54 protein-coding genes and 1 pseudogene (2 of these 55 only partly in view) are annotated in these 56,709 nt (G+C 63.8%); 31 read left to right on the top strand and 24 right to left on the bottom strand.

What is annotated here, in order from left to right:
- Positions 1-329, top strand: partial view of an Lrp/AsnC family transcriptional regulator gene (locus LDZ23_RS25320; protein ID WP_008347573.1) — the 3' portion only. The gene continues 145 nt to the left of window position 1, outside the view; 329 of the gene's 474 nt are visible here — the last part of the coding sequence; the start codon falls outside the window, past its left edge; the stop codon is at positions 327-329.
- Between the two features lie 23 nt (positions 330-352).
- Here the strand turns inward: LDZ23_RS25320 and LDZ23_RS25315 are convergent, their stop codons facing one another.
- The 7 genes from LDZ23_RS25315 to LDZ23_RS25285 form a co-directional block, all read right to left on the bottom strand.
- Positions 353-1,183, bottom strand: a complete 831-nt coding sequence (locus LDZ23_RS25315) for an ATP-binding cassette domain-containing protein (RefSeq protein WP_404989963.1) — start codon at positions 1,181-1,183, stop codon at positions 353-355.
- Positions 1,147-1,929, bottom strand: a complete 783-nt coding sequence (gene ssuC / locus LDZ23_RS25310) for an aliphatic sulfonate ABC transporter permease SsuC (RefSeq protein ID WP_008347569.1) — start codon at positions 1,927-1,929, stop codon at positions 1,147-1,149. The genes LDZ23_RS25315 and ssuC overlap by 37 nt, the downstream gene beginning before the upstream one ends.
- Positions 1,926-3,074, bottom strand: coding sequence for an FMNH2-dependent alkanesulfonate monooxygenase (gene ssuD, locus LDZ23_RS25305; protein ID WP_008347568.1), 1,149 nt, complete (start codon positions 3,072-3,074; stop codon positions 1,926-1,928). Before ssuD ends, ssuC begins: the two co-directional genes overlap by 4 nt.
- A gap of 138 nt (positions 3,075-3,212) precedes the next feature.
- Positions 3,213-4,199 carry a sulfonate ABC transporter substrate-binding protein gene (locus LDZ23_RS25300; protein WP_008347566.1) on the bottom strand — a complete coding sequence of 329 codons (987 nt, stop codon included), beginning with the start codon at positions 4,197-4,199 and terminating at the stop codon, positions 3,213-3,215.
- A 151-nt stretch (positions 4,200-4,350) separates the two neighbouring features.
- Complete coding sequence (locus tag LDZ23_RS25295; protein WP_008347565.1) at positions 4,351-4,545, bottom strand: hypothetical protein; 195 nt, start codon at positions 4,543-4,545, stop codon at positions 4,351-4,353.
- Between the two features lie 209 nt (positions 4,546-4,754).
- A complete protein-coding gene (locus LDZ23_RS25290; RefSeq protein WP_033536426.1) occupies positions 4,755-5,450 on the bottom strand; it encodes a CBS domain-containing protein in 696 nt (231 codons plus the stop codon).
- 136 nt (positions 5,451-5,586) lie between these two features.
- Positions 5,587-6,426, bottom strand: a complete 840-nt coding sequence (locus LDZ23_RS25285; RefSeq protein WP_033536427.1) for an alpha/beta hydrolase — start codon at positions 6,424-6,426, stop codon at positions 5,587-5,589.
- Positions 6,427-6,966: 540 nt separating this feature from the next.
- Here LDZ23_RS25285 and LDZ23_RS25280 point away from each other — a divergent pair.
- Positions 6,967-10,104 carry an acetoacetate--CoA ligase gene (locus LDZ23_RS25280; protein ID WP_008347558.1) on the top strand — a complete coding sequence of 1,046 codons (3,138 nt, stop codon included), beginning with the start codon at positions 6,967-6,969 and terminating at the stop codon, positions 10,102-10,104.
- 54 nt (positions 10,105-10,158) lie between these two features.
- Here LDZ23_RS25280 and murJ read toward each other — a convergent pair whose 3' ends face one another.
- Positions 10,159-11,529: a murein biosynthesis integral membrane protein MurJ gene (gene murJ, locus LDZ23_RS25275; protein WP_008347555.1), complete on the bottom strand. Its 1,371-nt coding sequence runs from the start codon at positions 11,527-11,529 to the stop codon at positions 10,159-10,161.
- A gap of 337 nt (positions 11,530-11,866) precedes the next feature.
- Between murJ and LDZ23_RS25270 the strand changes: the two genes are divergently transcribed.
- The 4 genes from LDZ23_RS25270 to LDZ23_RS25255 all read left to right on the top strand — a co-directional run bounded on the left by LDZ23_RS25270 (position 11,867) and on the right by LDZ23_RS25255 (position 15,290).
- Positions 11,867-12,871: a glycosyl hydrolase family 28-related protein gene (locus tag LDZ23_RS25270; RefSeq protein ID WP_244808254.1), complete on the top strand. Its 1,005-nt coding sequence runs from the start codon at positions 11,867-11,869 to the stop codon at positions 12,869-12,871.
- Between the two features lie 144 nt (positions 12,872-13,015).
- Positions 13,016-14,050, top strand: coding sequence for an SGNH/GDSL hydrolase family protein (locus LDZ23_RS25265; protein WP_008347551.1), 1,035 nt, complete (start codon positions 13,016-13,018; stop codon positions 14,048-14,050).
- Positions 14,051-14,335, top strand: a complete 285-nt coding sequence (locus LDZ23_RS25260; RefSeq protein WP_241484894.1) for a prevent-host-death protein — start codon at positions 14,051-14,053, stop codon at positions 14,333-14,335.
- 172 nt (positions 14,336-14,507) lie between these two features.
- Entirely contained in the window at positions 14,508-15,290 is a 783-nt protein-coding gene (locus LDZ23_RS25255; RefSeq protein WP_008347548.1) for a bestrophin-like domain, read from the top strand.
- Position 15,291: 1 nt separating this feature from the next.
- Here LDZ23_RS25255 and bktB read toward each other — a convergent pair whose 3' ends face one another.
- The 3 genes from bktB to LDZ23_RS25240 form a co-directional block, all read right to left on the bottom strand.
- On the bottom strand, positions 15,292-16,476 hold the full coding sequence (gene bktB, locus LDZ23_RS25250; protein ID WP_008347546.1) for a beta-ketothiolase BktB: 1,185 nt from the start codon (positions 16,474-16,476) through the stop codon (positions 15,292-15,294).
- Positions 16,477-16,508: 32 nt separating this feature from the next.
- Positions 16,509-18,311, bottom strand: a complete 1,803-nt coding sequence (locus LDZ23_RS25245; RefSeq protein ID WP_008347544.1) for an acyl-CoA dehydrogenase — start codon at positions 18,309-18,311, stop codon at positions 16,509-16,511.
- Positions 18,312-18,474: 163 nt separating this feature from the next.
- The gene (locus tag LDZ23_RS25240) at positions 18,475-19,479 is read right to left on the bottom strand and encodes an AraC family transcriptional regulator (protein WP_081851888.1); all 1,005 of its coding nucleotides are present in this window, start codon (positions 19,477-19,479) and stop codon (positions 18,475-18,477) included.
- Positions 19,480-19,707: 228 nt separating this feature from the next.
- On the opposite strand from LDZ23_RS25240, the gene LDZ23_RS25235 reads away from it, so the two are divergent.
- Entirely contained in the window at positions 19,708-20,205 is a 498-nt protein-coding gene (locus LDZ23_RS25235) for a hypothetical protein (protein WP_051079011.1), read from the top strand.
- 7 nt (positions 20,206-20,212) lie between these two features.
- Here the strand turns inward: LDZ23_RS25235 and LDZ23_RS25230 are convergent, their stop codons facing one another.
- Positions 20,213-21,100, bottom strand: a complete 888-nt coding sequence (locus LDZ23_RS25230; RefSeq protein WP_008347535.1) for a LysR substrate-binding domain-containing protein — start codon at positions 21,098-21,100, stop codon at positions 20,213-20,215.
- A gap of 131 nt (positions 21,101-21,231) precedes the next feature.
- Here LDZ23_RS25230 and LDZ23_RS25225 point away from each other — a divergent pair, with 131 nt between their 5' ends.
- Entirely contained in the window at positions 21,232-21,987 is a 756-nt protein-coding gene (locus LDZ23_RS25225; protein WP_033536410.1) for an SDR family NAD(P)-dependent oxidoreductase, read from the top strand.
- A 7-nt stretch (positions 21,988-21,994) separates the two neighbouring features.
- Here LDZ23_RS25225 and LDZ23_RS25220 read toward each other — a convergent pair whose 3' ends face one another.
- The 6 genes from LDZ23_RS25220 to LDZ23_RS25195 are packed head-to-tail and all read right to left on the bottom strand — an operon-like array spanning position 21,995 to position 27,428.
- Entirely contained in the window at positions 21,995-22,837 is an 843-nt protein-coding gene (locus LDZ23_RS25220; RefSeq protein ID WP_034473361.1) for a class I SAM-dependent methyltransferase, read from the bottom strand.
- 49 nt (positions 22,838-22,886) lie between these two features.
- Positions 22,887-23,702 carry a poly(3-hydroxyalkanoate) depolymerase gene (phaZ, locus tag LDZ23_RS25215; RefSeq protein ID WP_008347529.1) on the bottom strand — a complete coding sequence of 272 codons (816 nt, stop codon included), beginning with the start codon at positions 23,700-23,702 and terminating at the stop codon, positions 22,887-22,889.
- Between the two features lie 27 nt (positions 23,703-23,729).
- Positions 23,730-25,409 (bottom strand): alpha/beta fold hydrolase, encoded by a 1,680-nt coding sequence (locus tag LDZ23_RS25210; RefSeq protein WP_008347528.1) that lies wholly within the window; start codon positions 25,407-25,409, stop codon positions 23,730-23,732.
- A gap of 25 nt (positions 25,410-25,434) precedes the next feature.
- A complete protein-coding gene (locus LDZ23_RS25205) occupies positions 25,435-25,899 on the bottom strand; it encodes a MaoC family dehydratase (protein ID WP_033536411.1) in 465 nt (154 codons plus the stop codon).
- Between the two features lie 10 nt (positions 25,900-25,909).
- Positions 25,910-26,281 (bottom strand): BON domain-containing protein, encoded by a 372-nt coding sequence (locus LDZ23_RS25200; RefSeq protein ID WP_008347525.1) that lies wholly within the window; start codon positions 26,279-26,281, stop codon positions 25,910-25,912.
- Between the two features lie 19 nt (positions 26,282-26,300).
- Entirely contained in the window at positions 26,301-27,428 is a 1,128-nt protein-coding gene (locus LDZ23_RS25195) for a porin (RefSeq protein WP_008347523.1), read from the bottom strand.
- A gap of 257 nt (positions 27,429-27,685) precedes the next feature.
- Here LDZ23_RS25195 and LDZ23_RS25190 point away from each other — a divergent pair, with 257 nt between their 5' ends.
- From LDZ23_RS25190 to LDZ23_RS25175, 4 genes are all read left to right on the top strand, one after another.
- Positions 27,686-28,741 (top strand): beta-keto acid cleavage family enzyme, encoded by a 1,056-nt coding sequence (locus tag LDZ23_RS25190; RefSeq protein ID WP_008347521.1) that lies wholly within the window; start codon positions 27,686-27,688, stop codon positions 28,739-28,741.
- Positions 28,742-28,812: 71 nt separating this feature from the next.
- Positions 28,813-30,159, top strand: a complete 1,347-nt coding sequence (locus tag LDZ23_RS25185) for an MFS transporter (RefSeq protein ID WP_008347520.1) — start codon at positions 28,813-28,815, stop codon at positions 30,157-30,159.
- 28 nt (positions 30,160-30,187) lie between these two features.
- On the top strand, positions 30,188-30,367 hold the full coding sequence (locus LDZ23_RS25180) for a hypothetical protein (protein ID WP_033536412.1): 180 nt from the start codon (positions 30,188-30,190) through the stop codon (positions 30,365-30,367).
- 7 nt (positions 30,368-30,374) lie between these two features.
- Positions 30,375-30,650, top strand: a complete 276-nt coding sequence (locus LDZ23_RS25175) for a Rieske (2Fe-2S) protein (RefSeq protein WP_008347518.1) — start codon at positions 30,375-30,377, stop codon at positions 30,648-30,650.
- An 11-nt stretch (positions 30,651-30,661) separates the two neighbouring features.
- On the opposite strand, the gene LDZ23_RS25170 is transcribed toward LDZ23_RS25175, so the two are convergent.
- Positions 30,662-31,393 (bottom strand): oxygen-binding di-iron domain-containing protein, encoded by a 732-nt coding sequence (locus tag LDZ23_RS25170; protein WP_244808253.1) that lies wholly within the window; start codon positions 31,391-31,393, stop codon positions 30,662-30,664.
- A 140-nt stretch (positions 31,394-31,533) separates the two neighbouring features.
- Positions 31,534-31,740, bottom strand: a complete 207-nt coding sequence (locus LDZ23_RS25165) for a hypothetical protein (RefSeq protein WP_033536413.1) — start codon at positions 31,738-31,740, stop codon at positions 31,534-31,536.
- Between the two features lie 85 nt (positions 31,741-31,825).
- On the opposite strand from LDZ23_RS25165, the gene LDZ23_RS25160 reads away from it, so the two are divergent.
- From LDZ23_RS25160 to LDZ23_RS25150, 3 genes are all read left to right on the top strand, one after another.
- Positions 31,826-33,775, top strand: coding sequence for an FAD-binding monooxygenase (locus tag LDZ23_RS25160; protein WP_244808252.1), 1,950 nt, complete (start codon positions 31,826-31,828; stop codon positions 33,773-33,775).
- Positions 33,776-33,785: 10 nt separating this feature from the next.
- Positions 33,786-34,226: a MarR family winged helix-turn-helix transcriptional regulator gene (locus LDZ23_RS25155; RefSeq protein WP_033536433.1), complete on the top strand. Its 441-nt coding sequence runs from the start codon at positions 33,786-33,788 to the stop codon at positions 34,224-34,226.
- Positions 34,227-34,383: 157 nt separating this feature from the next.
- Positions 34,384-35,391 carry an SGNH/GDSL hydrolase family protein gene (locus LDZ23_RS25150; protein WP_008347510.1) on the top strand — a complete coding sequence of 336 codons (1,008 nt, stop codon included), beginning with the start codon at positions 34,384-34,386 and terminating at the stop codon, positions 35,389-35,391.
- A 15-nt stretch (positions 35,392-35,406) separates the two neighbouring features.
- On the opposite strand, the gene LDZ23_RS25145 is transcribed toward LDZ23_RS25150, so the two are convergent.
- On the bottom strand, positions 35,407-35,970 hold the full coding sequence (locus tag LDZ23_RS25145; RefSeq protein ID WP_008347508.1) for a sugar O-acetyltransferase: 564 nt from the start codon (positions 35,968-35,970) through the stop codon (positions 35,407-35,409).
- A 203-nt stretch (positions 35,971-36,173) separates the two neighbouring features.
- On the opposite strand from LDZ23_RS25145, the gene LDZ23_RS25140 reads away from it, so the two are divergent.
- The gene (locus LDZ23_RS25140) at positions 36,174-37,310 is read left to right on the top strand and encodes a branched-chain amino acid ABC transporter substrate-binding protein (RefSeq protein ID WP_008347507.1); all 1,137 of its coding nucleotides are present in this window, start codon (positions 36,174-36,176) and stop codon (positions 37,308-37,310) included.
- A 32-nt stretch (positions 37,311-37,342) separates the two neighbouring features.
- Here the strand turns inward: LDZ23_RS25140 and LDZ23_RS25135 are convergent, their stop codons facing one another.
- Complete coding sequence (locus LDZ23_RS25135) at positions 37,343-38,428, bottom strand: tartrate dehydrogenase (RefSeq protein ID WP_008347505.1); 1,086 nt, start codon at positions 38,426-38,428, stop codon at positions 37,343-37,345.
- Between the two features lie 108 nt (positions 38,429-38,536).
- On the opposite strand from LDZ23_RS25135, the gene LDZ23_RS25130 reads away from it, so the two are divergent.
- A complete protein-coding gene (locus tag LDZ23_RS25130) occupies positions 38,537-39,451 on the top strand; it encodes a LysR family transcriptional regulator (RefSeq protein WP_008347503.1) in 915 nt (304 codons plus the stop codon).
- Between the two features lie 7 nt (positions 39,452-39,458).
- Here the strand turns inward: LDZ23_RS25130 and LDZ23_RS25125 are convergent, their stop codons facing one another.
- The gene (locus LDZ23_RS25125; protein ID WP_008347501.1) at positions 39,459-40,382 is read right to left on the bottom strand and encodes a LysR family transcriptional regulator; all 924 of its coding nucleotides are present in this window, start codon (positions 40,380-40,382) and stop codon (positions 39,459-39,461) included.
- A gap of 177 nt (positions 40,383-40,559) precedes the next feature.
- On the opposite strand from LDZ23_RS25125, the gene LDZ23_RS25120 reads away from it, so the two are divergent.
- The 13 genes and pseudogenes from LDZ23_RS25120 to LDZ23_RS25060 all read left to right on the top strand — a co-directional run bounded on the left by LDZ23_RS25120 (position 40,560) and on the right by LDZ23_RS25060 (position 55,205).
- Positions 40,560-41,861: an MFS transporter gene (locus tag LDZ23_RS25120; protein WP_008347500.1), complete on the top strand. Its 1,302-nt coding sequence runs from the start codon at positions 40,560-40,562 to the stop codon at positions 41,859-41,861.
- A 48-nt stretch (positions 41,862-41,909) separates the two neighbouring features.
- Positions 41,910-42,809 (top strand): L(+)-tartrate dehydratase subunit alpha, encoded by a 900-nt coding sequence (gene ttdA, locus LDZ23_RS25115; protein ID WP_008347498.1) that lies wholly within the window; start codon positions 41,910-41,912, stop codon positions 42,807-42,809.
- Positions 42,806-43,414: a L(+)-tartrate dehydratase subunit beta gene (gene ttdB / locus LDZ23_RS25110; protein WP_008347496.1), complete on the top strand. Its 609-nt coding sequence runs from the start codon at positions 42,806-42,808 to the stop codon at positions 43,412-43,414. Before ttdA ends, ttdB begins: the two co-directional genes overlap by 4 nt.
- A 124-nt stretch (positions 43,415-43,538) precedes the next feature.
- A complete protein-coding gene (locus tag LDZ23_RS25105) occupies positions 43,539-45,167 on the top strand; it encodes an FGGY-family carbohydrate kinase (RefSeq protein ID WP_034473355.1) in 1,629 nt (542 codons plus the stop codon).
- 106 nt (positions 45,168-45,273) lie between these two features.
- A complete protein-coding gene (locus LDZ23_RS25100) occupies positions 45,274-47,658 on the top strand; it encodes a bifunctional salicylyl-CoA 5-hydroxylase/oxidoreductase (RefSeq protein WP_008347493.1) in 2,385 nt (794 codons plus the stop codon).
- A gap of 2 nt (positions 47,659-47,660) precedes the next feature.
- Positions 47,661-48,422: an SDR family NAD(P)-dependent oxidoreductase gene (locus LDZ23_RS25095; RefSeq protein WP_008347491.1), complete on the top strand. Its 762-nt coding sequence runs from the start codon at positions 47,661-47,663 to the stop codon at positions 48,420-48,422.
- Positions 48,419-48,979, top strand: coding sequence for a MarR family winged helix-turn-helix transcriptional regulator (locus LDZ23_RS25090; RefSeq protein ID WP_008347489.1), 561 nt, complete (start codon positions 48,419-48,421; stop codon positions 48,977-48,979). The genes LDZ23_RS25095 and LDZ23_RS25090 overlap by 4 nt, the downstream gene beginning before the upstream one ends.
- A 10-nt stretch (positions 48,980-48,989) precedes the next feature.
- Positions 48,990-49,841 (top strand): enoyl-CoA hydratase family protein, encoded by an 852-nt coding sequence (locus LDZ23_RS25085; RefSeq protein ID WP_008347487.1) that lies wholly within the window; start codon positions 48,990-48,992, stop codon positions 49,839-49,841.
- A complete protein-coding gene (locus LDZ23_RS25080) occupies positions 49,842-51,023 on the top strand; it encodes an acyl-CoA dehydrogenase family protein (protein ID WP_008347485.1) in 1,182 nt (393 codons plus the stop codon).
- Entirely contained in the window at positions 51,020-51,469 is a 450-nt protein-coding gene (locus LDZ23_RS25075; RefSeq protein WP_008347484.1) for an acyl-CoA thioesterase, read from the top strand. Before LDZ23_RS25080 ends, LDZ23_RS25075 begins: the two co-directional genes overlap by 4 nt.
- The gene (locus LDZ23_RS25070; RefSeq protein ID WP_008347482.1) at positions 51,466-51,861 is read left to right on the top strand and encodes a RidA family protein; all 396 of its coding nucleotides are present in this window, start codon (positions 51,466-51,468) and stop codon (positions 51,859-51,861) included. Before LDZ23_RS25075 ends, LDZ23_RS25070 begins: the two co-directional genes overlap by 4 nt.
- 12 nt (positions 51,862-51,873) lie before the next feature.
- On the top strand, positions 51,874-53,511 hold the full coding sequence (locus LDZ23_RS25065; protein WP_008347481.1) for an AMP-binding protein: 1,638 nt from the start codon (positions 51,874-51,876) through the stop codon (positions 53,509-53,511).
- An 85-nt stretch (positions 53,512-53,596) separates the two neighbouring features.
- Positions 53,597-55,205: pseudogene (locus LDZ23_RS25060) on the top strand (ABC transporter substrate-binding protein).
- A 4-nt stretch (positions 55,206-55,209) separates the two neighbouring features.
- On the opposite strand, the gene LDZ23_RS25055 reads toward LDZ23_RS25060, so the two are convergent.
- A complete protein-coding gene (locus LDZ23_RS25055; RefSeq protein ID WP_008347475.1) occupies positions 55,210-55,470 on the bottom strand; it encodes a hypothetical protein in 261 nt (86 codons plus the stop codon).
- A gap of 423 nt (positions 55,471-55,893) precedes the next feature.
- Between LDZ23_RS25055 and proP the strand changes: the two genes are divergently transcribed.
- Positions 55,894-56,709: the 5' portion of a glycine betaine/L-proline transporter ProP gene (proP, locus tag LDZ23_RS25050; protein WP_008347474.1), read on the top strand. The gene runs 657 nt beyond the window's last position; 816 of the gene's 1,473 nt are visible here — the first part of the coding sequence; it begins with the start codon at positions 55,894-55,896; its stop codon lies beyond the right edge, outside the window.

The raw sequence follows: 56,709 nt of genomic DNA, 5'->3' as shown, positions 1-56,709 counted from the left end.
TGAGTGTCATCAAGGGCTACGAGACGCGGCTCGATGCGCAGGCGCTGGGCTTCGGCGTCGTCGCCTTCATTCAGGTGACGATGGAGCGCGGGCACGTGCGCGACCTCGCGAAGTTCAAGGGCGTCGTCGGCAAGCTCGCGGAGATTCAGGAATGCTTCGCCGTGACCGGCGATATCGATTACATGCTGAAGGTGATCGCGCGGGACCTGAAGGGCTTGTCGGAGTTTCTGCTCGACACGCTGATGCGTATTCCCGGCGTGAGCGGCGTGAAGTCGAGCGTATGTCTCGACGAGTTGAAGTGCGTGAGCGCGGTGCCGCTGGAGGGATAGTGAGGGCGGCGCTCACGCCAGGATCAGGTCGAGCCTCGCTGAAGCACCCGCGAAAGCACCTGTTCCTCGAGTTCGGCAAACCCCGGCGCCGTGCGCGTGCGCGGCCTCGGCAGCGGGACGTCGGTATCGAGCGTGATGCGCCCCGCATCGATCAGCACGATGCGATCGCCGAGCGACACCGCTTCCTGCACATCGTGCGTGACCAGCAGCGCGGTGAGCCGATGTTCACGCCACAAACGCTCGATCAAGCCCTGCATTTCGATGCGCGTCAACGCATCGAGCGCGCCGAGCGGTTCATCGAGCAAAAGCAGATCCGGCCGATGCACGAGCGCGCGCGCCAGCGCCACACGCTGACGCTGCCCGCCCGACAGACGCGACGGCCAGTCCTTCTCGCGTTCCGCGAGGCCGACCTCGGCAAGCGTCGCGCGGGCTTCGTCGCGCTTGTCGCGCGGCAGGCCGATCATCACGTTGTCGAGCACGCCCTTCCACGGCAAGAGACGCGCGTCCTGAAACATGATCCGCACTTGCAGTTCGTCCGATCGCGCGGCGGCGTTGCGCTGCAGAATGCCGCCGGTCGGTTGATCGAGACCGGCGATGAGCCGCAGCAACGTCGACTTGCCGCAGCCGCTGCGCCCGACGATCGATACGAAACTGCCGCGCTCGATCGACAAGTCCAGCCGATCCAGCACCGTGCGCTCGCCGAAGCGCTTCTCCACGCCGCGCAGCGACACGGCGATATCGCGCCCGCCGAGCGGCGCGCGCGCATGTGTTTCGACGCGCCTGAACGCGGGCGTCAGCGTGTCGATATCGATCAGATTCATGATTGCGCCTTCGTTTGATACGCCGGATGCCAGCGCAAGGTCGCGCGTTCGATCGCGCGCGCGGCCATGTCGGCGAGTTTGCCGAGCAGCGCGTACAGCAGGATGCCGACGACCACGACATCGGTTTGCAGGAACTCTCGCGCGTTCATCGTCATGTAGCCGATGCCCGACTGCGCGGAAATGGTCTCGGCGACGATCAGCATCACCCACATCAGCCCGAAGGCGAAGCGCACGCCGACGAGTATCGACGGCAACGCGCCCGGCAAAATCACATCGCGATACAGCGCGAAGCCGGACAAGCCGTAGCTTCTCGCCATCTCGATCAGGTCGCGATCGACCGAGCGGATGCCGTGATACGTGTTGACGTAGACCGGAAAGAACACGCCCAGCGCGACGAGCACGAGCTTCGCTTCCTCGCCGATGCCGAACCACAGGATCAAGAGCGGAATCATCGCGAGCGCAGGGATGTTGCGGATCATCTGCACGGTCGAGTCGAGCGCGATTTCGGCGGGCTTGAAAAGACCCGTCGCGAGACCGAGCACGAAGCCGATTCCGCCGCCCATCGCGAAGCCCGCGAGCGCGCGGCCCGCGCTGACCTTGACGTTGGCCCACAGATCGCCGGATTCGATCAGTGCCCACGCCGCCTTCACCACCGCGAGCGGTTCGGGCAGCACGCGCGACGACAGTCCGCCCGTGCGCGCGGCGCTTTCCCAAGCGATGAGGATCATCAACGGCACGAGCCACGGCAGCGCGCGGCGGGCAATGAATGCCAGTTTCATGATGCCGATGCGCGCGGCAATTCCGACGTGCCGATGACTTCCCCGAACGGCCCCGAGAGCGGCCCGCTCGCCTGCTCGCGCTGCTTGCGCGGCAGAAGCGGAAACACCAGTTCGGCGAAACGATACGACTCTTCAAGATGCGGATAACCCGACAGGATGAACGTATCGATGCCGAGTTCCGCGTACTGTTTCATCAGCCCGGCGACCTGCTCCGGATTGCCGACGAGCGCGGTGCCCGCTCCGCCGCGCACGAGCCCGACGCCCGCCCACAGATGCGGATACACCTCCAGCTTGTCGCGGCTGCCGCCGTGCAACGCGGCCATGCGTCGCTGGCCTTCGGAATCCATCTTCGCGAACGAGGCCTGCGCGCGGCGGATGGTTTCATCGTCGAGCTTGCTGATGAGTTTGTCGGCGTCGGCCCATGCTTCCTCTTCGGTCTCGCGCACGATCACATGCAGGCGAATGCCGAACTTGATGTCGCGCCCTTCCGCTTTCGCGCGGCTGCGGATATCGGCGAGCTTCTTCTCGACGTCCGCGGGCGGCTCGCCCCACGTGAGATACGTGTCGATGTGCTTCGCCGCGATATCGTGCGCCGCCGCCGACGAACCGCCGAACCACAGCGGCGGATGCTGCTTCTGCACCGGCGGATACAGCACCTTGCCGCCCTGCGATTGCAGATGCTTGCCGTCGAAATCGAAGCTGCCGTTGTCGTGCGACTGTTCGAGCAGGCCGCGCCAGATCGTGAGGAATTCGTCGGTGATTTCGTAGCGCGTGTCGTGATCGTGAAAGACGCCGTCGCCCGCGAGTTCGGTCGGATCGCCGCCCGTCACGACGTTGATGAGCAGACGCCCGTTCGAGAGCCGGTCGAACGTCGATGCCATGCGCGCCGACAATCCCGGCGAGCTCAGGCCAGGGCGAATCGCGACGAGAAACTTGAGGCGCTTCGTCGCGGGAATGAGGCTCGACGCGACCACCCACGCGTCCTCGCAGGAACGGCCCGTGGGCAGCAGCACGCCTTCGTAGCCGAGCGTATCGGCGGCTACCGCGATCTGACGGAAGTAATCGTAATTCGCGGCGCGCGCGCCTTGCGACGTGCCGAGATAGCGGCTGTCGCCGTGCGTGGGGATGAACCAGAAAACATTCATGTTCGTCGTGTCTGAGAGAGGGCTTGCCGCGCGCAGGAATGCAGCGGCGCTCGAACGAGTCTAACGACGCGTCGCGCGCGGCTGAACCATCGATTCGCGCTAAGGATGTGCGTGATCGTGCTAACGCCGGTCGCCGCGTCAGGCAACGTTCCAGCGCGCTTCGGTCACGTCGAGCTTCTTCGGGATGAGCTTGAGGCTCGTGAAGGTATCGGCGATCTGCTGCTGGTACGCGAGCGTGGCTGGATCGATCGGCTGCACGCCGTACGACGTGCGTTTCAACGCCGTTTCGAGGATGCCGGTATCGAGCCCGACGAGCGGCGACAATTGCGCCGCCACGGCGGAGACGTTGTCGCGCGCCCAGCGATCGACCTGATCCAGCTCTTCGAGCACCGCATGCACGAGTTGCGGCTGCGCCGCCGCGATCTTGCGCGTCGCGAGGTAGTACTGCACGTTGCGCACGATGCCTTCTGCGTCGGTCAGTTGACGCGCGTTCGCCTGCTTTTCGGCGGCGGCGAGATACGGATCCCAGATCGCCCATGCGTCGATGCTGCCCTGCACGAACGCGGCGCGCGCATCGGCGGGCGCGAGATAGACCGGTTGAATATCCGACCACGTGAGATTCGCTTTTTTGAGCGCCTCGACGAGCAGATAGTGAACATTCGATCCTTTATTCAGCGCCACTTTCTTGCCGCGCAATTCCGCGACCGAACGGATAGTCGAATCCTTCGGCACGACGATCGCCTCGGCGTGCGGCGCGGGCGGCTCGTGGCCGATATACACGAAGTCGACGCCCGCCGCCTGCGCGAAGATCGGCGGCGTCTCGCCTACCGTGCCGATATCGACCGCGCCCGCATTGAGTCCCTCGAGCAGTTGCGGCCCGGCCGGGAATTCGAGCCATTGCACCGTGACGCCTTGCGCCGCAAGGCGTTTGTCGAGCGATCCGCGCGCCTTGAGCACGACGAAGTTGCCGTACTTCTGATAGCCAATACGCAAGGTCTTCGGCGCATCGGCGGCTTGCGCGATGCGCGTGGCGAGCCCGCCCGACAGCCCCGCACCGAGCGCGGCGAGCGTGAAGAGCGTGCGACGGCGCGCGGGAATGGAAGGCGTGTTCTTGCGGTCGGACATGCGTGTTTCCTCGTTGAGCGAAGGCATCTTTACCGATGCCAATGCTAACAACGCATGCCTCGCGGGCTAAACGAGAAATCGTGATATCGATAGTGCGGTCAGGCCGATGCGTACCGACGTGACTCAGTATGTCTGCACACGTCCCGACGACTCAGTGAGTGCGCCGCACGGCGCGCAGCAGCCAATCGCCATCTTCCGTGATGCGCGGCAGTTGCGCGCCGCTCACGAGTTGTTCCATCGCGATCAGTTGACGTTCGAGAAGCGTGTCGAGCTCGTGCCGGTCGATGATCTGATCGGCGGCATCCTTGACGAGCATGAGGGTTGCGAATTCGTGTGCGCTGAGCATACCTGTCTCCCCATCGTTTGATTAGCTGATGTAGGCATGCGCTTCGGACGCATGACCCGGGGGTACCTCTGGCCGCGATAGCAGCGGGATTCGATAGTAGGACCGGATGCCCGTTCGCGGCAATTCGGGTCGTCCCGGATAGTGGGAGAAATCGGCCGATCGAGACGACTTACGCCGCGACGCGCCTGTCGTTGATCGGCTTTGGACTTTCACAGCCCCGGCATGATCGGATAAGGAATCGTGTGATCCTCGACGCGCTTCACGCCCGGAATGCTTTGCGACGCGATACGCATGGCATCGAGCTGATCCCTCGACCACACCGTGCCCCACAAATGCACGACGCCATCGCGCACGACGATATTGCGCCCCGGAAACGCCCAGCCGCGTCCAGCGAGATCGCCCATCAGCATGGCGCGGATTTCGGCATCGCTGGCGAGCGCCTCGGGCGCGGCTTCGACGGCGAGCGCCGACGCCAGCGCCTGCACCAGATTCGAGCGGCTGACGATGCCGACGAGGCGGCCATCGCGCAGCACCGGCACGCGCTTGATGTGATGGCTTTCGAGCACCGCGGCGATATCGGCCAGCGACGTGTCCTCTTTGACGCAGATGGGTTCGCGCGTCATGATCTCGCCGACCGTCGGGGCATGCGACTTGATGTAGTCGGCCGCGCCGCCATCGGAGCCGAGCATGTCGAGCCACCACGAGCGGCGGTTGCGTTTCTCGGTGCCGATTTCCTCGCGATGAAGCAGATCGCCTTCGCTGATCATGCCGACGACGCGCTCATCCTGATCGACGACGGGCGCAGCGCTGATGCGGTGCTGCACCAGGAGCCGCGCCAGGTCATGCACTCTCGTTTCGGGCGTGACGGAAACGACAGGGGAAGTCATTACATCGCGTGCTTGCATCATGTGCTCCGGAGGTCGATGAATAAGGTCGCGCATACGCGTCCTGAATCACTCTAAGGAGCGCTGCGCGATCCTCGATTGACTTGCATCAAGCAATCCACCGGAGCACGCGTGCGGCGAACCGACGCGGCCTCGTTCAATGCGCGCCGATGAACGCGACGACGTCGGCGAGAACGGGCGAATCCTTGCGGCGCGACGCCGAGAACGTGTCGATGATCGTGTCGTGGCCGTATCCCGCGTATTTCTTCAGCACGACAGCGTCATGATGCGCGCGCAGCGCTTCCGCGAAGCGATCGCTGTTGCGCGGATCGACATCGGTGTCGGCCGTGCCTGCGGCGAGCAGCATCGGCGGTTCGTCTCCCGATATGAACGCGATCGGCAACGCACCCGCGCGCAACGCCGCCGGAAAGATCTCGTCCATGTGGGGATCGCTCGTCGGGATCGCGGCGTAGGGGCCGGCGAGTCCGATCATCCCGCGCAGCGAAGTATTCGCGATGCCTTGCGTGGCGAGATAGCGCGGATCGGTTGCGAGCATCGAGGCCAAGTGCGCGCCGGAGGAATGCCCCATCAGAAAGATGCGATTGGGATCGCCGCCGTATTCGTGCGCGTGATCGCGTGCCCAGCGCACGGCGGCGGCGGCGTCATCGAGAAAGCCGGGGAAAACGGCTTGCGGATAAATGCGGTAATCCGGCGCGACGGTCACGATGCCGTGCGCGGCGAGCGCCTCGGCAATATTGCGCGAGTCCTTGCGATGGCCGCTTTGCCAGCCTCCGCCGTAGAAATACACGACGACCGGGCGATTCCCCGGCGTGCCCGAATCGGGTGCATAGACGTCGAGCCGCTCGCGCGGATCCGTGCCGTACGCGATACCGTCGGCTCGTTCGCTATCGTGTTCGAGCGCGCGCGCCGCTATGACGCCGCCCACGCATGCCGCCAGCGCGAGGGCAATGAACTTTCTTCTTGCCGGAAAATGCATGTTGCGTTCGGAGTATTTTTTCAGGCGACATGACATGATGCACGACGCTTATTGTCCGTGCTGGAAATATCGTTGCGTGCATCATCTTAGAGCAGCAGGAACCGCACACACTTACGGCGGCCTGACGAATAGCATCACGAATCTTTCATAATCTTTCCAATTAGGAATGCCACGCATACCGGTTATTCGATGTTTATAAGCGTGTCGAATTCACGCATCGCAAATCGCATTGTTTCGGTCGCGCGAGGTCGCGAATTAACTCTTCAGCCCCTGATTAAATAATATGGCATGACCAGCCGACGATTCGCGTCATTCCTACCGACTCCCAACGCGCTTCATTAATCAGCGAACGACTTGTGTTTCTCTCCGCACATTACCGGGCGATCTGTCTGGATACGCTTAATCGTCGATGGCACATGTCCGCCGGAATCGGACCTATTCGAGAGCGCGAAAAAGCGCCGCAGACAATCCAGAGATTTAAAAAAAGAAGGCAAACCGAGTGCCCAAAGGTATTGCCATAACTGCTGAGGGAGCCACTTCATGGATCGTTCGGAATCGCCCGGCGAGGCGAGGTCGCGTCTGCCGATTTTTGTCCAGGAAACCGTCCAAACCACACCATCGCAGATATCCGCATTCACCGCGGCGCTGCGAGCGCAATCCGGCCAGCCATTAAAAGACTTTAGCGAGTTACACGACTTCTCGATCCGCGATTACCGCGGCTTCTGGAAGTCCTTTCTGCAATGGACGCCGGGATTGACGTGGTCGGGCAAAGCCGAGCCGGTATGCGTCGGCGATAGTTGCGAACACGCGCGGTTCTTTCCCGACGTCACGCTCAATTACGCTGAGAATCTGCTCGGCTTCTCGATTGCGCCCGCGGATTCGCCCGCGCTCACCGCCTGTCACGCCGATGGCCGCCGCGTGCGCTTTACGCGCGGCGAATTGCGTGCGCGCGTGGCTCGTCTCGCCGACGCGCTCACGCAACTCGGCCTGCGCGAAGGCGACCGCGTCGCGGGCGTGATGCGCAACGACGCCGATGCGATCGTCACCGCGCTCGCCGTGACCGCGATCGGCGCGACGCTGTCCACCGCCGCGCCGGAAATGGGCATCGAAACGCTGCTCGACCGCTTCACGCAACTCGAACCGCGCTTCCTGTTCGCGCATACCGCCGCCAAGCCGTTCGACACCGGCACGCCGCTCGACAAGAAGATATCGATGCTCGCCGACGCGCTCCCAACGCTTGCGGGCATCGTCAGTCTCGATGGCGATCCGTCGGCCGTGCACGCCGCGCCGCCCGTCAACTCGCTGGACGCGCTGCTCGCGGCCGGCGATCCGGCGCGGGTCGAATGGAAGCGCTTTAACTTCAATCACCCGCTCTTCGTGATGTTCTCGTCCGGCACGACCGGCAAGCCCAAATGCATCGTGCACGGCGCGGGCGGCAGCCTCATCGAGCATCTGAAGGAGCATCGGCTGCATTGCGATCTCCGGCCGGGCGACCGCATGTTCTTCCACACGAGTTGCGCGTGGATGATGTGGAACTGGCAGTTGTCGGCGCTCGCGTCGGGCGTCGAAATCGTTACCTATGACGGGCCGATCGCATCGGTCGATACGTTGTGGCGGCTCGTCGCCGAAGAACGCGTCAACGTGTTCGGCACGAGTCCCGCGTATCTGAAGATGTGCGAGGACGCCGGGCTCGTGCCGTCGCGCGAATTCGATCTGGGCGGCCTTCACGCGATGATGTCCACCGGCGCGATCCTCTTCGACGCGCAGTTCGAATGGGTCCGCGACAACGTGAAGCCGCTGCGATTGCAGTCGATTTCCGGCGGCACCGACATCCTCGGCTGCTTCGTGCTCGGCAACCCGGACCTGCCGGTTTATGCGGGCGAGGCGCAATGCAAGAGCCTCGCGTTCGATGTGCAGGCGTGGCGCGACGGCGCGCGCACGCAAGGCGTCGGCGATCTGGTGTGCGTGAACCCGTTCCCGTCGCGCCCGCTCGGATTTCTCAACGATCCGGACGGCGAGCGCTTTCACAAGGCGTATTTCAGCGCCAATGCGGGCGTGTGGACGCACGGCGATCAGATCGAGTTTCCGCCGGAAGGCACGGCGCGTCTGCACGGACGCAGCGACGGCGTGCTCGTCGTGCGCGGCATCAATGTCGGGCCGGGCGAGATCTATCGCGTGCTCAACGACATTCCCGAGATTCGGGAGGGCATCGTCGTTCAGCAGCGCGTGCGCGCCGCCGATGCCGATGCCGATGCGCCCGGCAATCCGGTCGGCGAACGGCTCGTGCTGCTCGTGACGCTGAAAGCCGGCGCGCGGCTCACCGGCACGCTGATCGCGCGCATCCGGCGCGATCTCGTGAGCCGCACGTCCGCCGCCCATGTCCCCGACGTGATCGCGGCCGTCGACGATCTGCCGGTCACGCATAGCGGCAAGCTGACGGAAGCCGCAGTGCGCAATGCCGTCAACGGGCTCGATGTGACCAACGCCGCCGCGCTGCGCAATCCGGCATCGCTCGATGCGATCCGTCATCATCCCGCGTTGCAGCCGCGATCCGGCGACGTGCCGCAGAGCTACGCGACGCGCGAGGAACTGGAGCGGCTGTTGCAGACGAAATGGGAGCAACTCTTCGCGTTCGCCCCGATCGCTCGCGACGACAATTTCTTCGAACTCGGCGGACATTCGCTGCTTGCGGCGCGTCTGCTGGCGGAACTGCAACCGATCATCGGACGGCCAATCCCGCTCTCGACGATGTTGCGCGCGCCGACCATCGCGAAGCTCGCCGATGTCATCGACAACGGCGCGCTGCCGCAGACATCGGAAGTGCTCGTGCCGATGCGCGAAGGCGAAGGCGTCCCGCTCTTCCTCGTGCATAGCGTGACGGGATCGGTGCTCGAATGCACGCGCCTGATCGGCAATATGCGCAAGGAGCGCCCGGTGTACGGCCTTCAGGCGCTCGGGCTCGATGGCGAGACGGCGCCGCAACGCCGCGTCGAGGACATGGCGAAGACTTACGTCGAGCAGATTCGCAAGGTTCAGCCGAACGGCCCGTATGCGCTCGCCGGATTCTCGTTCGGCGGACTGGTCGCGCTCGAAATCGCGCAGCAGTTGTTCGGCGCAGGCGAGCAGACAGAGTTCGTGTGTCTGCTCGACACCTACGTGCAGGAACGCTGGCTGCCGTGGTTCGCGCTGCTCGAATTCCGCCGCGATTACGCGAGCCGTCTATGGAAGACGCTCGCGCGGATGTCGCCGCGCGAACGCGTCGGTTTTGCGGGCGCGAAGTTGTCGGCCGCCGGGAACAAGCTGGCGATGCGCCTCGGCCGCGTGCCGCAGACGCCGGCGCAAGTCGCATCCGCCGATCCGATGCCGCCGGTTTTGCGGCGCATGCGCGACACGTTCCGCGCCGCGATGAACAACTATCGGCCGAAGCCGTACGAAGGCGGCCCGATCGTCTACGTACGGGCCGCGTCGCGCGAGGAAGACCGGGGCGATCCGCTGCCGCTCTGGCGCAAGATTGCGCGCCGTGGGCTGACGGTCGCGGAAGTGCCGGGCAACCATGCGGGCGTCATCGAGGAACCGGGCGTGTATGCGGCGGCTGCCGCGCTCGACCGCGACTACAGCGCCGAGGACGACACCGAAATGCAGCGTCGCGGTCATGGCGTGATGGTGCGGGGCGCGTAGGACTTGCCAGCGGGTCAGCCGCTCGCGCGAACGGAGCGGCTGACTGCCGATGAATCACTGGCTATCGGAACGCGGTGCGGTAGCGGTCGGCGCGAAGCTGGTGAGGAAGAAGTAGCAGATGAAGACGCTCGCCGCGCCCACGCCGGTCCCGAGCAGCACGCCCTGCGATCCGAAAAAGCGGATCAGAATCGCCGTGGCCGCTAGCTTGGTCGCGAATCCCAGCACGGAAATGACCGTGATCGCCTTGTAGCGCGCCTCGCTCGCGAACGACTGAATGAGCACGCACATCCCGAACGAAAACGGAATCTGCGAAAGCCCGCAGCGGAACAGGCTCGTGACCGCGATCGTGTCCTCGCTCGTGAACGCGCCCTTCTGGAACAGCAGCTTGATCGCGTACGGCGCAAGCGCATAGGCGATCATCGCGCCGACCGTTCCCACGCCCAGCATCACGAACGACCATTTGCGCGCCGTGCTGCGCGCCCGCGCGTGATCGCCGCGATGCAGGATTTCCGAAAGAATCGGCAAGGTCGCCCGACTGATCGCGATCGCGCCCATGCTCACGAGCAGCGACAGCAGCCGGTTCGCGTAGCCGAGCGTCGCGATGGCGCCATCGCCCATATGCGCCATGAAGTATTGATCGACGGGAAGCCACAGGTTCGCCACCACCGAGCCGATCAGCAACATGCCGAGCGAGCGCGTCATGCCCGGCCAATGCGGCGCGCGCACGGAGAGACGCGGGCGCGCGGGCACGCCATCGGCGCGCCGGGCGAGGATGCGCAGCCACACGGCCTGAATCACGATGCCGATCGTCGTGCCGACGATGAGCGGCATGATCGACGTGTTGTTGCGCGCGCTCAGCACGAACACCAGCAGCGCGATGGCCGGCACGCATTCCAGCAGCGTGTTGATGTGCCTTTCGGATGCCTGGAGCCGCGCCGCCGAAATGCAGATCGTGAAGGCCAGCACGCCGACCGGCGTCATCCCGACGACCATCTGCCGGCACATTTCGCGCGTCGATTCGGAGAGCGTTCCGGCGAAGAGACCGACCATGTGCGGCCACAAAAAATACAGCAGCAGCGATACCACGATGCCGATGGCAAGCCCCGCGCCCTCGAGCTCGCTGAGAAGCTGGTTCTGCCGGTGCTTGTCGTTCCTGAGCGCGACGAGCGCGGGCACGAGCAGCACGCTCAACTGATTCGTGATCGTCGCGGGCAGCCAGGTGATGATCGTGAGCGCGAGCTGATAGGCATCGACGGTGCCGCTGACGCCGTATCGATACGCGATCGCCATTTCCTTCGATGCGCCGATCAGCTTCCCGGCAAGAACGAACAGCAGCAGGACGAAGGCGCTCCTCGCGATGCGCTTGTGATCCTGATGAACCCCGAGCAGACGTTCTCTTAGCGATTGCACTGTTGCGGTCAGCACTCTCCCTCCGGCAAATTGACCTCGATCCGCGCAAGACGGATGCTTGCTTGCGCACCGGGGGAGAGTGCATCAAACGGCATGCGCGAACTGTTCGCCACAGCACGGCGCGCGCCGATGCCATGCGCGAACCCCGCGATTCTGCACGGTCATGCTGGCACGCCCGGGCAGTTTGCGCGCTTGCCGGGTGCGCTACCGTGCAGAAGTCCACGTTCATAACGTGCGAGAGTGGCGGCTGCGCGCGGCGTCATCGGAGCCTCGTCATCGTGAATCTCAATGCGCGTACGGAAGGCAAATGAAGAAATCCATTTGGGTTGTTGTAATAATGATTGTTGTTTCCGTGCTCGCGATAAACACGCCACGCGTGACGCAGCATGTGCAGGCGGTCTACGCAGTCTGGGACGATGGCCGGGTTCTGAACCGGCTGAACTGGCAAACCTTCGTGCGCTGGTGGCATCGGCTGAGGAACGAGAACTACGGCGGCGCGCATCGCGCCACGCTCACGAGTTCGCCGGTCCCGGCGACGCCGAGTTGTCCGCTGACGTCGTTCACGCCGCCGAAGCTCGTCGATCCGCGCAGCCCGAAGGATTTCGGCGCGGCCGGCGACGGCAAGACCGACGACACCAAGGCGTTCCAGGCCGCCATCGATGCCGGCGATGTGCTGGTGCCCGCCGGCACGTATCTGCTCAATCACACGGTCGTCGTCACGGCCAGCAACCGGCATCTACAGTGCGAGCCGGGCGTGACGCTCAGGAAGACGATCCGCAACAACGGCAACATGTTCAATTACGAAGGGCCGTCGACGGGCAACAGTCTCGTCGGCTGCAACTTCGTGGGCGCGAATCCGACGCGTATCCGCGAATGGGATCGCCCCGGCGAATACGACATTCCCGTCCAGACCAATGGCGCGGTCGACAACTTCGTCCTCGCGGGCAACAGCTTCCGCGATTTCTTCGGCCAGTCTATGTTCCAGACCGAAGGCCAGGGCGGCGGCACCGGCGCCGTGCTGATGTTCAACTCGTTCGCCAACTGCCCGCTGTACGGCATCGCGCTCGTCGGCTCGGTGAACGGGCGCGTGGCCTATAACCTCGCCGACAACTGCCGCATGGGCCCCGAGAACAACGACGCCACGCAGGACACCGGCGGCAACGTGCTCGAATGCAACCGCATGGTCAACGGGGGCAACATCACGGGCGGGGCGAATGGCGAAGGCGGCGTCGACTATAGCGGGAACGTCGTGCGTCACAACATCCTGGATGGCGGCTATATGCAGATCAGCCCGCCCACGCACGGCAAACCGGCGAGGTACATCGACAACACCTGCAACGACTGCGGGACGGAATAAGCGGGTTACTGACGCTGGAGTGGGAAGCGCATCTTTCTTGCTTGACGTTGCCATCGATACCCGGAGCCGCGAGTTCTTCCTCGCCGGACGACATTCCGTCGACGCGCGCGAAGCCGCCCCGGACAAGGATGAGACGGAGGAGCGATGCGCCAGATCGGAATCACGCCCGGCATTCGCCGCGCAATTTCTGCCGTGCTGATTGCACTGCTTACCTCATGCGGCGGCGGCAGCGGCAGCGATAGCGACTCGGGCGGAACGAGTCCGTCCGCGCCGGCGGGCGGCGTGAAGCTGCAGGTCGTCGCGTTCGGCGACAGCTTGTCGGATGTCGGCACGTACGCGCCCATCGCGAGCGCGGTCAAAGGCGGGCGCTTCACGACCAATCCGGGCCAGGTCTGGACGCAGAATGTCGCGCAGTATTACGGCGACACGCTGACGGCGGCATTCACGATCGACCTCGGACACGAGTTGAAGCCGCAAAGCGGTTTGGGCTACGCGCAAGGCGGTTCCACGGTCGCCACGCCGGCCGATCAGAACCAGTTCCTGACCGATGTGATCGGCGATATCGAAATGCCGGTCAATCAGCAGATTTCGAGCTATCTGTCGTCGCACGGAAGTTTCAATTCGAATCAGCTCGTGCTCGTTTGGGCCGGCGCGAACGATGTTCTGCGCGCGGGCACGCCGCCCGCCGCCAACACGACCGTGCAGACCGCCGCGACGACGCTCGCGCAACTCGTCGGCAAGATCGTGCAGAGCGGAGCCACGCATGTGGTGGTGGTGAACGTGCCGAATATCGGACTCTCGCCCGATGGCCTCCGCCAGTCCGATGGCGGCGGCAACCTCACGCAACTGTCGCAGCTTTTCAATGCGACGCTGACCTCGGCGTTGCAGACGAACGGGCTGCAAGGCAAGGTCATCGTCGTCGATTCCTATACGTGGACGACGCAGACCATCGCGAACTATCAGGCCAACGGATTCACCGTGTCGAACACGGCGCAGGCGTGCGATCCGTCGAAGACGCCGCACGATACGTCGCTGCTGTGCTCGCCGGCGACCTACGTGACGTCGAACGCGGACCAGACGTACATGTTCGCCGACGAACTGCATCCGACGACGCGCATGCACGCGCTCTTCGCGCAGTATGTCGAGCAGCAGATCGCGGCGAGCGGGCTCGGGCGGTGAGTGGGGCGATTTTGGGCGGAATCGCGTTGCTGCGGGACTGAATATGGTCGAGATTCGGTTGTTCATTCCTTGACTGAATTGACCGTGAACATAGCCGACCCCATGAAACCGACGATCAATCTTGAGAGCGAAGCGGCGCAAAGCGGCGCGACCGCGCAAATAACGAACGCGCTCTTGGATATCCTTGCCATCGGGCATACGCAAATCGATCGCGCTGACCACGTCGACGGCGACGAATTCTTCGCGAACCTCGGCGAACTCGACCGCCAACAGAAAATTCGCTAGCGCGTGGCCCGCACTCACCGCCGCGTCGATTTCCGCGCGCCGCGAATGTGCTGACGTTCGGAAGCGGCTATCACCCGCTATCAGCCCAGCGGCGAAATGCGCACGGGCACCTTCGAAGCCCCCCATCGACTGTGATTTAATGTGCTCCGTTCGGGTCCACGGAGCGCATCCGATGACGAGCACCTGGTTGCATAACCTTCCGCTTTGGCAGATGACGCTCGTGGTATTCGGCGCGACGGGCGTCGCGGGGGCGGCGATCCACTTCGTAACGGGCCGGCTCGCGGCCAGCGCGCATCGGCGCGCCTTCACGACGCTTTCGCCGGGCCTGCTTTCGCCGATCGGCGTCATCTTCGGCTTGCTCATCGCGTTCACCGCCGCGCAGGTCTGGAACGACACCGCGCGCGCCAACGGCGCCGTCGATGCCGAAGCCGGCGCGCTGCGATCCGTCGTCGTGCTGTCCGCCGCTTTTCCGCCAGACGCGCAGATCCAGTTGCGCAAGCTGATCCGCGAATACATCGAATACACCGTCAATACGGAATGGCCGATGATGGCGCAAGGCGCGGTCACGCTGAAAATCAGTCCGCCGACGCTGAACAAGGCGCTTCAGTTCGCGCTCGCCCTGCCCGCGATAACCCCCGGACAGCAGACCGCGCAGCGGCAGGTAGCGGTATCGCTGGAACGGGCGCTCGAAGCGCGCCGCGAGCGCATTCTGGTGAGCCGGTCCGAAGTCAGCGGCATCAAATGGCTGTGCCTCGGCTTTCTCGCCGTGTGTCTCGTCTTCGCGATCGCGCTCGTTCATGGCGAAAACCGGCTGACATCGGCCGTCGCGATCGGGCTCTTCTGCGCGAGTCTCGCGACGACCATGCTGCTGATTCTCTCGCACGACCGCCCATTCTCCGGCGAGATCGCGGTGAAGCCCGAGCCGCTCCTGCAGGTCGTCCCCGCGTTCGGCTGATTCACTGAAGATTTTCGAAGATCGCCGCGATGCCCTGACCGCCGCCGATGCACATCGTGACGAGCGCGTAACGCCCGCCGATGCGCTTCAGTTCATAAAGCGCCTTCACCGTGATGAGCGCGCCCGTCGCGCCGACCGGATGCCCGAGCGAAATGCCCGAACCGTTCGGATTCACCTTGCGCGGATCGAGTCCGAGCTCGTTCGTCACCGCGCACGCCTGCGCGGCGAACGCTTCGTTGGCCTCGACGACATCGAGCTGATCGACGGACAGACCCGCCCGTTCCAGCGCCTTGCGCGTCGCGGGCACGGGACCGATGCCCATATACGCCGGATCGACGCCCGCGTGCGCGTAGGACACGAGCCGCGCGAGCGGTTTCGCGCCGCGCCGCTCGGCTTCGCCACGCTCCATCAGCAGCACGGCCGCCGCCGCGTCGTTGATGCCCGATGCGTTGCCGGCCGTCACCGTGCCGTTCTCCTTGACGAACACGGCCTTCAGGCTTTCGAAGTCGCTCGGGCGCGCGTCGTGGCGGACGTGCTCGTCGGTGTCGAAGACGGCATCGCCTTTTTTCGCGCGCACGGTGATCGGCAGAATCTGCTCGCCGAAACGGCCTTCCGCGATCGCACGCGCCGCACGGCGATGCGATTCGAGCGCGAGCGCATCCTGCGCCTCGCGGGAAATGCCGTATTTGCGCGCGACGTTTTCCGCCGTCACGCCCATGTGGATTGTCTGAAAGGGATCGTGCAGCGCGCCGAGCATCATGTCGACGAGCTTGCCGTCGCCCATGCGCTGCCCGAAGCGCGCGCCCGGCAACGCGTACAGCGCGCGGCTCATGGATTCCGCGCCGCCGCCGATCGCGATGTCCGCGTCGCCGAGCATGATCGTCTGCGCAGCCGATACGATGGCCTGCAAGCCCGATCCGCACAGCCGGTTCACCGTCAGCGCCGGAACGTGCTGCGCGACGCCGCCGTCGATCGCCGCGACGCGCGCGAGATACATGTCCTTCGGTTCCGTATGCACGACATTGCCGAAGACGACGTGACCGACGTCGTCGCCCGCGACGTTCGCGCGCTGAAGCGTTTCGCGCACGATCATCGCGCCGAGTTGCGTCGGAGAGAAATCCTTCAGGCTGCCGCCGAAGTCGCCGATCGCAGTTCGCACGCCGCTTGCCACCACTACTTCACGCATTGCATCGCTCCTGTTGATTTCGCGCGCAGGCGTCAGAATTGCGCCTCGCTCAATGTGAACAGCGGATCGTCGCCGTGCGCCGAGACGATCGCGGTTTCCAGCGCGCGCGCCTGCGTCAGCACGTATTCGGAGAAGCAGTGCGCGGTCGCGATCTTCGCGCCGTGGAACGCCGGATCGTCGGCCCGTCTGGCTTGCGCGACGAGCAGCGCGCGCGCCATCTGCCAGCCCGACAACACGATGCCCGCGAGCTTCAGATACAGCACGCTGCCCGCGAACACCGCGTTCGGATCGCGCTTCGCGGATTCGAGCACGTAGGCGACGACGTTCGCGAGCGCGTCGCGGCCATCGGCGAGACGGCGATGCATCGAATCGAAAACGCGCGCGGCATCGCCGGCATCGACGGATTTCAGAGCGTCGAGCGTCTCGTCGATCTGCGCGAGCAGCACCTGCGCCGTCGCGCCGCGATCGCGCAGCGTCTTGCGGCCGACGAGATCGTTCGCCTGAATCGCCGTCGTGCCTTCGTAGATCGCGAGGATGCGCGCGTCGCGATAGAGCTGCGCCGCGCCGGTCTCCTCGATGAAACCCATGCCGCCGTGAACCTGAACGCCGAGGCTCGTCACGTCGTTTGCCATTTCGGTGCTCCAGCCTTTCACGACCGGCACGAGGAATTCGTTGAGCGCGAGATGGCGGGCGCGCGTGTCGGCGTCGTCGTGATGATGGGCGATATCCGCGTGCGCGGCCGCGACGTAGGCGAGCGCACGCGCGCCTTCGGTCATCGCGCGCATCGTGCCGAGCATGCGCCGCACGTCGGGATGACGGATGATCGCGACGGAACCCGCGCTCGAACCATCGACGGGACGGCTCTGCACGCGTTCCTTCGCATAGTCGGCGGCCTTCTGATAAGCGGCGTCGGACAGCGCGATGCCCTGCAAACCGACGCCGAAGCGCGCCGCGTTCATCATCACGAACATGTATTCGAGGCCGCGATTCTCTTCGCCGACGAGATAGCCGGTCGCGCCGCCGTTATCGCCGTACTGGAGCACGGCGGTCGGGCTCGCCTTGATGCCGAGCTTGTGCTCGATCGACACGCAATGCACGTCGTTGCGCGCGCCGAGGCTGCCGTCGTCGTTGACGAGGAACTTCGGCACGACGAACAGCGAGATGCCTTTCACGCCTTCGGGCGCGTCCGGCGTGCGCGCCAGCACGAGATGGACGATGTTCTCGGCCATGTCGTGCTCGCCCCAGGTGATGAAAATCTTGGTGCCGAACACCTTGTAGGTGCCGTCGCCCTGCCGTTCGGCGCGCGAACGCACGAGCGCGAGATCGGAGCCGGCTTGCGGCTCGGTCAGATTCATCGTGCCGGTCCAGACGCCTTCGATCAGCTTCGGCAGATAGCGCGCCTTCAGTTCGTCCGAGCCCGCGAGCAGCAACGCTTCGATGGCGCCATCGGTGAGCAGCGGGCACAGCGCGAAGGAAAGGTTCGACGCGTTCAGCATTTCGATGCACGGCGACGCGATCAGTTTCGCGAGCCCCTGTCCGCCGAATTCGGCCGGATGGCTGATGCCTTGCCAGCCGCCTTCCGTGTATCGACGGAAGGCATCGGCGAAACCGGGCGTCGCCGTCACTTCGCCGTCGCGCCACTCGCTCGGCTGCTGGTCGCCGCGCGCATTCAGCGGCGCGATGACTTCGGCGGCGAGTTTCGCGCCTTCGTCGAGAATGGCAAGCGCTGTGTCCGCGTTCGAATCGGCAAGTCCGGGAAGCTGGCTGATGCTTGCAATATCTGCCAGCTCTTCCATGACAAACATCATTTCCTTGACGGGCGGCGTGTAATTCATCGATGACTCCTGGGCCCACAGCCTTTCGACGAAACGCGCGCTGTGGCAAACAAACGTTGATGTGTTGCGATGCATGGTATCAACGCCGCCGAAATCCTTAGCTACCGGAATCTGCCCTTTCACTGACAAAATCTGCCAAACGCGCCGGCCGCTTTTGGGCGCGTCACTCGCCTTTTCTTTGCCGGTACGCCGCGGGCGTGCTGCCGGTCCAGTGACGGAACGCGCGATGAAACGCGGTCGGATTATCGAAGCCGACGTCGTATGCAATGGCCGCGATGGCATCGTTCGAACGGGTGAGACGCTGGATCGCGATGTCGCGGCGCACTTCGTCCTTGATCGCCTGAAAGGTCGTGCCCTCGGCTTCGAGACGTCGGCAGAGCGTGCGCATCGAATAGTGCAACTGCTGCGCGACGGCATCGACGGTCGGCGTCGACGGCAGGCCCGTCGCGATGCACTGCCGCACGCGATGACACACCATCTCTTCCGTGAACGACACGAAAATCCAGTCCTCCGGCGCGCGCTGAAGAAACGCGTCGAGATCGGATTTGCGCTGACGGATCGGGCGGTCGAGATAGCGCGCATCGAACGCGATGAGCGTGCGGTCGCGGCCGAAACGCACCGGCCCCGGAAACAGGTACAGCAGATCGCCGGACTGCGCGGGCCGCATGAATTCGAACGCCGCTTCGATGAGTGGAATCTTCGCGCGGATCAGCCACGACGCGACGCCGTGCACGAGCTTCAGCACGAGTTCCCGCGCGAGCGCGCTCGCGGGCGGTCCAGCGGGATTCGCGACGAATTCGACGGTCGCATACGGTCCCTCGCGGCGCGACACGAGCTGGAATTCATCGAGCACCAGATGGAAGAACTGCCCGAAGCGATGCAGCGCGACCTCCAGACGCGGCGCGTCGAGCAGGCTCAAACACAGAAATTTGAGCGTGCCGTTGCGCAGCGGACGCGCGAAGATTCCCGGCATCTCGTCGTCAAGTTCCATCGCAAGCAGGCGATAAAGCGTCGAAAACTGCTCCTGTGTGACGCGCGCGGCTGGCATGCCGAGTAATTCGTGCGGAATGCCGGAATGTTCCGCGAGCCGGATGACCGCGGCGCGGTCGGCGCCCGAAAGGAAGCCGTTGACGACCGAGATGGGAACGGTTGGGGAAGGAGGCCTCATGAGGCCGATTTTGTCATAGCCGCCGGGCGGCGTAGCGCGGAACGCGTACGTTCGTGCTTCATCGCGAACGTCCAGAGCGGTGCGGACGAATCGCTGGACCTTTCAGATTGAAACTTCTATAACGGGATGTGCAAGCGCCGTCCGAAAGGCATCCGTCCGCGACGAAGCTCGCTCGAATTAGTTAGGAACTCGAACCATATGTTCTGAAGAAAATTTTGGAGGTTGATCATGACCCGTTTCCCCTGTTCAACGAAACTCCTTGCGTTGCCGGTTCTGAGCCTGATGGCAGGCGCATCCGCCGCTTGGGCGCAGACGCTTCCGAAGCAAGGCAATATCGAAGCCACGTACACCGCATCCGGCGCGGATGTGCGCAATATCAGCGTGAGCGGCGATGACGCCGTGTATCTCTTCGAATCCACGCTCCTGATGACGAACAACAAATCGCCGCTGATGCAAAACGTCACCGCGCGCTGCGTCGAAGCTGGCTTCAGCGCGGGCACGGCGACCGGATATTGCGTCTATTCGGACAAGGACGGCGACAAGTTCATCGAGTCCTACACGTATCAGGGCGGCACGCCCAAGGGCAAGGGAACGATCGGCTCGGGCACGGGAAAATACAAGGGCATCGAAGGTCAGTTCGACTGGCAGCAAGTCGTCGCCCTGCCCTCGGACAAAGGGACATATAACTACGTCGGCAAGAAGACCGGCAGCTATCGCATTCCGTGAGCGAGATTCAAAGCTGAAAGATGGACGCCACATGATCGATGAACGCGCGGACGACAGGCGGCAGCCCGCGACGGGTCGTGAAGACGAGGTGGACGATCCCGGTTTCGGTTTTCCACGACGGAAATACATGCACGAGCTCGCCGCTCGCGACCTGCTCGCGACAAACGTGATCCGGCAGCAAGGCGACGCCGAGCCCAGCCATCGTCGCATCGCGCAGTGAGATATAGTCCACGCACGTCATGCGCGGCTCGCTGCGGATCGTATGCGACGCGCCATCCGGTCCGGTGAATTGCCATTCGATCTCGCCCATCTGATCGGTGGTCGCGAGCGTCGGCAATGTCGATAACACCGCAATGTCGCCGCTCGTGCAAAGCGACGCGACGACGGGCGCGGCCACCAGAATGCGGCTCGAATGCCCCAGCGTCCGCACGATCAACGACGCGTCCGTGTCCAGCCTGACGCGCACGCGAATGGCAATGTCGATGCGTTCCTCGATCAGATCGACGGGACGATCCACGGCGATCACCTGCAAGCGCGCCTTCGGAAAGCGCGTCAGAAACGTGTTGTATGCCTTCGACAAAGTCGGCATGAGACCGAGCGGACAACTGCAGCGGATCACGCCGCGCGGTTCGCTGAGCGCTTCGGAGACGACCGAATCGGCTTGCTGCACGTCGAGCACGATCGTCCGGCAACGCTCGTAGAACGCCTGTCCGACGTCGGTCACGCGAAAGCGGCGCGTCGAACGTTCGATCAGGCGCACGCCGAGCCGCGCTTCGAGCCCGGCGATGCGTCGGCTGATCGTCGATTTAGGCGTGCGCAGGACGCGGCTCGCCGCCGCGAAGCCTCCATGCCCGACGACTTCCGCAAATAGAACGTAATCGTTGATGTCCGCCATGCCGATTGCCTCGATTGACCCATTTTTGGAACTATCAAACCCAGTTTCGCAGTCTACCGCGCCGATTGTCTCATCGGCATGATGTCTTCAACGCGACGCAACGTGCGACGCGAAACCAACGGAGAACTCAAATGACTGGCAAATTCGAAAACAAGGTCGTGGTCGTGACGGGCGGCACCAGCGGAATCGGCTATGCAACGGCGGCGCGTTTCGCGGCGGAAGGCGCGTCGGTGTTCATCACCGGCCGTCGTCAGAAGGAGCTCGACGCGGCTGTCGAGTCGATGAAGGGCCGCGTCGTCGGCATCCGCGCGGACATGTCGAACCTCGCGGATATCGACCGCGTCTACGATGCCGTTCAGCAGAAGCATTCGCACATCGACGTGCTGTTCGCCAACGCCGGCGGCGGCTCGATGCTGCCGCTCGGCGCGATCACCGAAGAGCACTACGAAGACACGTTCGGGCGCAACGTGAAGGGCACGATCTTCACCGTTCAGAAGGCGCTTCCGCTGCTGCGCGACGGCGCATCGGTGATCCTGACCGGGTCGACGGCGGGCAGCGTGGGCACCGCCGCGTTCAGCGTCTATAGCGCGTCGAAGGCGGCCGTGCGCAACCTCGCGCGTAGCTGGACGCTGGACCTGAAGGATCGCGGAATTCGCGTGAACGTCGTCAGCCCGGGGCCGGTGAAAACGCCTGGTCTCGTCGAGCTGGCCGGCCCCGATCAGGCGCAGCAGCAAGGCCTGCTCGACTACATGGCGTCGAACGTGCCGCTCGGACGCGTCGGCGATCCGGACGAAGTCGCGAAGGTCGTGCTGTTCCTCGGATCCGATGAATCGAGCTTCGTCGCGGGCGCGGAATTCTTCGTCGACGGCGGCATCGCTCAGGTCTGAGACCTCACTAAGGCTTGACGAACCTGAGCGTCATGCGATCCGACTCGCCGATGGCGGCGTAACGCGACCGGTCGACATCGCCGCCCCGGTAAGTGGGCGGCAAGGACCACACGCCGTTCGGATAGTCCTTCGTATCCTTTGCATTCGCGTTGATCTCGCTGCGCGCAACCAGCACGAAACCCGCTGCTTGCGCGTGCTCGATCACGAATGCTTCGGTCACGTAGCCGGAATCGATCATTTGCTGCACGGTCGTTCCCGGCCGCGCGCGATGCTCCTCCACGCCGAGCACGCCGCCATGCTTGAGCGCGTCATTGAACGCGCGCAGGTTTGCATCGATCTGGCCGTCCTTGATCCAGTTATGGATGTTCCTGAACGTGAACACGCGGTCGAACCGCTCATGCGCGTTAAAGCCGATGAAGCGCCCCGCGTGCAACGTGCCGACGACGACGTTTCCATACACCGCGGGCGCAGCCGCGAGCTTGCGCCGATAAGCGGCGTCGGTATCGCTGTCCTCGGCGGCGAGATCGGCGGATATGCTCAGATATTGCGCCTCGTAAAGCTGACCCGAATCGTGCAGATAGGGCGCGAGTATGTCCGTGTACCACCCGCCGCCCGGCGCGATTTCGAGCACCGCCTGGGTCGGAGTCAGCTCGAAGAACTGCAGCGTTTCTCTCGGATGACGATAGACGTCGCGCGCCCTCGCCTTGTCGCTGCGTTGCGATCCGTTAATGGCGGCATCGAGCGACGATTGCGCATCGCGTGAAGAAGACGCGCATCCTGTCAGCGCGAGCATGAAGCTGGCGGCGGCGATGACGATCGCGCGCCGCATGTCGAGGCGAATGAGGTTCATGAAGCACGATGCGAGTCCGAGGTATCCGACACGATACGCGTTTCTTTCGCTATTCGCTCGCCAGGAAACTGCGCACCAGCGGCCCGACTTCGCATGTTCGCGTGATGAGAAACAGATGCCCGTCCTCGATGACATGCAGCGTCGCGCGCCGGATGCGGCGCGCAAGGATTTGCGCGTTGACGAGCGGAACGATGGGATCGTCGTCGCCGTGCATGACGAGCGTCGGCTGGCGCAGGGAGCCGAGCCAGAGCAGGCTGCTCCATCCGCACGTCGCGAGCAGTTGATACATGTATCCGCGTCCGCCCGGCGCGCGAATGTGACGGCCATGTTCCGCCAGCAGCGCGGGATCGCGCCGATAAGCGCCGCCGTAAATCTCCGCGCCCACTTCCCGCAGATAGTCCGGATCGCGGTAACGCCGCGCGCCGACGAGCTTCGACAGCACCGATAGCCGCCCCGGCACCATGATGACGCCCGGCGATGTCGCGGCCAACACCAGCCTGCGGCAGCGATACGGATACATATACGCGAACTGTTGCGCCAGCGCGCCGCCCCACGACACGCCGAGAATGTCGACCGGCCCTTCGTAGCCGAGCTTCCCGAGCAGCTTGTCGGTCATCACCGCGAGCGTCGCGAAGCGATACGGCACGAGCGGCGCGGGCGATCCGCCGACGCCGGGAACATCGAAGACGACGACTTCGACATCGCCGAGCGCATCGGCGAATGGCTGAATCAGTTCGAGATTCGCGCCGATGCCGTTGAACACGACGAGCGGCGGCGAAGTCTCGTTGCCACGCCAGATGCCCACGCGAAGCGTTTGGCCATCCAGCGAAACAGTCTGTATTTCCGGTGCGCGCACGTTTTTCATCTTTGTTTTCCGTTTGGACGCTTCGCTTCAGGCCTCGCTGACATACGTTCCGGGCGCGTCGGCCAGTCGCTTGTGACGCCGGTTGCCGAGGGCTCGCGGCGCGGGACGCAGTTCGCCCGAGCGTTGCGCAAGCCAGTCGCGCCAGTCGTTCCACCACGAATCCGCTTCCGGGCGCGCGCCGGCGAACCATGCATCGGCGTCTTCGGGCAATGCGTCGTTACGGAAGAACTTCGCCTTCGGATTGCCCGGCGGATTGATGAGGCTCTGGATATGCCCGCTCGAACTCAGCACATAGCGCGTCTTGCCGCCGAACGCGCGCGCCGTGTTATAGACGCCCTTCCACGGCGTGATGTGATCGGTCACGCCGGCCATCACATACGTGTCGCACTCGACCTTCGACAGATCGACCGGCGTGCCGAGCACCGTCAGCTTGCCCGGCTCGCTGAGCAGGCTGCGCGTGAAGATGTCGAGCAACTGGCCGTGCAGCTTCGCGGGCAGGCGCGTCGTGTCGTTGTTCCAGTAGAGGATGTCGAAGGCCGGCGGCGCCTCGCCCATCAGATAGTTGTTGACCCAGAAGCTCCAGACGAGATCGTTCGGCCGCATCCATGCGAACACGCGGCCCATTTCCTCGCCGGGCAGCACGCCCTTCGCGCGACTGCTGCGCTTGGCGACTTCGATGGCTTCGGGCGTCGTAAAGAGACCGAGTTGCGAATCGGCGCTGCTGTCGAGCACGGCGACCATCAGCGTGGCCGCGTGGACCGTCTTGTCGCCGCGCGCCGCCAGATGGCCGAGCAGCGCGGAGATCGTCATCGCGCCGGAGCACGCGCCGTGCAGGTTCACATCCGCGTGACCGGTGATGTCGCGCACCGCGTCGATCGCTTCGATGAGCGCGGCGACATACGTGTCCATGTCCCAGTCGCGCTGCGCCTCGGTCGGATTGCGCCAGCTCACGGCGAACACCTGGAACTCGCTCTGCACCAGATATTCGACGATGCTCTTCCCCGCCGACAGATCGAAGATATAGAACTTGTTGATCTGCGGCGGCACGATGAGCTGCGGACGCGCGCGGACGTTCGGCGTCGCCGGCGCATACTGGATGAGTTCGAGCACTTCGTTGCGGAAGACGACCGCGCCCGGCGTCGTCGCGAGATTCCCGCCGACGCGAAACGCGCGCTTGTCGACCTGCGAAGGCATGCCCTTGTTGTTGAGCGTATCGGTGAGCATGTTGCGCATGCCGGCGACGACGCTCGCACCGCGCGTGTCGACGAGCTTGCGCAGCGCCGCCGGATTGCCCGCGAGCGTGTTGGTCGGCGCGAGCGCATCGGTCAGGAGCGACATCACGAACTGCGCGCGCTCCTTGCTGGCATCGTCGAGCGCGGACCGATCGATGAATCCGGCGAGCGCATCGCGCCATGCCAGATACCCCGTCAGCGTCGTGCGATACAGCGGCTGTTCGCGCCATGCCGGATCGGCGAATCGCTTGTCGCCTTGCTGCGGCGAAGGCGCGTGAGCGCCGTTGACCGCCGAGCTCAGATCGCGGACGAGCGCCGCGGTCTGTCCCATCAGCAACGCGGGATGCAGCATCGCCTGAGCGCCGATCTGTCCCGCAGCCGCAAACATGTCGACCGCGCGCAATCCGACGAACGGGTTGGGTCCGAGCATGCCGTCGGCGGCGCTGGCCGTGAGGCCTTCGTTCTCGTTGATCATTTGAAATTCCTTCCACGCGCCGCCGTTACGCGACGAGCATTGCGAGCGTTTGTGCGATCAGCGCCGGCTTCGTCTCGCCTTCGATCTGTAATTCACTGTCCGTCTTCACGAGGATGCGTCCGCCGTCCTTGCGCTCCACCGCACTGAGCACGACGCGGCATCGCACGCGCTTGCCCGATCGCACCGGCGTCATGAAGCGCACCTTGTCGAGTCCGTAATTCAGCGCGGCGGATGCATCGGGCGGAATGAGGCCGACTTCGATCGCGAGCGTCGCCAGGAGCGACAGCGTCAGATAGCCGTGCGCGATCGTTCCGCCGAACGGGCTCTCGCGTTTCGCGCGTTCCTCGTTGACGTGAATCCACTGCATGTCGCCCGTGCATTGCGCGAATGCCTCGATGCGCGCCTGATCGACGATGACCCAGTCCGACACGCCCAATTCCTGGCCGACGAATTCATCGATCGTCGCCATGCTGTATTCCATCGTTCTCATGCAATCTCCGTTATTGCGCGAAATTGCGCCGGACGGTCAGCTTGTTCGTGACAGACGTCACGCCCGGGACGCCTTTCGCCAGCGTTGCAGCCTTCTCGATCTGCGCCGCGTCGGCCGCGGTGCCCGTCAGCGTCACCGCGCCGTCTTTCGCGCTCACGCCGATATCGCCCGCATCGATGCTTTTGTCCTTCGCGAACGCCGCGTACACGAGCTTGCGCAGCGCGCGATTCTCCTTGCGCGTCGCGACAGGCGCGCTCGCGGCCGAGGCCATCGAAGGCGCGCTCGCCGCCGCGATCGACTGGCTCGATTCGAGGCCGGCGCTCATCGACGCCATCACGATCGCTGCGCCGCCCACCGCATTGCGTGACATGATTTTCTTCATGGTTGCTCCGTTTATCGTCTTAGAAGTTGTGCCGCAGGCCGATCATCGCCGCGGTGGTCGACTCGCCCGGAGCCACGGGTTGCCCGTAGACGATCGTCTGGTTCATCGTGCCGTGATTGTCGACATAGCCGACTTGCGCATAAGCGAGCGTGCGCTTCGACAGGCTGTACTCCGCGCCGAGCGCGAATTCGCTCGAATGATTCGTCGAGTTGTTGTTGTCCTTCAGGTAATAGAAGCCCGAAGTCATCTTGAACACCGGCGAGAAGCGATAGCCGAGGCCCGCCGAATAGAGGTCGTAGTCCGCGCGGCCCGCGTTCGCCGGATTCTTGCCGTGGCTGTACGAGCCGGACACCGAAATGTCGCTGAACGTGTACATCGCGCCGAAGTAGACGAGCCGGTTGTTGTTGAGGCCGGTCGCCGCGACGCCGGGCAGCGGGTTCGCATCGTGTCCGTTGTAGTAGACCGCCGCGAGGTTCAGGCCGAAGTTCGAATACTTGACCACGGCGGACTCGCGCGTGCCGCCCTGGAATTCGCCCGGTACGCCGCCCGGCGCGTATTCGAGCGCGAGCGACGCGCCATAGAATTTCGGCGATTCGTAGACGAGCGCGTTGCTGTCGTACAGCGCGCCGATCGGACCGTTCGTGCTGGTGCCCGGCCAGCCGGCGGCCTGGTTCATGCCGAGCCACGCGGTGAGAATGCTGCCGAAGTACTGCGCGCCGCGCACGTCGGTATCGAACATTGCGTAGACCATCGGCACGATCTGGCGGCCCGCGTTGAACGTGCCGAACGGGCCGGAAATGCCGAGCGTCGCGAACTGGTTGAACTGCGCGGGCACGCCGGGTGTGTCGGACAGACCGAAGCGGCCGCTGCCCGAATCGAAGGTGCCCTGCAGCCTGAAGTTGACGCGATATCCGCCGCCGAGATCCTCGTAGCCTTTAAGGCCCCAGTAGCTGGCGTAGATGCCGCCGTCCTTGTAGCGATACACCTTGCCCAGATTGGGCGCGTTCGGCGCGAACGACGCGGCCGACGTGCTCTGATAAAGCAAGCCTGCATCGACGACGCCGTAAAGCGTCACCGAACCTTGTGCCGCCGCAGCGCCTGAGCACGCGAGCAACGCGGCGAAGCATGGAATTCTTCCGAGTTTCATAAGGTCTCCGTATCTTGTTGCTTCCGGACGTCGTGATCGAAAAGGCAGCCGCGTAATCGGCCGCTTCACGGCGCGTGAAGTCATGTTGCAAGAATACGGAAAGCGCGCGGTCAAAACCCCTCTCGCGGCGGGAGGGGCAACGGCTGCAGATCGCGCCCTCAATATCGCGCCCTCCCCTCCCGACGCGAGAGGGTTGCACGAGACATCTCTCCACTACGATGGGTTCAGGTCAACGAATCCAATTCACAGGAGCGAACATGCAATTCCTCGACGATTCCCTGCACCCCGAAAACCAGGACAAGGTCGTAATCACCGTTGCGCCTTACGGTCCCGAGTGGATGCCGGAAGATTTCCCTGAAGATATCCCCGTGACGATGGAAGAGCAGGTGCAGAAAGCCGTCGACTGCTACAACGCGGGCGCGACCGTTCTCCATCTGCATGTGCGGGAACTCGATGGCAAGGGCAGCAAGCGCCTCTCGAAGTTCAACGAGCTGATCGCCGGCGTGCGCGCGGCGGTGCCGGACATGATCATCCAGGTCGGCGGTTCGATCTCGTTCGCGCCGGAAGACGACGGTCAGGCGGCCAAGTGGCTCTCCGACGATACGCGTCACATGCTCGCCGAACTCGATCCGAAGCCCGATCAGGTGACCGTCGCGATCAACACGACGCAGATGAACATCATGGAGCTGCTGTATCCGGAGTATCTGGCGGGCACTTCGCTCTCCAACCCGGCGTTCATGGCCGCCTACGCGGAAATGACGGTTCCCGCCGGCCCCGCATGGGTCGAGGAGCATCTGCGCCGTCTGCAGGCGTCCGGCATCCAGCCGCATTTCCAGTTGACCGGCATCCACGCGCTGGAGACGCTCGAACGCCTCGTGCGCAAGGGCGTGTACAAGGGGCCGCTGAATCTGACGTGGATCGGCATCGGCGGCGGCTTCGACGGTCCGAATCCGTTCAACTTCTTCAACTTCGTGCATCGCGCGCCGGACGGCTGCACGCTCACGGCGGAGTCGCTGCTGAAGAACGTGCTGCCGTTCAACATGATGGCGATGTCGATGGGCCTGCATCCGCGCTGCGGCATCGAGGATACGATCATCGATCAGCACGGCAACCGTTTCACGTCGGTGCAGCAGATCGAGCAGTGCGTGCGCGTGGCGCGCGAACTGGGACGCGAGATCGCGAGCGGCAAGGAAGCGCGCGAGATCTATCGCATCGGCGTGCAATACGAAACCATCGACGAAACGCTCGCCGCCAACGGTATGGCGCCGAACCGCAAGGCCGGCCAGGTCAATCTGCCGCTGCGCGCGGCCTGACATCAACACTCCACGGCGATGGCGGGATGCTCACGCGTCCTGCCGGAAGCCGGACATCGGAGGAGACAATCTTGGATATTCATTGCATCGAGCCGGCGAAGTGTGACGACAACACCGCCACGGCCAAATCACGCAAATACGCGTGGATCGTTTTCGCGCTGACCTTCGGTCTGCTTTTATCGGACTACATGTCCCGGCAAGTGCTGAACGCGGTGTTTCCGCTGCTCAAGCAGGCATGGGGCCTTTCCGACACGCAGTTGGGCTCGTTGAGCGGCGTCGTCGCGCTGATGGTCGGCCTACTCACCTTTCCGCTTTCCGTGCTCGCCGACCGCTGGGGCCGCGTGCGCAGCCTCGTTCTGATGGCGACGCTCTGGAGTCTCGCGACGCTCGGCTGTGCGATCGCGACCAACTACGGCGAAATGCTCGTGGCGCGCGCCTGCGTCGGTCTCGGCGAGGCGGCTTACGGCAGCGTCGGCATCGCGCTGATTCTCAGCATTTTCCCCGCGCACTTGCGCTCCACGCTCACCGGCGCGTTCATGGCCGGCGGTGCGTTCGGCTCGGTGCTCGGCATGGCGCTCGGCGGCTTCGTCGCCATGCACTTCGGATGGCGTGCCTCGTTCGCGGCGATGGCGATCTTCGGCATCGTGCTCGTGATCGTCTATCGTCTGACGGTTTCCGACAAGCGCATCGCCGCGCGATATGGCGACGCGCAACCCGCCACGCGACAGGCGGACGGCATCCGCACGAGTCTGCGCGCGCTGCTGGCCGGACTCTTCTCGACGGTTTCCGTCGTCTGCGCGTACGTCGGCAGCGGCTTGCAGCTTTTCATCATGGGCGCGGTGATCGCGTGGATGCCGAGCTTCCTCAACCGCTACTACGCGATGCCCGCCGACAAGGCCGCGGCAGGCGCCGCCGTCTTCGTGCTGCTCGGCGGAATCGGCATGGTCGCGTGCGGTGTCGTCACGGACAAGATTTGCCGCAACGCGCCGTCGCGCAAGTGGATCACGGCGCTGGCCTATTGCCTGATCTCGATCGTGCTGCTGTCCATCGGCTTCCGCGTTGCGCCAGGCGCATTGCAGCTCGTGCTGCTCGGCGCGGGCATTCTGGTCGTCGCGGGTACGTCGGGGCCGGCGGGCGCGATGGTGGCCAACCTCACGCCATCGACGATCCACGCCTCCGCATTCGCGACGCTCACGCTCGCCAACAACCTGCTCGGCCTCGCGCCCGGCCCGCTCGTGACGGGCGCGATCGCCGACCGCATCGGTCTGTTGGGCGCGTTACAGGTGATTCCGCTCGTCGGCGTGGCGGCAATGGTCGCATTCGCGCTCGGCAGAGCGAGATATGCACGCGATCTCGACAAGATCGACGCGCTGCGCGGACGTGCATCAGAGCAGCAAGCAACCGAAATCAGCCGATAAATTCACGCCACTTCAAGGAGAAACCGCAATGACCGATCGCCTGCACACGGCTTCGTCGACCGAAACCGCCGACACCGTCGAACAATCGAAGCCGGAGGTCCCGTCGACCTCGACGTCCACGCGGACATGGGCGTGGGGAGCGTCATACGGCCCCTACGACTGGATGGACGCGCACACGCCGTGCGATGACCTGAGTCCGTGGCATTGAATCCGCGATGACACACAAACTATCGATCGCGCCGGAGAACGTGCCGCAGACCGGCGCGCGCACGCTCACGTTCGTCGATGGACGCAGCGTCGTGCTCTTCAATATCGAAGGCGTCGTTCACGCGATCGACAATTCATGTCCGCACAACGGCGCTTCGCTCGCGAACGGCCGGCTCGACGGACATATCCTTCAATGCCCCGCGCACGGCCTGCGTTTCGATGTCGTGACGGGCTGTGTCGTCGGGGCGAAAGGAATGTGTCTGACGAAACTCGTTATCGAATGACGTCGGACGTTTCATTGCTTCACGCTCTGCGCCAATGCGCGCAGCAACGCAGCGCCGTCACCGCTCCACGCGCTGCCGTGCATGCAGGCGAGCGTGGTCGGAGCGAGTTGCGCGAGGCGCTCGAACATCGCGTCGGCGTTACGCGTGTGAGAGAAGTAATCCATGCTGCGCCGGAACGCTTCGCTCGGGCCCAGAATATCCCCGGTGGTCAACGCGGGCAGCGTCGCGCCGCCTTGCGTGAACAGATCGCCGCATAAGAGCGTGCGCGTGCTGTCTTCCATCATGAAGCCGCACTCCCAGGCGTGCGGCAGATGCGGCGTGTCGATCCATCGCACGCGATGACGTCCGAGCGGGATCGATTCTCCGTCGGCGAGCGCGACGGGCGCGCGATCGGCGAGATCGGTGATCGACACCATCGCAGCAACCGTGCCGCACAGCGGCGTGGCATCGGGCGACGCCGCAAGCCACTCGTTGAGCGAACCGCACTCGTCCGCTTCGACGTGCGAGAACGCGATGTGCCGCAAGCGCGCCGGATCGATCACGCTCGCGAGCGCTTCCCGCACGAGCGGGAACATCTTGCGCGGACCGGTATGAAAGAGCAGCGGATCGTCATCGACGATCAGATACTGGTTGAAGGAAAAACCGCTCGCATCGCCGGGCAGCGTCACGGGCGTGTTGATGCGATACACGCCAGCGGCGATTTCCTCGACGTTCGTGCCGGACTGCGAGTTCGTGATGACCATGGATGCCTCCTTGGTTGATCGTTTCCCGCCGCACGCGATTCCTGCGAACCGGTCGCGTTTTCGGATGACGGCGTCATCTCATACTTCGCCCGCGGACGCAGCAGGAAAGTCTGCGTGCGCTGCTCCATCACATGCGCGGCTCAGCCGCCCGTGCGGCTGACGATCCAGATCGCCGTCGCCGATCCGAGCGAATCAGATGTACGAGCCGATCGCCCGCCGCCACGCAATTGAATATATCCGCATTCGTCGATGCCGCCACGCGCGCATAACGCACGCTGCGGCCCGAGCCAGCCGACGCAACCCGTCATGCTTTGCTGCACGAGACGCGCCGATCTAGGGGTAAACATCCAGTTCGTCGGAATCGCTTTGATATAGTTGGTGTACGGAGTATATTTCAGGCCATCGAGACATCCAGTCAAAGAGGGAGACACCATGCAATTTCATCTCGACGGTTTCCGCGTCGGCGATCCGACGATCGAACCTGCCGCCAGCGACGCGCCTCGCGTCGACATGCCCGAAACGGTCGATGTCCTGATCGTCGGCAGCGGGCCTGCGGGACTCGTGCTGGCCGCGCAACTCTCGCAGTTTCCGACGATCGATACGCGCATCGTCGAGCGCCGTTCCGGACCGCTCTTGATGGGCCAGGCGGACGGCGTCGCGTGCCGCACTGTCGAGATGTTCAATGCGTTCGGCCTGAGCGATCGCCTGCAGCGCGAGGCGTACTGGGTCAACGAAACGGCTTTCTGGCGGCCCGATGCCGAAGATCGCGGCGCGATCAGGCGTACCGGCCGCGTTCAGGATACCGAAACAGGTTTGTCGGAGTTTCCGCACGTCATTGTCAATCAGGCGCGCGTGCAGGACTATCTGCTCGGTGTGATGCGGCGTTCCGCCTTGCGTCTCGAACCGGACTACGATCTCGAAGTCGTCGATGTCGAGCGCGACGGCGACGACGACGGCGACGACGACGGCGACGGCGACGGCGACGGCGACGGCGATCATCCGGTGAAAGTCACGCTGCGGCGCACCGATGCGGCGCGGCTCGACGAGACCGTCACCGTGCGCGCGCGTTATGTCGTGGGTTGCGATGGCGCGCGCAGCCGCGTGCGGACGGCCATCGGGCAAACGCTGCGTGGCGATGCGGCCAATCACGCGTGGGGCGTGATGGATGCGCTCGCTGTCACGGACTTCCCCGACATTCGTCTGAAGGTCGCGATTCAATCCGCGAGCGAAGGCAATCTGCTCATCATTCCGCGCGAAGGCGGGTATCTGGTGCGCTTTTACGTCGATCTGGGCGAGGTCACGGCGGACAATCGCGACACCATCAAGCAGATCAAGGTCGATCGCATCATTCAGACCGCGCAACGTATCCTTCATCCCTATTCGCTCGACGTGAAGGAAGTCGCGTGGTTCTCCGTGTACGAGGTCGGGCAGCGTCTGACGGACCGTTTCGACGATGCCATCGCCGCCGATGGCACGAGTCGCGAGCCGCGCGTGTTCATCGCGGGCGATGCCTGCCACACGCATAGCGCGAAGGCCGGCCAGGGCATGAACGTCTCGATGCAGGACGGCTTCAATCTCGGCTGGAAACTCGGCGCGGTGCTGCGCGGACTCGGCGACGCCGACCTGCTGCGCACCTATTCCGACGAACGTCAGCCGATCGCGCAGGAGCTCATCGATTTCGACAAGGAATGGTCGGCCATGATGGCCGCACCGCCCAAAGACCCGAACCGGCCCGAAGCGGGCGGCGTCGATCCCGCCGAGCTTCAGGCGTACTTCGTGCGCGCGGGCCGCTACACAGCGGGCGTCGCGACGCGCTACCGTCCGGCCATGCTGACGGGCGAGCCGACGCATCAGGCGCTCGCGAGCGGCTTCGCGATCGGCACGCGCTTTCACTCGTCGCCCGTGATTCGTCTGGCCGATGCCAAGCCGATGCATCTCGGACACGTCGCGCGCGCCGATGGCCGCTGGCGTCTGTATGCGTTTGCTGATGGGAACGGCCGCGCGCTGCATGCGCTGTGCGAACATCTTTGCGCTTCGCCCGATTCCGTTCTGCGGCGCGTGACGCCGGAAGGCGCCGATCCGGACAGCGTTCTCGATCTGCGCGCGGTGTTGCAGCGGGATCATCGCGACGTCGCGTTGAATGAACTGCCGGGCATTCTCCTGCCGCGCAAGGGGCGCTATGGTCTGGTCGACTACGAGAAAGCATTTACCAACGATGCGGCGACTGATATTTTCCACGAGCGCGGCATCGATCGCGAACGGGGCGCGATCGTCGTGGTCCGTCCGGATCAATACGTCGCGCATGTCCTGCCCCTGGACGCGTACGCGGAACTGAACGCCTTTTTCGATCCGATCTTTCCGCGTGCTTCAACCCGCTCATGAACTGATCAAATTGCCGAATAAAGAAGATGACCGCGCGCTGTCGCGATACACGGGCAGCCTCGTGCGTCGCGCGCAGCAGCGCCATGTCGCGGTGTGGCTCGCCGAGGTTTCCGCCGAGATTACGAGCGTGCAGTACGCGGCGCTCGAAGTCCTGCACGAAACGCCCGGCGTCAATCAGCGCCAGCTCGGCGATGAACTCGATGTGGACCGTTCGACGATCGCCGATCTCGTCGCGCGCATGGTTCGCAACGGTCTCATCGAACGCTCGGACGATCCCGTCGACAAGCGCAGTTACGTGCTCTTCCTGACGCCGGCCGGAAAGAAGCAACTGGCGGCGCTGCGTCCGCGCGTCGAGGAAGTCGAGCGCATTCTCACCGCGCGGCTGACGAAAAAGGAATGTCTGGAGTTACGGCGGCTGCTTGCGGCGTTGCTGCCCGATCGCGAAGTTTGAGTAAGCAGTTAGTCGCAACGCGACATGCGGATGCGCGCGCCGGACAGGTTCCAGGCCGACAAGGTCTTGGCGATTTCCGTCCGGCCGGCATGTCCCCGGTTTCATGACAGTACCCTCGCAGGCAATGACAACGACGTCCAGTCGACTTGGGGGAGACATGAACCGGATTCAGGCACGCTTGGCGGCATTGGCCGCCACTTCGTTGCTGGCGGCTTGCGGCGGCGGCGGCGACAGTTCTTCGGGCGTTCAAAGCACGTCCACCGCGACCGCGCCTACGCCGGCTTCAGAGCCTGCTCCCGCTGCCACGCCCGCGGGTTCGTCGCCGAATATCGTTGCCATCGGCGATAGCCTGACGCAGGGAGTCGGATCGGATATCGGCGGCTACCCGGCAATTTTGTCCGGCATGCTAAATAATCGGACCTTTGCGAATCTCGGCATCGGCGGGCAGACATCGACGCAGATCGCGGCGCGCGTCGGAGCATTGCCATCGACGGTCACGGTCGATGGCGACGCCGTGCCGGCGGGCAACACGGCGGTCCATCTTTCGAGCGTGTCGATCGACATGCTGTCGACACCCGCCGATGACGTCGCTCGGAGCAAGCCGGGCACGCTCTGCTCGGTGCATGGCGCGCTCCAGCGCACAGCGGACGGCGGGCCGCCATCGACGACCGAAACCTATACGTTCGTGCGGGACAGCGCCGGATCGGCAGTGCCTTGCGCCGCCGGATCGGCATTTCTCGGCGATTCGGAAGGCTATGACACATGGACCGCGATCATCTGGGTCGGCCGCAACAATGGCTATGACGCACAGACCGTCCTCGCGGACGTGAAGTCCATCGTACAGTGGCTCAAGCCCGCGGGCGCGCACTTCGCGGTGCTTTCGATCATCAAGGGCGATTTCACGGGCGAGTATGCGGGCGGAGAAGTCGCGAAATATCTCGACGATCTCAACGCGTCCCTGAAGGCGGCGTATCCCGACAATTTCATCGACGTCGAGTCTGCGCTCGTCAATGCCTACAATCCGAGCCTTCCTCAGGACGTCATCGATCACAGCCACGACATTCCGCCGTCTTCACTGCGCTCCGACGCGATCCATCTCAACGACGCCGGCTATACCATCGTCGCCGGACAGGTGAAGGCGCTGCTCGCATCGAAGAACTGGTAACGGCGATCGGGACTTCTAGTCGCGGACAGCAGGACGAACACGCGCCGGATTCCCGACCGCCGTGGCGCCGGCGGGCACATCGCGCGTCACGATGCTGCCTGCGCCGATCAGAGCGTCATCGCCGATCGTCACGCCCGGCAGGATGATCGCGCCCGCGCCGATCCACACATTGCGGCCGATCCGCACGGGACGCCCCAGTTCGAGGCCCGTCGCGCGCACGGCAGGATCGCGCGGATGATCGGCGGTCAGAATCTGCACGCCCGTCGCGATCTGCGTCATGTCGCCGATCTCCACGGCGACGACATCGAGAATCGTGCAGTTGTAGTTCAAGAACACGCCCGCGCCGAGCGTGATGTTGTAGCCGTAGTCGCAATGAAACGGCGGCCGGACCATCGAGTCCGGACCGATGGCGGCGAACCGTTCGCCGAGCAACCCGTACCGCTGTGCGAGCGGCATGTCCATCGCGCCATTGAAGCGCGCCATCCATGCGCGCGCCGCTGCCTGATCGGCCTGAATTTCTGCGTCGTTGGCCGTGTACAGCTCGCCAGCCAGCATCTTTTCTTTCTCTGTCCGATTCATCTGCAAATCCTCGACTCATGATGGGCGCGCCGCAGAACAATCGTTCGCTCGCGGAGACATCAGTATTTTCCCCCGAATACGAACCGCCGGAATTCGACAGAAAATAAGTCCCGAAACGATACGACAAGCCGAATGACGGCCTTCGCCCGCGTTAAGCGAACGCCCGAACCGCGTATGACCTTCACTTGATGGAGTGCCCTGTCATGAAAACGTTCGTTTCCCTCTTCGCGGCCTCCGCGCTCTGCCTGGCTCCGCTCATTGCAAGCGCGCAGCAGACCGTCAAGATCGGCCTGTCCGCGCCGCTCACCGGCATCAGCGCCGCGAACGGCAAGGATCTGGAAAACGGCGTGCGGCTCGCGATCGAAGAAGCCAACGCCCAGCACATCAGCATCGACGGACAGCCGGTCCAGTTCGAGCTCGCATCCGTCGACGATCAGGGCGATCCGCGCATCGGCGTTCAGGTGGCGCAGAAGCTCGTCGACGATGGCGTCGTTGCGGTCGTCGGCTATTACAACTCCGGCGTCGCGCTGCCTTCCGCGCCCATCTTCGGGAAGGCCGGCATTCCGCTGCTCGATCCCGCGGCGACGAATCCCGCGATTACGCGTCAGGGCTTGAACAACGTGTTCCGCATCATCGCCACCGACACGCAGAATTCCGGCAACGCCGGCACGTATGCCGTGAAGGTCACCAAGGCGAAGCGGATCGCGGTCATGGACGACCGGACCGCCTTCGGGCAAGGCGCTGTCGAAGAGTTCAGGAAGGCGGTGCAGGCGGCGGGCGGCCAGGTCGTGTCGGAGGAATACACCAACGACAAGGCCGTCGAATTCAATGCGCAACTGACGAACATCAAGGCCGCCAACGCCGATCTTCTGTACTTCGGCGGACTCGATGGTCAGGCCGGGCTGATCGTCAAGCGCATGAAGCAGCTCGGCATCCGCGCGCAGTTCGTCGGCAGCGGCGGGATTGCCGACAGTGTGTTCATCAGTTCGGCGGGAAACGCGGCTGAAGGCGCGATGGCCTGGGAATACGGCCGGCCCGTCGATTCATTGCCCGAAGGCCGCGCATTCGCCGCGAAATTCAAGAAGCGCTTCGGCGCGGAGACGCTCACCTACGCGCCGTTCGCGTATGACTGCGCGTGGCTCGCCATCACCGCGATGAAGAAGGCAAATTCCGTGAAGCCCGCCGCGATCATCGAGACGCTGCGCACGATCCAGTACAACGGCATCACCGGAAATATCTCGTTCGACAAGTTCGGCGATCTGAACAACCCGACATCGACGCTGTATCAGGTCAAGTCGATGAAATGGCAGCCCGTGACGACCATCGGCGCGGAGAAATAGACGCGCTCGCGGGACGTCATCGGGCAACCGATTCAGGCCGCGTTAGCCGCCTGCTTGTCGACCAGCGCGCAGACGGCGGCCGTGACTTGCGCCGTCGTCGCGGTTCCGCCGAGATCGCCGGTGTGCAGCGACTTGTCGGATGTCACGGCTTCGATCGCCTGCATGACGCGTTTGGCCGCGTCGAACTCGCCGAGATGTTCGAGCAGCATCACGACCGACCAGAACGTGCCGACCGGATTCGCCAGGCCCTTGCCCATAATGTCGAACGCGGAGCCGTGAATCGGTTCGAACATCGACGGATAGCGGCGCTCCGGATCGATGTTGCCCGTCGGCGCGATGCCGAGACTGCCCGCGAGCGCGGCGGCGAGATCGCTGAGAATGTCGGCGTGAAGATTGGTGGCGACGATCGTATCGAGCGTCTGCGGACGATTGACCATGCGCGCGGTGGCGGCGTCGACGAGTTCCTTGTCCCATTTGACATCGGGGAATTCGGCGGCGACTTCGTTCGCGATCTCGTCCCACATGACCATTGCGTGACGTTGCGCGTTGCTCTTCGTGATGACGGTCAGCAGCTTGCGCGGACGCGACTGCGCGAGGCGGAACGCGAACCGCAGAATGCGCTCGACGCCCGCGCGCGTCATGATCGACACATCGGTCGCGGCTTCGATCGGATGACCTTGATGCACGCGCCCGCCCACGCCGGAATATTCGCCTTCCGAGTTTTCACGCACGATCACCCAGTTCAGGTCTTCGGGCTTGCAGCGCTTCAGCGGCGCGTCGATGCCCGGCAGGATGCGCGTCGGACGCACGTTCGCGTACTGGTCGAATCCCTGGCAAATCTTGAGACGCAGGCCCCACAGCGTGATGTGATCGGGCACGTCCGGATCGCCCGCCGAGCCGAAGAGAATGGCGTCCTTGTCCCGGATCGCATCGAGTCCGTTCGCGGGCATCATCACGCCATGCTGACGGTAATAGTCCGCGCCCCAGTCGAAATTCTCGAATTCGAAAGCGAATGCCTGCGTGGACTCGGCGAGCGCTTCGAGCACTTGCTGGCCCGCCGGAACCACTTCCTTGCCGATGCCGTCGCCGGGAATCGTTGCAATGCGATAGGTCTTCATGTCTCCGTCCTTCGATGTTGTCGGGTATGGGCGAACTTTAACCGCATTCCGGCTCCAAAACCGGTGCTAGACTCAAAGCATCTTTAACCTGAAGTTACGAATGAACCGATGCCCGATGCCGTCCAGCCCGCCGATCTGAGCTTCTTCTCCACGCTGTCGGCGGCAGGCAGTCTGAGCGCGGCCGCGCGCGAGCTCGGCCTCACGGCGGCGGCCGTCAGCAAGCGTCTTTCGCAGATGGAAGCGCGCGCCGGCGTGGCGCTCGTCAATCGCACGACGCGGCGGATGATGCTCACGCCGGAAGGCGAGCTGTATCTGGAACACGCGCGCCGGATTCTCGACGAGATCGACGAACTCTCCGAACTGCTCGGCGCCGCCAAGCAAAGCCCGAAAGGTCTGCTGCGCGTGAACGCGACGCTCGGTTTCGGGCGCAGTCACGTCGCGCCGCTGATTTCGCGTTTCAGCAGGATGTATCCGCAAGTGTCGGTGCAGTTGCAGTTGTCGGTCACGCCGCCGCCGCTCACCGACGACAAGTTCGACGTCTGCATCCGGTTCGGCGAACCGCCCGATACGCGCGTGATCGCGCGGCGTCTCGCGGGAAACCGGCGGCTGTTGTGCGCCGCGCCGTCGTATATCGAGGCGCATGGCATGCCGCTCGTCCCGCACGATCTGACGCGGCATAACTGCATCGGCATTCGTCAGGGCGACGAAGCCTACGGCGTGTGGCGGCTCACGTCCGGACGCGGCGCGTCGCGCAAGACGGAAGCGGTGCGGATCGACGGCACGCTCACGACGAACGACGGCGAAATAGCCGTGAAATGGGCGCTCGAAGGCCACGGCATCCTGATGCGCGCCGAATGGGATTTGAAGCCGTATCTGGCCGATGGTTCGCTCGTGCGCGTGCTGCCCGACCACGAAACGCCCAACGCCGATATCTTCGCGGTCTACTCGCAGCGGCATCAGATGTCGAACCGCATTCGCACGTTCGTCGACTTCATCGCGCAGGAGCTGAAGGGCGACGCGTGAAGCGCCGCTACCACGGCGAGCCGGCGGGCGACGGACCATCGGCGTGCTGGCCGAGATAGTGACGCAGATGATCGACGAAAACCGCGACCTTCGGCGACAGATTCAGCCGTTCGGGATAGACCGCGTAGATATCGGCGGGCGGCGTGTCGTATTCGCTCAACACCTGAACCAGCCTTCCGCTGCGCAGATACTTCGCGACGTCCCATTCCGCGCGCATGAGAATGCCGCGCCCTTCCAGCGCCCAGTTCAGCGCCACTTCGCCGTCGTTGGTGCTGAGCTTGCCGTGCACTTTCACGGTCTCCGTGCGCCCGCTGCGCGTCAGACGCCAGTTGCCATAGGCGGCCTCGTTCTGACGCAGCACGATGCATTGATGCGAAGTCAGATCATGCGGATGCGCCGGCTCTCCGGCCACACGCAAATATCCCGGCGACGACACCAGAAGCCGCCGATTCGACGCGATCTTCTTCGCGATCAGCCGTGAATCCGGCATCTCGCCGAAGCGCACGGACACGTCGATGCTCTCGTCCGGCAGGCTGATCGGCCGATCGGTCAGATGCAGTTGCACTTCGACATCGGGAAACGCCTCGCTGAATTCCGAGATCGCCGGACCGATATACGACCGCCCGAATCCCAACGGCGCATTGACGCGCAACAGTCCTTTCGGCGCGGCCCGGCTGCTGGAGACCGTCCGCTCCATGTCGTCGATGTCGCTCAATATTCGCTGGGCGTTCGCGAAATACACCTCGCCTTCGCTCGTCAGGCTGATGCGCCGCGTCGTGCGGTTGAGCAGGCGCACGCCGAGCCGGTCTTCGAGCGAAGAGAGCCGCCGCGAGACCGCCGGCGGCGTCAGATTCAGCTCTCGCGCGGTCGCGGCCAGACTGCCTTGCTTCACCAGCAGGCAGAAGAATCCCAGTTCCGAGTCGGTGCCCATTCGTGATTTTTTTGCAATGATGAATTAAGTTTAAGTCGATTCATACGCGATTCCAACGGTTTTAACCTAGGCGTCAGCTCACGTAAAGGGCGACCGCTTCGAGCCGACGTTCGAAGACGGCATCAAAACCGCACCAGACGGTTTCGAACCCTATCAATCGGAATCAGGAGACGTTCCATGGAAATGGACATCGAGAAGCGCACTCTGCGCAAGGTCAGCTGGCGCATCGTGCCGTTCATCATGCTGCTGTACTTCATCGCGTATATCGACCGGGTGAATATCGGCTTCGCGGCGCTCACGATGAAGACCGACCTCGGCTTCACCGCGTCGATTCTCGGCTTCGGCGCGGGCATCTTCTTCTGGGGCTATTTCCTGTTCGAAGTGCCGTCGAACATCGTGCTGCACAAGGTCGGCGCGCGCATCTGGATTGCGCGGGTCATGGTGACGTGGGCGATCATCTCGGCGGCGATGGCGTTCGTCACCGGGCCGACGAGCTTCTACATCATCCGCTTCCTGCTGGGCGCGGCCGAAGCGGGCTTCTTCCCCGGCATCATCCTGTATCTCAGCTACTGGTTTCCCGCGCGGCATCGCGCTGGCGTCGTCGCGTTCTTCATGGCCGCCGCGCCGCTTTCCACCGCGCTCGGCTCGCCGCTGTCCGCCGCGCTGCTCGAAATGGACGGCGTAATGGGACTGCACGGATGGCAATGGCTCTTCATCCTCGAAGCCGTGCCGGCGCTCATTCTCGGCGTGGTCGTCTTCTTCTACATGACCGACAAGCCCGAGAAGGCCAAATGGCTGAAGGACGACGAGCGCAACTGGCTGGTCGATGTCATGAACGCCGAAACCGCCAGCCGCGCGACCACGGCGAAGCACGGCATCATCAGCGGCCTTGCGAATCCCCGCGTAATCGCGCTGTCGCTGATTTACTTCGGCACGTCGGCGGGGCTGTACACGCTCGGCATCTGGGCGCCGCAGATCATCAAGCAACTGGGCGTGTCGTCGATGACCGTCGGCCTGCTCAACGCGATTCCGCCGATCGTGTCCGTCATCGCGATGGTGCTGTGGTCGCGCCATTCGGATCGCACCGGCGAGCGAACCTGGCACGTCGTGCTGGCGTGCGTCGCGGCGGCGGTCGGCCTGATCGTGGCGGCGATGGCCAATAGCGTCGTCGGTCTGATCGCCTCGCTGACGCTGGTGAACATCGGCATCAGTTGCGCGAAGCCGCCGCTCTGGACCATGCCGACGATGTTTCTCTCCGGCGCGGCGGCCGCCACCGGCATCGCGACGATCAACTCGATCGGCAATCTGGGCGGCTTCGCCGGTCCGGTCGTCATCGGCTGGCTCAAGGAATCGACGGGCAGCTATGCGGGCGGCCTCTATTTCGTCGCCGGTCTTCTCGTGATGTCCGCCGTGCTGACCTTGCTTCTCGCCCGCTCGCAGAAGCCTTCGGTATCGACCAGCAACGCCGCCGCACACTGAAAAAGCACGCGCGCGTCCCCCAACTCAACACGTCGTAGAGGAATCAAGATGGAAAAGGAAGCGGCCATTCAGTCCGTCACGGACACCATGGCGAAGTTCACCGCCTATATCGGCAAGCGCCTGCCGAAGGATGTCAAGGCGAAGCTCGCGGAATTGCGCACGATGGAAACCAATCCGCTCGCCAAGTCGATTTACGATTCGATGGACAGCAACCAGGACGCCGCCGACAAGCTGAACCGTCCGAGCTGTCAGGACACGGGCGTGATCCAGTATTTCGTCGAGGCGGGCGCGAATTTTCCGCTGCTCGGCGAGCTCGAGGAAATCCTTCAGGAAGCCACCGCCGGCGCGACGAAGCTCGGGCCTTTGCGTCACAACGCCGTCGAAACGTTCGACGAGAAGAACACGGGCACGAACACCGGCACGCAGATTCCGTGGCTCGACTGGCGCATCGTGCCGGAGAAGGACAGCTGCACGATCGACGTCTACATGGCGGGCGGCGGCTGCACGCTTCCCGGCGCGGCGAAGGTTCTGATGCCGGGGCAAGGCTATGAAGGCGTCGCCGAATTCGTGATGGACGTCATCACCGAGCGCGGCGTGAATGCGTGCCCGCCGCTGCTCGTCGGCGTCGGCGTATCCACTTCGGTCGAGACTGCCGCGCGACTGTCGAAGCTGGCGATCCTTCGTCCGGTCGATTCGAAGAGCGCGAATCCGCGCGCCGCGCTGATGGAAGAGTTGCTCGAACAAGGGCTCAACGAAGTCGGCATCGGCCCTCAGGGGCTCACCGGAAACAATAGCGTGATGGGCGTCAACATCGAATCGTCGGCGCGGCATCCGTCGACCATCGGGGTGGCCATCAACACCGGATGCTGGGCGCATCGCCGCGGCAAGATCCGCATCAACGCAGACATGTCCTACGAAGTGCTCTCGCATGAAGGAGTCGTACTGTGAAGAAGGTTCTGACAACCCCCATCAAAAGCGAAGACCTCGAGGATCTGAAGGTCGGCGACGTCGTCTATCTGACGGGGCGCCTGGTGACGTGCCGCGATGTCGCGCATCGTCGATTGATCGAGCAAGGGCGCGATCTGCCCGTCGATCTCAACGGCGGCGCGATCTTTCATGCGGGCCCGATCGTGCGCAAGAAGGACGACGGCGCGTTCGAGATGGTGTCCATCGGACCGACGACGAGCATGCGCATGGAGAAATTCGAGCGCGAGTTCATCGAGCAGACCGGCGTGAAGCTGATCGTCGGCAAAGGCGGCATGGGACCGGAAACGGCCGCGGGCTGCATGGAGCACAAGGCGGTTCATGCGATCTTCCCGGGCGGATGCGCGGTGCTCGCGGCGACGCTCGTCGAGGAAATCGAAGGCGCCGAATGGCAGGATCTCGGCATGCCCGAAACCTTGTGGATCAACCGCGTGAAGGAGTTCGGCCCGCTGATCATCTCGATCGATACCAAGGGCAACAATCTCATCCAGGAAAACAAGGCGGTCTTCAACGAGAGAAAGAAGCCGATCCTCGAAAAGATCAGCAAGGAACTCAGCTTCATCAAGTAGCGGCTTTAGACGAGCGCCTCGCGTTGCCGTCTTCGGAATTCGGGGTTCGGGCATACTACTCGGCGGCAGGTTTGCCGAACAGCGTCGATCTGCGACGCCCCTATCCCGAACCACGGACAGAGAGATGAACGCAAGCAACCGCAGCGCCGGCGAACGCTACGTCGTTGGCGTCGACGTCGGCACCGGCAGCGCACGCGCCGGAATTTTCGATACCGCCGGCAACATGGCCGCATCGGCGAAAAAGGACATCACGCTGTTTCATGAAAGCGGCGGCATCGTCGAGCAATCGAGCGGGGAAATCTGGAGCGCCGTCTGCCACGCCGTAAAAGCGGCGCTCGCGCAGGCGGCAATCGCGCCGGAGTCCGTCGCGGGCATCAGCTTCGATGCGACCTGCTCGCTCGTCGTGCTCGGCGATGGCGGCAAACCGCTGCCCGTGGGACCGTCGGAGCAGGCGGAACGCGACATCGTCGTCTGGATGGATCATCGCGCGATCGGGCAGGCGGAGCGCATCAACGCGACCGGCCACGCGGTGCTGAAATACGTCGGCGGCAGGATCTCACCGGAAATGGAGACGCCGAAGCTGTTGTGGCTTCTGGAAAACCGTCCGCGCGTCTTCGACGCCGCATGGCAATTCTTCGATCTCACCGACTTCCTGACATGGCGCGCGACCGGCGATACGTCGCGGTCGGTCTGCACCGTGACCTGCAAGTGGACCTATCTCGCGCATGAACGGCGCTGGGACGAGAGCTATTTCCGGACCATCGGTCTCGGCGCGCTGGCGGACGAGGGCTTCGCGCGCATCGGCCAGCAGGTGGTCGAACCGGGCACGCGGCTCGGCAACGGGCTGACCGAACGCGCCGCCGCGGAACTCGGGCTGATCGCGGGCACACCGGTCGGCGCGGGCGTGATCGATGCCCATGCGGGCGGCATCGGCACCGTGGGCGCACAGGGCGATCCGGAGTCGTGCCTCGCCTATGTGTTCGGCACGTCGTCATGCACGATGACGACGACCGCCGAGCCGGTCTTCGTGCCCGGCGTCTGGGGCCCGTACTTCTCGGCGATGGTGCCGCAGGCGTGGCTCAACGAAGGCGGTCAATCGGTCGCCGGCGCGGCGATCGAGCGCCTGCTCGCGATGCATCCCGCCGCCGCCGAAGCCACGCTTGGCGCGAAAGAGCGCGGCGAATCGCTGCCGGGCATGCTCGCCGGCTTGGCGGCTCAGGGCTCCGGCAGCCTGTCGGACGCGGTGAAGCTCGCCGATGGCCTGCACGTCGTCCCGGAGTTTCTCGGCAACCGCGCGCCCTTCGCCGATCCGCACGCGCGCGCGGTCATCGCCGGTCTCGGCATGGAAGCCGGCCTCGACAATCTGGTCGCGCTGTATGTCGCCGGCGTATGCAGCATCGCTTATGGTCTGCGGCAGATCATCGAAGCGCAGGCGGACGCCGGCGCGCCGATCGAGCGCGTGATGATCAGCGGCGGCGCGGGCCGGCTCGATCTCGTCCGGCAGCTGCTCGCCGATGCGACCGGCAAGCCGGTGCTGGCCACGCAGGTCGATGAGCCGGTGCTGCTCGGCGCCGCGATGCTCGGCGCGGTGGCGGGCGGTCTGTTCGGCGACGTTCGATCGGCGATGAGCGGCATGGCGCGCGTCGAAAAAACCTACGCGCCGGCAACGGGCGATCTCGCGCGCCTTCACGACGCGCGGTATCGGGCATTCATCCGCTTGCAGCGTTGCGCACGGGAAATCCGCGAAGACTAGCGGGGAAAAGTACGGACGCGCGGTGCGCTCCGTCGTCTTTTTACTTGACATCTAAATTATCCAAACCTAAATTATCACGAGGAAAGACACGAGTCGGAGAGCAAGCATGCGTATCGTCTGCATCGGCGGAGGTCCGGCGGGCCTGTATTTCGCGCTTTTGATGAAGCGCCGCCACCCCGCTTACGACATCACCGTCGTCGAACGCAACCGTCCTTACGACACGTTCGGCTGGGGCGTCGTGTTCTCCGACCAGACGCTCGGCAACCTGCGCGCGGCGGACCCGCCAAGCGCCGATGCCATTCTCGACGCCTTCAATCACTGGGACGACATCGACGTCCACATCGGCGGGCGCACCGTGCGCTCGTCGGGTCACGGCTTCTGCGGCATCGGCCGCAAACGTCTGCTGAATATCCTGCAAGCGCGTTGCGAAGACCTCGGCGTGAAGCTCGTCTTCGAAACGCAAGTCACGAACGACGAGGACTACGACGCCGATCTCATCATCGCGAGCGACGGATTGAACAGCGCGATTCGGCAGAAATACGCGTCGACGTATCAGCCCGATATCGACATGCGCGATTGCCGCTTCGTGTGGCTCGGCACGCACAAGTGCTTCGACGCATTCACGTTCGCGTTCGAAAAAACCGAATGGGGCTGGTTTCAGGCGCATGCTTATCGCTTCGATGAAGACACGTCGACGTTCATCGTCGAGGCGCCCGAACGCGTATGGCGTGCGGCCGGCCTCGCCGACATGAGCAAGGAAGACGGCATCGCGTTCTGCGAAAAGCTTTTTGCGAAGCATCTCGACGGCCACGCGCTGATCTCGAACGCCACGCACTTGCGCGGATCGGCGCAATGGATCCGCTTTCCGCGCGTCGTCAATCGCGAATGGGTGCATTGGCGCGAATCCGCGAACGGCAAACGGACGCCCGTCGTGTTGATGGGCGATGCCGCGCATACCGCGCATTTTTCGATCGGATCGGGGACGAAGCTCGCACTCGAAGATGCGATCGAACTCGCGAACAGCATCGACACTGCGTTCGCGATGAAGAACGGCGATCTCGACGGCGCGCTCGCGCATTACACGCAAGTACGCAGCGTCGATGTATTGCGCATTCAGAATGCCGCGCGCAATTCGACGGAGTGGTTCGAGCATGTGGATCGATACGCGTCGTTCGAGCCCGAGCAGTTTGCATACTCGTTGCTCACGCGCTCGCAGCGCATTTCGCATGAAAACCTGCGCGAGCGCGATGCAGGATATCTCGCCTCATTCGAAGACTGGCTGGCCGCGCGTGCGGGCATCGAGCGCAACGCGCGGCAACGATCCGTTCCGCCGATGTTCACGCCGTTCACATTGCGCGGCGTCACGCTGAAGAATCGCGTGGTCGTTTCGCCGATGGCGCAGTATTCCGCCGTCGATGGCATCGCGGGCGACTATCACCTGATGCATCTCGGCGCGCGCGCGATGGGCGGCGCCGCGCTCGTGATGACCGAGATGACCTGCGTGTCGCCCGAAGCGCGCATCACGCCGGGATGTCCGGGCATGTATGCGCCGGAGCATCTCGCGGCGTGGAAGCGCATCGTCGATTTCGTGCATGCGCAATCGGATGCGAAGATCGGCATGCAGCTCGGCCATGCGGGCGCGAAGGCATCGACGCGCGTGAGCTGGGAAGGCATCGATCAGCCGCTTCCCGATGGCAACTGGCCGCTGGTTTCCGCATCGCCACAACAGTATCTGCAAGGCGTGAGCCAATGGTCGCGCGAGGCATCGCACGACGAATTGCGCGAGATCGAAACGCAGTTCGTGCGCGCCACGGAAATGGCCGCGCTTGCAGGCTTCGACTGGCTCGAACTGCACTGCGCGCATGGCTACTTTCTGTCGAGCTTTCTCTCGCCGCTGACCAATCATCGCACTGACGAATACGGCGGCTCGCTCGAAAATCGCCTGCGTTATCCGCTCGAAGTATTCAAGGCGATGCGCGCCGTGTGGCCGCAAGACAAGCCGATGTCCGTTCGCATCTCCGCGCACGATTGGGTCGATGGCGGGACGACGCCCGACGACGCCGTCGAGATCGCGCGCGCATTCAAGGCCGCCGGCGCGGACATGATCGACGTCTCTTCAGGGCAAGTCAGCAAGCAGGAGAAGCCTGTGTTCGGGCGCATGTTCCAGACGCCGTTCGCGGATCGCATACGCAATGAAGCGGGTATCGCGACCATCGCGGTCGGCGCGATCTCGGAAGCGGATCACGTGAACAGCATCATCGCCGCGGGACGTGCGGACTTGTGCGCGGTGGCGCGCCCGCATCTCGCGAATCCATCGTGGACATTGAACGAGGCCGCGAAGATCGGCTACTTCGATATCGCGTGGCCGAAGCAATACGCGGCCGCCAAATCTCAACTGGAGCGCAATCTCGAACGCGAGCGCGCACTGGCCGCCGACAATGCGCGCCTCACGCCGCAAGAACGCGCGCAACGCGCTGAAGGAACGGTCTGATCATGACGACTCTCGCCGACAAACACGCGGTCGTGACAGGCGGTGGCAGCGGCATCGGCGCATCGTGCGCAGAGGCGCTCGCGCATGCCGGCGCACGCATCACGCTGATGGGCCGCGATCTCGCGCGCCTCGAAGCGCAGCGCGACGCGATGCGCGATTACGCCGACGTCGCGTGCATACGCGTCGATGTGACGAATGAAGCCGCCGTCGCCGAAGCCTTCTCGCGCGCCGGTCCGGCCGATATCCTCGTGAACAACGCAGGCCACGCGCAAGCCGCGCCTTTCACGCAAACCGATGCGGCACTGTGGCAACGCATGATCGACGTCAATCTCACCGGCGTGTTCTTCTGCACGCGCGCCGTGTTGCCGTCGATGCTGGAGCGTGGCTTTGGCCGCATCGTGAATGTCGCGAGCACGGCGGGACAGATCGGTTATGCGTATGTCGCGGCGTATTGCGCAGCGAAGCATGGCGTCATCGGTCTCACGCGCGCGCTCGCTCTCGAAGTCGCGACGAAGGGCATAACCGTCAACGCGGTATGCCCCGGTTATACCGAAACCGAGCTGCTGCGCGCATCGCTGGATCAGATCATGTCGAAGACCGCGCGCAGCGAACAGGACGCACGCGATGCGCTCGTGCGCAACAACCCGCAACGCCGTTTCGTGCAGCCGGAAGAAGTCGCCAACGCCGTGCTATGGCTGTGCGCGCCCGGTTCCGATGCGATGAACGGCCAGTCGATATCCGTATCAGGTGGAGAAGTAACGTGAGCAACATCGCAGGCAACAAGAAGACGAACGCCGCAACCGAGCAGAAAGCGCCGCGCAAGGGCGTGGAGAAACCGGCGGACAACGTCGTCGATCTCGAGATGAGCACCGGCGCCGACAGCCACATGGGACTGCGCTTATGGCTGCGCATGCTGACCACGACGAACCTCGTGCAAGCCGAACTGCGCAAGCGCCTGCGCACCGAGTTCGATACGACCTTGCCGCGCTTCGACCTGATGGCGCAACTCGAACGTCATCCCGAGGGCCTGAAGATGACCGAGCTATCGCGCCGCATGATGGTCACCGGCGGCAATGTGACGGGCATCACGGATCAGCTCGAAAAAGAAGGACTGGTATCGCGTTATGCCGATCCGAACGATCGCCGTTCGACGAGCGTGCGTCTCACGCCGCAAGGCCGCGCCGCGTTCGACAAGATGGCGACCGCGCATGAGCAATGGGTCGTCGAAATGTTCGGCGGTCTCGAACTGAACGAAAAATCGCAGACGCATCAGCGGCTCGGCAAGCTGAAGCAGCATCTGCTGAAGACGCTGAAGGACTAAGGAGACACAGATGAGCTCATCGAGCGCCGATGCGCTTCTCGCCGGCAATCGCGTAACGCTCGCGGACTATCGCGCGACGCACTTCGGATGGTCCGTCACGAACGATGTCGCGACGATCATGCTGAACCGGCCCGAACGCAAGAACCCGCTGACGTTCGGATCGTATGCGGAGTTGCGCGATCTGTTTCGGCAACTCGCCTATGCGACCGATGTGAAAGCCGTCGTGATCCACGGCGCGGGCGACAACTTCTGCTCCGGCGGCGACGTGCATGAAATCATCGCACCGCTGATCGATCTACCGATGCCCGAGCTATTGCTCTTCACTCGCATGACGGGCGATCTCGTCAAGGCGATGCGTCATTGCCCGCAGCCGATCATAGCCGCCGTCGATGGCGTCTGCGCGGGCGCGGGCGCGATCCTCGCGATGGCGTCCGACATGCGTCTCGGCACCGCGCGCAGCAAGCTCGCATTTCTCTTTGCGCGCGTCGGTCTCGCGGGCTGCGACATGGGCGCGTGTTCGATTCTGCCGCGCATCATCGGTCAGGGACGCGCTGCCGAATTGCTCTTCACGGGCCGCTCGGCAAGCGGCGAAGAAGGCTATCACTGGGGCTTCTACAACCGCCTTTGCGCACCCGAAACCTTGCTCGACGAAGCCGCGAAGCTCGCGTCCGAACTCGTCGCCGGGCCGACCTTCGCGCACGGCATCACGAAGAAGATGCTGCATCAGGAATGGAGCATGAGCATCGACGAAGCGATCGAATCGGAAGCGCAGGCGCAAGCCATCTGCATGAGCACGCGCGATTTCGAGCGCGCCTATCGCGCGTTCGCGGGGAAGACGCGTCCCGTGTTCGAAGGAGACTGAATGAACGCCGATCCACACAGCGCGCTCGCATGGCCCTTCTTCGATGAGAGACATCGCGAACTCGCACGCGATGCCGATGCATGGGCGAACGAGCATCTGAAGCATGTCGATCACGCCGATACCGACGCGGCCTGCAAGCGCCTCGTGCGCATGCTCGGCGATGCGGGATGGCTCAGGCATTGCATCGGCGGCACCCGATACGGCGCATCGAACGATACGATCGACACGCGCGCCGTGTGCCTGCTGCGCGAAACGCTCGCGAAACACGACGGCCTCGCGGACTTCGCCTTCGCGATGCAAGGGCTCGGCTCGGGCGCCATATCGCTCGCCGGCACCGATGCGCAGAAAGAGCGCTATTTGCCGCGCGTCGCGAACGGCACTGCATTGGCGGCGTTCGCGTTGTCGGAACCGGAAGCGGGATCGGATGTCGCGGCGATGTCGCTCGATGCGCGCGCCGATGGCGACGCCTACGTGCTGAACGGCGACAAGACGTGGATATCGAACGGCGGCATCGCGGACTTCCATGTCGTGTTCGCGCGCACAGGCGAAGCGCCGGGCTCGCGCGGCATCAGCGCGTTCATCGTCGATGCGGATACGCCCGGCTTGCAGATCGCCGAACGCATCGACGTGATCGCGCCGCATCCGCTCGCGCGCCTGCACTTCGAGAACGCGCGCGTGCCGCGCAGTCAGATGCTGGGCGCCGCGGGCGAAGGCTTCAAGATCGCGATGCGCACGCTCGATATCTTCCGCACGTCGGTGGCGGCGGCATCGCTCGGCTTCGCGCGTCACGCGATGCAGGAAGGGCTCGAACGCGCCGCATCGCGCAAGATGTTCGGCCAGACGCTCGGCGACTTTCAGCTCACGCAGGCGAAGCTCGCGCAGATGGCGTTGACCATCGACACGAGCGCGCTACTCGTGTATCGCGCCGCGTGGCTGCGCGATCAGGGCGAGAGCGTGACGCGCGAAGCCGCGATGGCGAAATGGCACGCGAGCGAAGGCGCGCAACAGGTCATCGATGCAGCCGTGCAGTTGTGGGGCGGCCTCGGCGTGAAGAGCGGTACGGCGGTCGAATCGCTGTATCGCGAGATACGCGCGCTGCGCATCTATGAAGGCGCGACGGAAGTGCAGCAGTTGATCGTCGGACGCGACTTGCTCAAGGCGCACGGAGCACATCAACGATGACACAACGCTTCGACATGCCGATGCGAATCCGCTTCGCGCACTGCGATCCGGCGGGCATCGTGTACTTTCCGCAATACCTGGTGATGACGAACATGCTCGTCGAAGACTGGTTCGACGATGCGCTCGGCATCGACTACGCGCACATGATCTCGCGGCGCCGCGTCGGACTTCCCATCGTCAAGCTCAATTGCGAGTTCTCGCGACCGAGCCGCATGGGCGAAACGGTGACGCTGTCGCTCGCGGTCGATTCCGTCGGACAGCGCTCGATCCGCATCGACATCGTCTGTCATTGCGACGGCGAAGTGCGCTTTCGCGCGAAGCAGGTCCTCGTGACGACATCGCTCGACGATGGCCGCTCGATCGCCATTCCCGGCGACATCGCCCTCGCGATCGAACGGTTCGCGCCGGGCACGAGCCGCGCACTTCAAGAGGAATCACGCTCATGAAAAAGACCCTTCAGCCTTCGGACTGGATCAAGCCGCGCGGTTACGCGAACGGCGTCGCGGTGCGCGGCACGCAGGTGTTCATCGCGGGGCAGATCGGCTGGGACGAAGAGGCGCGCTTCGTCAGCAACGCATTCGGCGCTCAGGCCGCGCAGGCGCTGCGCAATATCGTGGCCGTGCTGCGCGAAGCGGGCGGCAAGCCGGAGCATCTCGTTCGCATGACGTGGTACGTGACCGACAAGCGCGCGTATCTCGCGGCGGCGAAGGAAATCGGCGCGGCATTCCGCGAGCTGATCGGCGATTACGACATCGCGATGAGTGCGGTGCAAGTCGTCGCGCTCATCGAAGACGATGCGCTGGTGGAGATCGAAGCCACGGCTGTTATCCCCGACTAAGCGGAGGACACGATGGAACGCTCGGCACACATCGATACTTTCGCGCGCGATCATCTGCCGCCGCAGGAACAATGGCCGGTGCTCATGCTCGACAATGCGGACGTCGCTTATCCGGCGCGCGTGAATTGCGCGACCGAATTGCTGGATCGCGCGATCGAGAGCGGACATGGCGATCGCACGGCAATCTGGTCCGATGCGAACGGCGAGCCGCACGCAACGACGTATCGCGAGTTGCGCACGCTCGTGAATCGCAGCGCGCATGTGCTCGTCGATGAAATGGGTTTGCGTCCGGGCAATCGCGTGTTGTTGCGCGGGCCGAATACCTTGCAGATGGCCGTCGCGTTCTTCGCGGCGCTGAAGGCCGGTCTCGTCGTCGTGCCGACGATGCCGCTGCTGCGCGCGAAAGAACTGAAGCAGATCATCGAGAAGGCGCGGATATCGGCGGCGCTATGCGATGTGCGTCTCATGGAAGAACTGCAGCGCTGCACGACGAAAGGCGACGACTTCCATTGCGAAGCGCTCGCGCAAGTGCTGACGTTTCACGACGATGCACCCGCGTCGCTCGAATCGCTGGCTCGAAGCAAGCCCGATCATTTCGATGCCTGCGACACCGCCGCCGACGACGTGTGCCTCATCGCATTCACGAGCGGCACGACCGGCGCGCCGAAAGGCTGCATGCACTTTCATCGCGACGTCCTTGCGATGTGCGATCTGTTCCCGCGACACATCCTGAAGCCCACGGCCGACGATGTGTTCTGCGGCACGCCGCCGCTCGCGTTCACGTTCGGCCTCGGCGGCCTGCTGTGCTTTCCATTGCGCGTGGGCGCGTCGACGATCCTGCTCGAAAAGCTCACGCCCGAAACGCTCCTGCAAACCGTGCAGCGCTTTCGCGCGACGATCATGTTCACTGCGCCGACGTTCTATCGGCAGATGGCGCCGCTCATCGAAGGCTTCGATGTGTCGAGCCTGAAGAAGACCGTGTCGGCGGGCGAAGCGTTGCCCGATTCCACGCGCGCGTCATGGCGCGAAGCGAGCGGCATCGAAATGATCGACGGCATCGGCGGCACGGAGATGATCCATATCTTCGTTTCGTCGGCGGGTGCGGACGTGCGCGAGCACGCGATCGGACGCGCGGTGCCGGGCTATATCGTGCAGGCCGTCGACGATGCGATGCAGCCGGTGCCGCCCGGAACCATCGGCAAGCTCGCGGTGCGCGGCCCGACGGGTTGCCGCTATCTCGCCGATGAACGTCAGTCGAAATTCGTGCGCGACGGCTGGAACTTGCCCGGCGATTCCGTCGTGATCGATGATGACGGTTACGTGTTCTATCAGGCGCGCGCCGACGACATGATCGTATCGGCGGGCTACAACATCTCCGGGCCGGAAGTGGAAAGCGTGCTGATGCAGCATGAAGCGGTGGCGGAATGCGGCGTGATCGGCGTGCCCGATGAAACGCGCGGGCAAGCGGTAAAGGCGTTCGTCGTGCTCAATCCCGGTTTCACCGGCGACGATGCGCTCATTGCTGAATTGCAGGCGTTCGTCAAGCGCACTGTCGCGCCTTACAAGTATCCGCGCATCGTGACGTTTCTAACGGCGTTGCCGCGCACCGAGACGGGCAAGCTCAAGCGCTTCGCGTTGCGCTCGATGTAGCAAGCTCGAAAAACGTTTGCTTGGTAGAGTATGGCTCACGCCCGCCGCGAGGCGGCTTGCCCACTCTTCCGAGCAAACAAGAAAAATGGTTCTGACGCATCGACTCCTTGCCGTTTCCCTCTTTGCCGCATTCGCATTGACGTCGCAAGCCGCATCGGCGGCGAACAAGACGCTCGTGTTCTGTTCCGAAGGCAGCCCCGCCGGTTTCGATTCCGCGCAATACACGACGAGCACCGACTTCGATGCGGGCGCGCATGCGGTCTACGATCAGCTCGTCGAATTCAAGCGCGGCACGCTCGATCTCGTGCCGGGTCTCGCCGAGAAGTGGGGATGAGTCCGCGGATGCGAAGACCTTCACGTTTCATCTTCGGCGCGGCGTGAAGTTTCAGTCGACCGCCTGGTTCAAGCCGACGCGCGACTTCGACGCGGACGATGTCGTATTCACGTTCAAGCGCATGATCGATCCGAACGAGCCGTTTCAGAAGGCGCATCCCGTCAGCTTCCCGTATCTGACCGATCTCGGCTACGACAAGAACATTGCATCCGTCGACAAGCTCAACGACTACACCGTGCGCTTCACCTTGAAGACGCCTGATGTCGTGTTCGTGCGCAACATCGCGATGGAGTTCGCATCGATCGTATCGGCGGAATATGCCGCGCAACTGCTGAAGCAGGGCAAGCCGGAAGACCTCAATCAGAAGCCAGTGGGCACGGGCGCGTTCGTGTTCCGCGACTATCAGAAGGACGCGACGATCCGCTACGACGCCAATCCGACTTACTGGAACCGCAAGGACGTGCATATCGACAAGCTGGTTTTCTCGATCACGCCCGATGCCGCCGTGCGTCAGCAGAAGCTATCGAGCGGAGAATGCCAGGTGACGTCGTTTCCGCGTCCCGCCGACATTGCCGCAGCGAAGCAGGATCCGAAGCTCACGGTGCTGTCGGGCGTCGGCTTCAACGTCGCGTATGTGGGCTACAACACGACGCACAAGCCGCTCGATAACGTGAACGTGCGCCGCGCGCTCGACATGGCGATCGACAAGCAGGCGATCATCAAGACGGTCTACGAAGGCGCAGCGACCATCGCGACGAATCCGATGCCGCCGTCGCAATGGTCGTATAACAAGGCGCTGAAGGACGCACCGCGCGACCCCGCGAAGGCGAAGGAACTGCTGAAGGAAGCGGGCTTTCCAAACGGCTTCACGATCACGCTATGGGCGATGCCGGTGCAGCGCGGCTATAACCCGAACGCGCGTCTGATGGCGCAACTGATTCAATCGGACTGGGCGAAGATCGGCGTGAAGGCGAACATCGTCACTTACGAATGGGCCGAGTACAACAAGCGCGCGAAGACGAACGGCGAGCACGACGCGATTCTTTACGGCTGGCTCGGCGACAACGGCGATCCAGACAACTGGCTCGGCACGACGCTCGGTTGCGACGCGGTTCACGGCAGCAACATGGCGAAGTGGTGCAACAGGCAGTTCGACGATCTGCTCGCGAAAGCGCGTCTCGTCACCGATCAGAACGCGCGCACGAAGCTCTATGAAGAAGCGCAAGTGGTGTTCAAGGATCAGGTGCCGTACACGCCGCTCGCGCACGCCAACATCTTCCAGCCGATATCGAAACGCGTGCATGGCTATCTGATCAGTCCGCTCGGCGGACATCGTTTCGACGGCATCACGTTCGATTGAGCGATCAGCCGCCGCGATACCACGCATCGATGCTGTCGTGCTGCTCGTGTTCGATTGGCGGCGTCTTGGCAGCGTCGGGCATTTCGTGTCCGGTGCTCTTCGCGCGCATCCCATGAACCGCCCGCGCGCTGTTCTCCTTGTGCGATACATGCTTCACCGCGCTTTCGCACTGCATGTTCGCCGCGCCGCAATCGTGCGCGAACGCAGGCACGGCCGACGACGCCGCGCTCGCGGCGAGAAGAACGGCGATGGTCTTCGCTTTCATGGCAACCCCGTGAATCCGTCGATAAAAAGAGGCGCGATCCGTCGACAGGGTTCCCGGAATGAAATCATCGTGCCGGCGGCATCGCGCCCGCTTCATCAAACGCATGGCTCGTGCCAATGACGCGCTGAATCGCTGTGAGCGTTGCGCGTAAAGGGATTGGCGCGTTGAGCGATGATCGCGTCAAGGCGCTCCTGTCGGACCGAGGCCAACGCTTGCGCGTCGCGTGTGCGATGCAATCCGACATTGCAATGATGCGAGTGTCGTTTTCTGCCGATTCAAGGACGCGTGAGCGAAGGCATGCACGCGCCGCGACCCGCACACTCTGATCATTCATCGTGCCGAGGGCCCCGCGCCCCATCGGCGGCCTTCCGCGCGAACGCAACGCAGTCCCTCGCGTTCGCCGCGAAATCAGGAGTGAGACAATTGAGCCTCTCGCACGAGCGCAACGCCCGAAGCAAAACGTCGCCGCATCTCACGCTGGGCGATATCACGGTAGTCGACCATGCCTTGCTGAAACGTGCCGTCGGCGCGATGGCGCTCGGCAACGCCATGGAATGGTTCGACTTTGGCGTGTATAGCTATATCGCCGTCGTGCTGGGGAAAGTATTTTTTCCGTCGAGCAGTCCGTCCGCGCAGTTGATCGCGACCTTCGGCACGTTCGCCGCTGCGTTTCTCGTGCGTCCTGTCGGCGGGATGGTCTTCGGGCCGCTCGGCGACAGGATCGGCCGCCAGCGCGTGCTCGCAATGACGATGATCATGATGGCCGTCGGCACGTTCTGCATCGGCCTGATTCCGAGCTATCACTCGATCGGCATTCTCGCGCCCGTTCTCCTGCTCGTCGCGCGTCTCGTGCAAGGCTTCTCGACGGGCGGCGAATACGGCGGCGCGGCGACGTTCATCGCTGAGTTCTCGACCGATGCGCGGCGCGGCTTCTATGGCAGCTTTCTGGAGGTCGGCACGCTCGCGGGCTATATCCTCGGCGCGGGCACGGTCGCGTTGCTGACCGCCCTGCTCCCGCACGACGCGCTGCTTTCATGGGGATGGCGCGTGCCGTTCATGATCGCGGGTCCGCTCGGGCTGGTCGGCTTGTATATCCGCATGAAGCTCGAAGAGACGCCCGCGTTCAAGAAGGAAGCCGAGACACGCGAGGCGCATGAACGGTCGCGTCCGAAACAATCGTTGGCCGAACTGCTGTCGCGGCAATTCAAGCCGATGATGCAATGCGTCGGCCTCGTGCTG

The sequence above is a fragment of the Caballeronia zhejiangensis genome (assembly GCF_022879815.1).
GTDB lineage: Bacteria > Pseudomonadota > Gammaproteobacteria > Burkholderiales > Burkholderiaceae > Caballeronia > Caballeronia zhejiangensis.
This window is presented reverse-complemented; position numbering and strand designations above follow the sequence as displayed.

What these genes read in the sequence shown, in the direction of transcription:
- ssuD (WP_008347568.1), bottom strand. Translation starts at nt 3,074, where the DNA reads ATGAATGTTTTCTGGTTCATCCCCACGCACGGCGACAGCCGCTATCTC.
- LDZ23_RS25235 (WP_051079011.1), top strand. Translation starts at nt 19,708, where the DNA reads ATGACCCGTTTCCCCTGTTCAACGAAACTCCTTGCGTTGCCGGTTCTG.
- ssuC (WP_008347569.1), bottom strand. Translation starts at nt 1,929, where the DNA reads ATGAAACTGGCATTCATTGCCCGCCGCGCGCTGCCGTGGCTCGTGCCG.
- LDZ23_RS25125 (WP_008347501.1), bottom strand. Translation starts at nt 40,382, where the DNA reads ATGGGCACCGACTCGGAACTGGGATTCTTCTGCCTGCTGGTGAAGCAA.
- LDZ23_RS25195 (WP_008347523.1), bottom strand. Translation starts at nt 27,428, where the DNA reads ATGAAACTCGGAAGAATTCCATGCTTCGCCGCGTTGCTCGCGTGCTCA.
- LDZ23_RS25085 (WP_008347487.1), top strand. Translation starts at nt 48,990, where the DNA reads ATGAGCTCATCGAGCGCCGATGCGCTTCTCGCCGGCAATCGCGTAACG.
- LDZ23_RS25095 (WP_008347491.1), top strand. Translation starts at nt 47,661, where the DNA reads ATGACGACTCTCGCCGACAAACACGCGGTCGTGACAGGCGGTGGCAGC.
- LDZ23_RS25100 (WP_008347493.1), top strand. Translation starts at nt 45,274, where the DNA reads ATGCGTATCGTCTGCATCGGCGGAGGTCCGGCGGGCCTGTATTTCGCG.
- LDZ23_RS25070 (WP_008347482.1), top strand. Translation starts at nt 51,466, where the DNA reads ATGAAAAAGACCCTTCAGCCTTCGGACTGGATCAAGCCGCGCGGTTAC.
- LDZ23_RS25075 (WP_008347484.1), top strand. Translation starts at nt 51,020, where the DNA reads ATGACACAACGCTTCGACATGCCGATGCGAATCCGCTTCGCGCACTGC.
- LDZ23_RS25295 (WP_008347565.1), bottom strand. Translation starts at nt 4,545, where the DNA reads ATGCTCAGCGCACACGAATTCGCAACCCTCATGCTCGTCAAGGATGCC.
- LDZ23_RS25285 (WP_033536427.1), bottom strand. Translation starts at nt 6,426, where the DNA reads ATGCATTTTCCGGCAAGAAGAAAGTTCATTGCCCTCGCGCTGGCGGCA.
- LDZ23_RS25200 (WP_008347525.1), bottom strand. Translation starts at nt 26,281, where the DNA reads ATGAAGAAAATCATGTCACGCAATGCGGTGGGCGGCGCAGCGATCGTG.
- LDZ23_RS25300 (WP_008347566.1), bottom strand. Translation starts at nt 4,199, where the DNA reads ATGTCCGACCGCAAGAACACGCCTTCCATTCCCGCGCGCCGTCGCACG.
- LDZ23_RS25225 (WP_033536410.1), top strand. Translation starts at nt 21,232, where the DNA reads ATGACTGGCAAATTCGAAAACAAGGTCGTGGTCGTGACGGGCGGCACC.
- LDZ23_RS25170 (WP_244808253.1), bottom strand. Translation starts at nt 31,393, where the DNA reads ATGGTCATCACGAACTCGCAGTCCGGCACGAACGTCGAGGAAATCGCC.
- LDZ23_RS25220 (WP_034473361.1), bottom strand. Translation starts at nt 22,837, where the DNA reads ATGAACCTCATTCGCCTCGACATGCGGCGCGCGATCGTCATCGCCGCC.
- LDZ23_RS25145 (WP_008347508.1), bottom strand. Translation starts at nt 35,970, where the DNA reads ATGAATCGGACAGAGAAAGAAAAGATGCTGGCTGGCGAGCTGTACACG.
- LDZ23_RS25210 (WP_008347528.1), bottom strand. Translation starts at nt 25,409, where the DNA reads ATGATCAACGAGAACGAAGGCCTCACGGCCAGCGCCGCCGACGGCATG.
- LDZ23_RS25245 (WP_008347544.1), bottom strand. Translation starts at nt 18,311, where the DNA reads ATGAATTACACGCCGCCCGTCAAGGAAATGATGTTTGTCATGGAAGAG.
- bktB (WP_008347546.1), bottom strand. Translation starts at nt 16,476, where the DNA reads ATGCGTGAAGTAGTGGTGGCAAGCGGCGTGCGAACTGCGATCGGCGAC.
- LDZ23_RS25180 (WP_033536412.1), top strand. Translation starts at nt 30,188, where the DNA reads ATGACCGATCGCCTGCACACGGCTTCGTCGACCGAAACCGCCGACACC.
- LDZ23_RS25140 (WP_008347507.1), top strand. Translation starts at nt 36,174, where the DNA reads ATGAAAACGTTCGTTTCCCTCTTCGCGGCCTCCGCGCTCTGCCTGGCT.
- LDZ23_RS25080 (WP_008347485.1), top strand. Translation starts at nt 49,842, where the DNA reads ATGAACGCCGATCCACACAGCGCGCTCGCATGGCCCTTCTTCGATGAG.
- LDZ23_RS25255 (WP_008347548.1), top strand. Translation starts at nt 14,508, where the DNA reads ATGACGAGCACCTGGTTGCATAACCTTCCGCTTTGGCAGATGACGCTC.
- LDZ23_RS25120 (WP_008347500.1), top strand. Translation starts at nt 40,560, where the DNA reads ATGGAAATGGACATCGAGAAGCGCACTCTGCGCAAGGTCAGCTGGCGC.
- LDZ23_RS25160 (WP_244808252.1), top strand. Translation starts at nt 31,826, where the DNA reads ATGCAATTTCATCTCGACGGTTTCCGCGTCGGCGATCCGACGATCGAA.
- LDZ23_RS25055 (WP_008347475.1), bottom strand. Translation starts at nt 55,470, where the DNA reads ATGAAAGCGAAGACCATCGCCGTTCTTCTCGCCGCGAGCGCGGCGTCG.
- LDZ23_RS25265 (WP_008347551.1), top strand. Translation starts at nt 13,016, where the DNA reads ATGCGCCAGATCGGAATCACGCCCGGCATTCGCCGCGCAATTTCTGCC.
- phaZ (WP_008347529.1), bottom strand. Translation starts at nt 23,702, where the DNA reads ATGAAAAACGTGCGCGCACCGGAAATACAGACTGTTTCGCTGGATGGC.
- LDZ23_RS25135 (WP_008347505.1), bottom strand. Translation starts at nt 38,428, where the DNA reads ATGAAGACCTATCGCATTGCAACGATTCCCGGCGACGGCATCGGCAAG.
- LDZ23_RS25165 (WP_033536413.1), bottom strand. Translation starts at nt 31,740, where the DNA reads ATGTTTACCCCTAGATCGGCGCGTCTCGTGCAGCAAAGCATGACGGGT.
- LDZ23_RS25175 (WP_008347518.1), top strand. Translation starts at nt 30,375, where the DNA reads ATGACACACAAACTATCGATCGCGCCGGAGAACGTGCCGCAGACCGGC.
- LDZ23_RS25290 (WP_033536426.1), bottom strand. Translation starts at nt 5,450, where the DNA reads ATGCAAGCACGCGATGTAATGACTTCCCCTGTCGTTTCCGTCACGCCC.
- LDZ23_RS25230 (WP_008347535.1), bottom strand. Translation starts at nt 21,100, where the DNA reads ATGGCGGACATCAACGATTACGTTCTATTTGCGGAAGTCGTCGGGCAT.
- ttdA (WP_008347498.1), top strand. Translation starts at nt 41,910, where the DNA reads ATGGAAAAGGAAGCGGCCATTCAGTCCGTCACGGACACCATGGCGAAG.
- LDZ23_RS25105 (WP_034473355.1), top strand. Translation starts at nt 43,539, where the DNA reads ATGAACGCAAGCAACCGCAGCGCCGGCGAACGCTACGTCGTTGGCGTC.
- LDZ23_RS25150 (WP_008347510.1), top strand. Translation starts at nt 34,384, where the DNA reads ATGAACCGGATTCAGGCACGCTTGGCGGCATTGGCCGCCACTTCGTTG.
- LDZ23_RS25190 (WP_008347521.1), top strand. Translation starts at nt 27,686, where the DNA reads ATGCAATTCCTCGACGATTCCCTGCACCCCGAAAACCAGGACAAGGTC.
- LDZ23_RS25130 (WP_008347503.1), top strand. Translation starts at nt 38,537, where the DNA reads ATGCCCGATGCCGTCCAGCCCGCCGATCTGAGCTTCTTCTCCACGCTG.
- LDZ23_RS25280 (WP_008347558.1), top strand. Translation starts at nt 6,967, where the DNA reads ATGGATCGTTCGGAATCGCCCGGCGAGGCGAGGTCGCGTCTGCCGATT.
- LDZ23_RS25240 (WP_081851888.1), bottom strand. Translation starts at nt 19,479, where the DNA reads ATGAGGCCTCCTTCCCCAACCGTTCCCATCTCGGTCGTCAACGGCTTC.
- LDZ23_RS25065 (WP_008347481.1), top strand. Translation starts at nt 51,874, where the DNA reads ATGGAACGCTCGGCACACATCGATACTTTCGCGCGCGATCATCTGCCG.
- LDZ23_RS25205 (WP_033536411.1), bottom strand. Translation starts at nt 25,899, where the DNA reads ATGAGAACGATGGAATACAGCATGGCGACGATCGATGAATTCGTCGGC.